This is a genomic window from Paractinoplanes lichenicola, assembly GCF_016785085.1.
Classification (GTDB): Bacteria; Actinomycetota; Actinomycetes; order Mycobacteriales; family Micromonosporaceae; genus Actinoplanes; species Actinoplanes lichenicola.
This window is the reverse complement of the sequence record NZ_JAENHO010000005.1, coordinates 445,727-501,482: the sequence shown is the minus strand read 5'-3', so window position 1 is coordinate 501,482 and position 55,756 is coordinate 445,727. Positions and strand designations below refer to the sequence as shown.

General features: G+C 71.5%; 57 protein-coding genes (2 of these 57 cut by a window edge). 26 read left to right on the top strand and 31 right to left on the bottom strand.

Annotation, left to right across the window (positions count from 1 at the left end; translation table 11 throughout):
* The 3 genes in view from JKJ07_RS19840 to JKJ07_RS51780 are tightly spaced (at most 39 nt apart) and all read right to left on the bottom strand, a layout consistent with a single transcriptional unit that may run on beyond the window.
* A protein-coding gene (locus JKJ07_RS19840; RefSeq protein WP_202993070.1) for a response regulator crosses the window boundary here: on the bottom strand, positions 1-566 show its 5' portion. The gene continues 97 nt to the left of window position 1, outside the view; only the first 566 of its 663 coding nucleotides appear in the window; it begins with the start codon at positions 564-566; its stop codon lies beyond the left edge, outside the window.
* Complete coding sequence (locus JKJ07_RS51785) at positions 567-1,673, bottom strand: sensor histidine kinase (protein WP_202993069.1); 1,107 nt, start codon at positions 1,671-1,673, stop codon at positions 567-569.
* A gap of 39 nt (positions 1,674-1,712) precedes the next feature.
* Positions 1,713-2,576 (bottom strand): bifunctional helix-turn-helix transcriptional regulator/GNAT family N-acetyltransferase, encoded by an 864-nt coding sequence (locus JKJ07_RS51780; protein ID WP_307834326.1) that lies wholly within the window; start codon positions 2,574-2,576, stop codon positions 1,713-1,715.
* Positions 2,577-2,611: 35 nt separating this feature from the next.
* Here JKJ07_RS51780 and JKJ07_RS19825 point away from each other — a divergent pair, with 35 nt between their 5' ends.
* The 8 genes from JKJ07_RS19825 (at position 2,612) to JKJ07_RS19785 (ending at position 10,107) form a co-directional block, all read left to right on the top strand.
* Positions 2,612-3,406, top strand: coding sequence for an SDR family NAD(P)-dependent oxidoreductase (locus JKJ07_RS19825; RefSeq protein WP_202993068.1), 795 nt, complete (start codon positions 2,612-2,614; stop codon positions 3,404-3,406).
* Positions 3,407-3,481: 75 nt separating this feature from the next.
* Entirely contained in the window at positions 3,482-4,762 is a 1,281-nt protein-coding gene (locus tag JKJ07_RS19820) for a ferredoxin reductase family protein (RefSeq protein WP_202993067.1), read from the top strand.
* A 52-nt stretch (positions 4,763-4,814) separates the two neighbouring features.
* Entirely contained in the window at positions 4,815-5,303 is a 489-nt protein-coding gene (locus JKJ07_RS19815; RefSeq protein WP_202993066.1) for a YbaK/EbsC family protein, read from the top strand.
* Complete coding sequence (locus tag JKJ07_RS19810) at positions 5,303-5,962, top strand: monooxygenase (RefSeq protein WP_202993065.1); 660 nt, start codon at positions 5,303-5,305, stop codon at positions 5,960-5,962. The genes JKJ07_RS19815 and JKJ07_RS19810 overlap by 1 nt, the downstream gene beginning before the upstream one ends.
* Positions 5,963-5,969: 7 nt before the next feature.
* On the top strand, positions 5,970-6,548 hold the full coding sequence (locus JKJ07_RS19805) for a GNAT family N-acetyltransferase (RefSeq protein ID WP_202993064.1): 579 nt from the start codon (positions 5,970-5,972) through the stop codon (positions 6,546-6,548).
* Positions 6,523-7,446 carry a carotenoid biosynthesis protein gene (locus JKJ07_RS19800; RefSeq protein WP_236029339.1) on the top strand — a complete coding sequence of 308 codons (924 nt, stop codon included), beginning with the start codon at positions 6,523-6,525 and terminating at the stop codon, positions 7,444-7,446. The genes JKJ07_RS19805 and JKJ07_RS19800 overlap by 26 nt, the downstream gene beginning before the upstream one ends.
* Positions 7,443-8,633 (top strand): glycosyltransferase family 2 protein, encoded by a 1,191-nt coding sequence (locus JKJ07_RS19790; protein WP_202993063.1) that lies wholly within the window; start codon positions 7,443-7,445, stop codon positions 8,631-8,633. Before JKJ07_RS19800 ends, JKJ07_RS19790 begins: the two co-directional genes overlap by 4 nt.
* 43 nt (positions 8,634-8,676) lie before the next feature.
* Positions 8,677-10,107 (top strand): phytoene desaturase family protein, encoded by a 1,431-nt coding sequence (locus JKJ07_RS19785; protein WP_202993062.1) that lies wholly within the window; start codon positions 8,677-8,679, stop codon positions 10,105-10,107.
* Positions 10,108-10,196: 89 nt separating this feature from the next.
* Here JKJ07_RS19785 and JKJ07_RS19780 read toward each other — a convergent pair whose 3' ends face one another.
* Complete coding sequence (locus JKJ07_RS19780; protein ID WP_202993061.1) at positions 10,197-11,885, bottom strand: substrate-binding domain-containing protein; 1,689 nt, start codon at positions 11,883-11,885, stop codon at positions 10,197-10,199.
* A 206-nt stretch (positions 11,886-12,091) separates the two neighbouring features.
* Positions 12,092-12,844, bottom strand: coding sequence for a class I SAM-dependent methyltransferase (locus JKJ07_RS19775; RefSeq protein ID WP_202993060.1), 753 nt, complete (start codon positions 12,842-12,844; stop codon positions 12,092-12,094).
* Between the two features lie 64 nt (positions 12,845-12,908).
* Here JKJ07_RS19775 and JKJ07_RS19770 point away from each other — a divergent pair, with 64 nt between their 5' ends.
* Positions 12,909-13,622, top strand: coding sequence for a maleylpyruvate isomerase family mycothiol-dependent enzyme (locus JKJ07_RS19770; RefSeq protein ID WP_202993059.1), 714 nt, complete (start codon positions 12,909-12,911; stop codon positions 13,620-13,622).
* Positions 13,623-13,692: 70 nt separating this feature from the next.
* On the opposite strand, the gene JKJ07_RS19765 is transcribed toward JKJ07_RS19770, so the two are convergent.
* Entirely contained in the window at positions 13,693-14,616 is a 924-nt protein-coding gene (locus JKJ07_RS19765; protein ID WP_202993322.1) for a LysR family transcriptional regulator, read from the bottom strand.
* A 71-nt stretch (positions 14,617-14,687) separates the two neighbouring features.
* Between JKJ07_RS19765 and JKJ07_RS19760 the strand changes: the two genes are divergently transcribed.
* The 3 genes from JKJ07_RS19760 to JKJ07_RS19750 are packed head-to-tail and all read left to right on the top strand — an operon-like array spanning position 14,688 to position 18,111.
* Positions 14,688-15,416, top strand: a complete 729-nt coding sequence (locus JKJ07_RS19760) for a succinate dehydrogenase cytochrome b subunit (protein WP_202993058.1) — start codon at positions 14,688-14,690, stop codon at positions 15,414-15,416.
* A 2-nt stretch (positions 15,417-15,418) separates the two neighbouring features.
* Entirely contained in the window at positions 15,419-17,365 is a 1,947-nt protein-coding gene (locus JKJ07_RS19755) for a fumarate reductase/succinate dehydrogenase flavoprotein subunit (protein ID WP_202993057.1), read from the top strand.
* Positions 17,365-18,111, top strand: coding sequence for a succinate dehydrogenase/fumarate reductase iron-sulfur subunit (locus JKJ07_RS19750; RefSeq protein WP_202993056.1), 747 nt, complete (start codon positions 17,365-17,367; stop codon positions 18,109-18,111). Before JKJ07_RS19755 ends, JKJ07_RS19750 begins: the two co-directional genes overlap by 1 nt.
* Here the strand turns inward: JKJ07_RS19750 and JKJ07_RS19745 are convergent.
* Positions 18,108-18,713 (bottom strand): TetR/AcrR family transcriptional regulator, encoded by a 606-nt coding sequence (locus JKJ07_RS19745; RefSeq protein ID WP_202993055.1) that lies wholly within the window; start codon positions 18,711-18,713, stop codon positions 18,108-18,110. The genes JKJ07_RS19750 and JKJ07_RS19745 overlap by 4 nt on opposite strands.
* Before the next feature lie 36 nt (positions 18,714-18,749).
* Between JKJ07_RS19745 and JKJ07_RS19740 the strand changes: the two genes are divergently transcribed.
* Entirely contained in the window at positions 18,750-20,117 is a 1,368-nt protein-coding gene (locus JKJ07_RS19740; protein ID WP_202993054.1) for an FAD-dependent monooxygenase, read from the top strand.
* A gap of 229 nt (positions 20,118-20,346) precedes the next feature.
* Here the strand turns inward: JKJ07_RS19740 and JKJ07_RS19735 are convergent, their stop codons facing one another.
* The 3 genes from JKJ07_RS19735 to metF form a co-directional block, all read right to left on the bottom strand.
* Positions 20,347-20,814, bottom strand: coding sequence for a MarR family winged helix-turn-helix transcriptional regulator (locus tag JKJ07_RS19735; protein ID WP_202993053.1), 468 nt, complete (start codon positions 20,812-20,814; stop codon positions 20,347-20,349).
* A gap of 263 nt (positions 20,815-21,077) precedes the next feature.
* Complete coding sequence (locus JKJ07_RS19730) at positions 21,078-21,767, bottom strand: CDP-alcohol phosphatidyltransferase family protein (protein ID WP_438871421.1); 690 nt, start codon at positions 21,765-21,767, stop codon at positions 21,078-21,080.
* The gene (gene metF, locus JKJ07_RS19725; RefSeq protein ID WP_202993052.1) at positions 21,731-22,648 is read right to left on the bottom strand and encodes a methylenetetrahydrofolate reductase [NAD(P)H]; all 918 of its coding nucleotides are present in this window, start codon (positions 22,646-22,648) and stop codon (positions 21,731-21,733) included. The genes JKJ07_RS19730 and metF overlap by 37 nt, the downstream gene beginning before the upstream one ends.
* A 51-nt stretch (positions 22,649-22,699) precedes the next feature.
* Here metF and JKJ07_RS19720 point away from each other — a divergent pair, with 51 nt between their 5' ends.
* Positions 22,700-23,755, top strand: coding sequence for a polyprenyl synthetase family protein (locus JKJ07_RS19720; RefSeq protein ID WP_202993320.1), 1,056 nt, complete (start codon positions 22,700-22,702; stop codon positions 23,753-23,755).
* Positions 23,756-23,760: 5 nt separating this feature from the next.
* Here JKJ07_RS19720 and JKJ07_RS19715 read toward each other — a convergent pair whose 3' ends face one another.
* Positions 23,761-24,111: an Rv2175c family DNA-binding protein gene (locus tag JKJ07_RS19715; RefSeq protein ID WP_184952856.1), complete on the bottom strand. Its 351-nt coding sequence runs from the start codon at positions 24,109-24,111 to the stop codon at positions 23,761-23,763.
* 33 nt (positions 24,112-24,144) lie between these two features.
* Between JKJ07_RS19715 and JKJ07_RS19710 the strand changes: the two genes are divergently transcribed.
* The 3 genes from JKJ07_RS19710 (at position 24,145) to JKJ07_RS19700 (ending at position 27,773) form a co-directional block, all read left to right on the top strand.
* On the top strand, positions 24,145-24,861 hold the full coding sequence (locus JKJ07_RS19710; protein ID WP_202993051.1) for a hypothetical protein: 717 nt from the start codon (positions 24,145-24,147) through the stop codon (positions 24,859-24,861).
* A gap of 114 nt (positions 24,862-24,975) precedes the next feature.
* Positions 24,976-26,922, top strand: a complete 1,947-nt coding sequence (locus JKJ07_RS19705; protein WP_202993050.1) for a Stk1 family PASTA domain-containing Ser/Thr kinase — start codon at positions 24,976-24,978, stop codon at positions 26,920-26,922.
* On the top strand, positions 26,913-27,773 hold the full coding sequence (locus JKJ07_RS19700) for a deoxyribonuclease IV (RefSeq protein ID WP_202993049.1): 861 nt from the start codon (positions 26,913-26,915) through the stop codon (positions 27,771-27,773). Before JKJ07_RS19705 ends, JKJ07_RS19700 begins: the two co-directional genes overlap by 10 nt.
* Before the next feature lie 7 nt (positions 27,774-27,780).
* On the opposite strand, the gene JKJ07_RS19695 is transcribed toward JKJ07_RS19700, so the two are convergent.
* Positions 27,781-28,398: a TetR/AcrR family transcriptional regulator gene (locus tag JKJ07_RS19695; RefSeq protein WP_202993048.1), complete on the bottom strand. Its 618-nt coding sequence runs from the start codon at positions 28,396-28,398 to the stop codon at positions 27,781-27,783.
* A 58-nt stretch (positions 28,399-28,456) separates the two neighbouring features.
* Here JKJ07_RS19695 and JKJ07_RS19690 point away from each other — a divergent pair, with 58 nt between their 5' ends.
* The 5 genes from JKJ07_RS19690 (at position 28,457) to JKJ07_RS19670 (ending at position 31,151) form a co-directional block, all read left to right on the top strand.
* Positions 28,457-28,807: a cupin domain-containing protein gene (locus JKJ07_RS19690; RefSeq protein ID WP_202993047.1), complete on the top strand. Its 351-nt coding sequence runs from the start codon at positions 28,457-28,459 to the stop codon at positions 28,805-28,807.
* A 21-nt stretch (positions 28,808-28,828) separates the two neighbouring features.
* Positions 28,829-29,305, top strand: coding sequence for a hypothetical protein (locus tag JKJ07_RS19685; RefSeq protein WP_202993046.1), 477 nt, complete (start codon positions 28,829-28,831; stop codon positions 29,303-29,305).
* A 62-nt stretch (positions 29,306-29,367) separates the two neighbouring features.
* The gene (locus tag JKJ07_RS19680; protein ID WP_202993045.1) at positions 29,368-30,561 is read left to right on the top strand and encodes an MFS transporter; all 1,194 of its coding nucleotides are present in this window, start codon (positions 29,368-29,370) and stop codon (positions 30,559-30,561) included.
* A 156-nt stretch (positions 30,562-30,717) separates the two neighbouring features.
* A complete protein-coding gene (locus JKJ07_RS19675) occupies positions 30,718-30,930 on the top strand; it encodes a type II toxin-antitoxin system HicB family antitoxin (RefSeq protein ID WP_202993044.1) in 213 nt (70 codons plus the stop codon).
* Positions 30,927-31,151: a type II toxin-antitoxin system HicA family toxin gene (locus JKJ07_RS19670; RefSeq protein WP_202993043.1), complete on the top strand. Its 225-nt coding sequence runs from the start codon at positions 30,927-30,929 to the stop codon at positions 31,149-31,151. The genes JKJ07_RS19675 and JKJ07_RS19670 overlap by 4 nt, the downstream gene beginning before the upstream one ends.
* 174 nt (positions 31,152-31,325) lie before the next feature.
* Here the strand turns inward: JKJ07_RS19670 and JKJ07_RS19665 are convergent, their stop codons facing one another.
* From JKJ07_RS19665 to JKJ07_RS19630, 8 genes are all read right to left on the bottom strand, one after another.
* Positions 31,326-32,720, bottom strand: a complete 1,395-nt coding sequence (locus JKJ07_RS19665) for an MFS transporter (RefSeq protein WP_236029337.1) — start codon at positions 32,718-32,720, stop codon at positions 31,326-31,328.
* 25 nt (positions 32,721-32,745) lie between these two features.
* Complete coding sequence (locus JKJ07_RS19660; protein WP_236029335.1) at positions 32,746-35,703, bottom strand: coiled-coil domain-containing protein; 2,958 nt, start codon at positions 35,701-35,703, stop codon at positions 32,746-32,748.
* Positions 35,700-36,338, bottom strand: coding sequence for a hypothetical protein (locus JKJ07_RS19655; RefSeq protein ID WP_202993042.1), 639 nt, complete (start codon positions 36,336-36,338; stop codon positions 35,700-35,702). Before JKJ07_RS19655 ends, JKJ07_RS19660 begins: the two co-directional genes overlap by 4 nt.
* Complete coding sequence (locus tag JKJ07_RS19650) at positions 36,335-36,838, bottom strand: hypothetical protein (protein WP_202993041.1); 504 nt, start codon at positions 36,836-36,838, stop codon at positions 36,335-36,337. Before JKJ07_RS19650 ends, JKJ07_RS19655 begins: the two co-directional genes overlap by 4 nt.
* On the bottom strand, positions 36,831-38,033 hold the full coding sequence (locus JKJ07_RS19645) for a hypothetical protein (protein WP_202993040.1): 1,203 nt from the start codon (positions 38,031-38,033) through the stop codon (positions 36,831-36,833). Before JKJ07_RS19645 ends, JKJ07_RS19650 begins: the two co-directional genes overlap by 8 nt.
* A 101-nt stretch (positions 38,034-38,134) precedes the next feature.
* Positions 38,135-39,160 carry a threonine aldolase family protein gene (locus tag JKJ07_RS19640; protein WP_202993039.1) on the bottom strand — a complete coding sequence of 342 codons (1,026 nt, stop codon included), beginning with the start codon at positions 39,158-39,160 and terminating at the stop codon, positions 38,135-38,137.
* Positions 39,153-40,559 carry a class II 3-deoxy-7-phosphoheptulonate synthase gene (locus tag JKJ07_RS19635; RefSeq protein ID WP_202993038.1) on the bottom strand — a complete coding sequence of 469 codons (1,407 nt, stop codon included), beginning with the start codon at positions 40,557-40,559 and terminating at the stop codon, positions 39,153-39,155. The genes JKJ07_RS19640 and JKJ07_RS19635 overlap by 8 nt, the downstream gene beginning before the upstream one ends.
* A 76-nt stretch (positions 40,560-40,635) precedes the next feature.
* Positions 40,636-42,114: a glycosyl hydrolase family 18 protein gene (locus JKJ07_RS19630; protein ID WP_202993037.1), complete on the bottom strand. Its 1,479-nt coding sequence runs from the start codon at positions 42,112-42,114 to the stop codon at positions 40,636-40,638.
* Positions 42,115-42,331: 217 nt separating this feature from the next.
* Here JKJ07_RS19630 and JKJ07_RS19625 point away from each other — a divergent pair, with 217 nt between their 5' ends.
* A complete protein-coding gene (locus JKJ07_RS19625) occupies positions 42,332-43,009 on the top strand; it encodes a DUF429 domain-containing protein (protein WP_202993036.1) in 678 nt (225 codons plus the stop codon).
* Positions 43,010-43,114: 105 nt separating this feature from the next.
* On the opposite strand, the gene proC is transcribed toward JKJ07_RS19625, so the two are convergent.
* From proC to JKJ07_RS19600, 5 genes are all read right to left on the bottom strand, one after another.
* Positions 43,115-43,936, bottom strand: a complete 822-nt coding sequence (proC, locus tag JKJ07_RS19620; protein ID WP_202993035.1) for a pyrroline-5-carboxylate reductase — start codon at positions 43,934-43,936, stop codon at positions 43,115-43,117.
* A 62-nt stretch (positions 43,937-43,998) separates the two neighbouring features.
* The gene (locus JKJ07_RS19615; RefSeq protein ID WP_202993034.1) at positions 43,999-45,027 is read right to left on the bottom strand and encodes a 6-phosphofructokinase; all 1,029 of its coding nucleotides are present in this window, start codon (positions 45,025-45,027) and stop codon (positions 43,999-44,001) included.
* Positions 45,028-45,162: 135 nt separating this feature from the next.
* Positions 45,163-45,660 (bottom strand): pyridoxamine 5'-phosphate oxidase family protein, encoded by a 498-nt coding sequence (locus JKJ07_RS19610; RefSeq protein ID WP_202993033.1) that lies wholly within the window; start codon positions 45,658-45,660, stop codon positions 45,163-45,165.
* 40 nt (positions 45,661-45,700) lie between these two features.
* Complete coding sequence (locus JKJ07_RS19605; protein ID WP_202993032.1) at positions 45,701-46,189, bottom strand: polyadenylate-specific 3'-exoribonuclease AS; 489 nt, start codon at positions 46,187-46,189, stop codon at positions 45,701-45,703.
* A 22-nt stretch (positions 46,190-46,211) separates the two neighbouring features.
* A complete protein-coding gene (locus tag JKJ07_RS19600) occupies positions 46,212-47,066 on the bottom strand; it encodes a phosphotransferase enzyme family protein (RefSeq protein WP_202993031.1) in 855 nt (284 codons plus the stop codon).
* Between the two features lie 279 nt (positions 47,067-47,345).
* On the opposite strand from JKJ07_RS19600, the gene JKJ07_RS19595 reads away from it, so the two are divergent.
* Entirely contained in the window at positions 47,346-48,026 is a 681-nt protein-coding gene (locus JKJ07_RS19595) for a Crp/Fnr family transcriptional regulator (RefSeq protein ID WP_236029546.1), read from the top strand.
* On the opposite strand, the gene JKJ07_RS19590 is transcribed toward JKJ07_RS19595, so the two are convergent.
* Complete coding sequence (locus tag JKJ07_RS19590) at positions 47,977-48,705, bottom strand: lysophospholipid acyltransferase family protein (RefSeq protein ID WP_202993030.1); 729 nt, start codon at positions 48,703-48,705, stop codon at positions 47,977-47,979. The two genes, JKJ07_RS19595 and JKJ07_RS19590, sit on opposite strands and share 50 nt — an antisense overlap.
* Positions 48,706-48,834: 129 nt before the next feature.
* Between JKJ07_RS19590 and JKJ07_RS19585 the strand changes: the two genes are divergently transcribed.
* Both JKJ07_RS19585 and JKJ07_RS19580 read left to right on the top strand, forming a co-directional pair.
* Positions 48,835-49,668, top strand: coding sequence for a DUF308 domain-containing protein (locus tag JKJ07_RS19585; RefSeq protein WP_202993029.1), 834 nt, complete (start codon positions 48,835-48,837; stop codon positions 49,666-49,668).
* 73 nt (positions 49,669-49,741) lie between these two features.
* Positions 49,742-51,142, top strand: a complete 1,401-nt coding sequence (locus JKJ07_RS19580) for an alpha,alpha-trehalose-phosphate synthase (UDP-forming) (RefSeq protein ID WP_202993317.1) — start codon at positions 49,742-49,744, stop codon at positions 51,140-51,142.
* On the opposite strand, the gene JKJ07_RS19575 is transcribed toward JKJ07_RS19580, so the two are convergent.
* The 5 genes in view from JKJ07_RS19575 to JKJ07_RS19555 are tightly spaced (at most 26 nt apart) and all read right to left on the bottom strand, a layout consistent with a single transcriptional unit that may run on beyond the window.
* Positions 51,131-51,904, bottom strand: coding sequence for an alpha/beta hydrolase (locus tag JKJ07_RS19575; RefSeq protein ID WP_202993028.1), 774 nt, complete (start codon positions 51,902-51,904; stop codon positions 51,131-51,133). The genes JKJ07_RS19580 and JKJ07_RS19575 overlap by 12 nt on opposite strands.
* Positions 51,901-53,244: a flavin-containing monooxygenase gene (locus JKJ07_RS19570; RefSeq protein ID WP_202993027.1), complete on the bottom strand. Its 1,344-nt coding sequence runs from the start codon at positions 53,242-53,244 to the stop codon at positions 51,901-51,903. The genes JKJ07_RS19575 and JKJ07_RS19570 overlap by 4 nt, the downstream gene beginning before the upstream one ends.
* A 26-nt stretch (positions 53,245-53,270) precedes the next feature.
* The gene (locus tag JKJ07_RS19565; RefSeq protein WP_202993026.1) at positions 53,271-53,948 is read right to left on the bottom strand and encodes an endonuclease/exonuclease/phosphatase family protein; all 678 of its coding nucleotides are present in this window, start codon (positions 53,946-53,948) and stop codon (positions 53,271-53,273) included.
* Between the two features lie 16 nt (positions 53,949-53,964).
* A complete protein-coding gene (locus JKJ07_RS19560; protein WP_202993025.1) occupies positions 53,965-54,915 on the bottom strand; it encodes an ROK family glucokinase in 951 nt (316 codons plus the stop codon).
* Positions 54,916-54,929: 14 nt separating this feature from the next.
* On the bottom strand, positions 54,930-55,756 hold the 3' portion of the coding sequence (locus JKJ07_RS19555) for a hypothetical protein (RefSeq protein ID WP_202993024.1). It continues 223 nt past the right edge of the window; 827 of the gene's 1,050 nt are visible here — the last part of the coding sequence; the start codon falls outside the window, past its right edge — the gene reads right to left on this strand; its stop codon occupies positions 54,930-54,932.

Below are 55,756 nucleotides of genomic sequence, written 5' to 3'. Positions count from 1 at the left end.
GTCTTGACCGTGCTCAGGCTGATGTGCAGCTCGGCCGCGATCTCCGCGTTGGTCCACCCCCGCGCGACCGCCACCAGCACCTCCTCCTCGCGGTCGGTGAGGGCGTCGATCGGCTGGACCGGTGGCCCGGCCGGGCCCGTGTCGGCGAACGCCTTGAGCAGCCGTGTCGTGATGCTCGGGGCGATCAGCGCGTCCCCGCGGGCGGCGGCGTGCACGGCCTGGCTCAGCAGGTCGGTGCCCGCGTCCTTGAGCAGGAAGCCGCGGGCGCCCGCGCGCAGCGCCGAGTAGACGTATTCGTCGAGGTCGAACGTGGTGATGACGACGACCGCGAGCGGGTCGGTGACGGCCGGGCCGGCCAGGCGGCGGGTGGCCTCGATGCCGTCCATGCCGGGCATGCGGATGTCGAACAGGCACACGTCGGGCTGCAGGCGCTGGGCCAGCTCGACGGCCCGCCGCCCGTCGCCGGCCTCCCCCACCACCTGGATGTCGGGCTCGGCGTTGAGGATCATGGTGAGGCCGGTGCGCACGATCTCCTGGTCATCCGCGACGACCACGCGAATGCTCATCTAGGCGGCCACTCCGGTGCGGGGCAGCGCGGCGGTGACCGTCCAGCCGCGGCCGGGCGCGGGGCCGGCCTCGCACGTGCCGCCGAGCAGGCCCGCGCGTTCGCTCATGCCGACCAGCCCGAACCCCGGCGACCCGCCCCCGTGCGCGCCGAGCCCGTCGTCGTTGACCTGCAGGCGGACGAAACCGTCGTCGGCGGTCACCCGCACCTCGATCCGCGTGGCCTGGCGGGCGTGCCGCCGGGCGTTGGTCACCGATTCCTGGGCGAGCCGATAGATGGCCGTGCCGACCGTGGCCGGGACGTCGTCGAGGTCGCCGGCCAGCTCGACCTCGACGACCGGGCCGGTCGGCGACCGCCCGGCGAGGCGGGGCAGCTCGGTCAGGCCGGGGCTGGGCTCGAGGTCGGCCTCCTGGGCGTGGCGCAGGGCCCGCACCATCGTGCGCATCTCGGCCAGGGCGCTCTTGGCCTCGGCCTCGATGAGCCGCAGCGCGTCGACCGCGGCCTCGGGCCGGCGCTGGGCCACCGCGATGCCGGCCTGGGCCCGGATGGCCATCGCCGAGACGTGGTGGGCCACGGTGTCGTGCAGGTCGCGGGCCAGCCGTTCGCGTTCGCGCAGCTTGGCCTCGCCGAGCCGGCGGTCGAGCAGCCGCGCGCGATAGCGGAACGTGGTGGCCAGCGCGAACGCCGCGATCATGGCGACGAACCCGAGGAGCATGTCGGACGCGGTGATCTCGCCGATGACGGCCGAGGCCACGATCTTGGCCAGGATCAGCGCGCCGCCGATCACCGACTCGCGGCCGGAGCCCCAGCGGAACAGCGCGTACGGAAGGATCAGCAGGTACGCCAGCGAGCCGTTCTCGGGCTGGGGCAGCCACACGAAGCACGTCACGAAGGCGATCACGACCACGACCAGCGGGTGGGTGCGCCGCCAGAGCACGGTCGGGGCCAGCAGCAGCCCGAGGATCAGGCCGGGATACGCCCGAGTCAGCACACCCTCGAGCACGGTGGCCACGACGATGACGCCCAGGAGCACCCAGTCGCGCCAGACGCGGACGGGCGCGCCGGGAAACCGGGGATCCCGCCACACCGAGCGGAGAAGCTCGCGCACGCCCCGATCGTACGAAGGATGCGGCCGAACCGGACCGGCCTAAAGTACTAGTCCTTTCTCGAAGGAGAGCTGGTTGTACGGCGAGGCGTCGTAGGACGGAATCTCGCGATAGCCGGCCCGGCGGTAGAGGGCGATCGCCTCGGTCAGCGCGGTGTGGGTGCCCAGCCGCAGCGTGGTGACGCCGTGGGCGGCCGCGTCCTGTTCGAGCTCGCGCAGCAGCCGCGCGCCCAGCCCGTAGCCGCGGGCGGCCGGGCTCACCCAGAGATGGCGGATCTCGGCGAACGAGCCCGACAAAATCCACAAACCACACCCGACCGGCCTGCCCTCCTCACGGGCCAGCAGCATGGTCCCGGAAGCCAGCGTCCCCGGCGCGGTCAGAGCGGCCGGGTCATAGCCCTCGGGAAAGCGAAGACCCAGTTCCTTCCCGTACGCGGTGAGGCAGCCCCGCACATCGGGATCGTCATCGGGCACCGCGTCCACCGTCACCGCGGCCAGGCGCAGCAGCCGCCGGACCCGCCCCTGCGCCTCGATCAACTGCTCCCGCTGTGCTGCCGTCAGCGGCCCGAGCAGCGCGGCGACGCTCTCCCGCGACCGGGCTTCCAGATCGTCCCGTTCGCGCCGCCCGGCCTCGGTCAGGGTGGCGATGCGCACGCGGCCGTCGGCGGGGCTGGGGCCGACCGTGACCAGCCCCTGGCCGCCGAGCGAGCGCAGCAGCCGGCTCAGGTAGCCCGAGTCGAGCCCCAGCCGGGTCCGCAGCGTGCGCAGGTCGGCCCCGGCGCCGATCTCGAACAGCAGGCGCGCCTCGCCGAGCGGCCGGCCCTGCCCCAGGTAATGATCGGTGAGGACGCCGAGACGTCGCGTGTAGTACCGGTTGAAGTCCCGCACCTGTTCGATCTGATCCACAATCTCTGACCTTAGTCAGAGAAAAGGAGGACCGCATGCCCCGGACCATCGTGATCACCGGCGCGAGCTCCGGGGTCGGCCTGGCCGCAGCCGAGCAGCTCGCCGCCGCCGGGCACGAGGTCGCGCTGGTCGGCCGCACGCCCGAGCGCCTGGCGGCGGCCGCCCGCAGGGTCCGGGACGCGCAGACGTTCCGGGCCGACTTCGAGGACCTCGACCAGGTACGCGATCTGGCCGCCCGGCTGCGGGAGGCGTACCCGAAGATCGACGTGCTGGCCAACAACGCGGGCGGCATGGTCGAGCACTACCGGCGTACGAAGGACGGTTTCGAGGCGACGATCCAGGGCAACCACCTGGCCTCGTTCCTGCTCACGCATCTGCTGCGCGACCGGCTGAGCGGCGGCACGGTGATCGGCACGGCCTCGCGGGCCCACATGCGCGGCGCCCCCGACCCGGCCGATCTCGTGGGCGACCCGGCCCGGTGGAGCTCGTTCCCGGCCTACGGCGCGGCCAAGGCGGCCAACATCCTGTTCGCGGCGGAGGCCGCCCGGCGCTGGCCCGAGATCACCAGCGTCTCGTTCCACCCCGGCGTGGTGCGCACCAACTTCGGGGCGGGCAAGGTCACCCGGTTCTTCTACAAGTACGCGCCCTTCCTGGTCACGCCGGAGAAGGCCGGCGCGTTGCTGACCTGGCTGGCGACCAACGATCACCTGGTCGATGGGGCCTACTACGTCGGGCACGAGGTCAAGACGCCCGCCCGGCACGCCGCCGACCCGGCCCTCGCGGCGCGGCTGTGGGACGCGAGTGCCGAGGCCACCGGCGTACGGGAATAACCGAAAACCGGGAAAGCGAGGGGTTGTCAACACAACCCTGCCGCCGGGGCCTGCGGAAACGTACGGTCTCGGCTCGTGCGGAAAGCCGCGGCCCTCTCCTTGCTCGTCGTCACAGCACTGTGGACGGCGGGCCTGGGCGACGCGCCCGGCGGAGTGGCCGCGTGGGGACGGCTGGCCGCGCTGTGGTCGGCCGACCTGCTGCTGCTCCAGGTCGTGCTGATGGCCCGCATCCCGTGGATCGAGCGGGCGTACGGCCAGGACACGCTGGCCCGCTGGCACCGGTGGACCGGCTTCGCCTCGTTCCAGCTGCTGCTGGCGCACGTCGGGCTCGCCGTCATCGCGTACGGGAAAAGAGAGCCCTGGCCGCAGCTGATCACCGAACCCGGGATGCCCTGGGCCCTGGCCGCGCTGGCCGCGTTGATCCTGGTCGTGGTCACGTCGGCGCGGCTGGTGCGCCGGCGGATGCGTTACGAGTCGTGGCATCTGCTGCACCTGTACGCCTACCTGGGCGTCGGGCTGGCCCTGCCGCACATGCTGCTGCTGGGCAGTGACTTCCGCTCGCCGCTCGCCCGCGCGTACTGGTGGAGCCTGTACGTCGTGGCCGCGGGCTCGGCGCTCGTCTTCCGGCTCGGCCTGCCGGTGTGGCGCACGCTGCGGCACCGGCTCATCGTCGAGCACGTCGACCCCGAGGCGCCCGGCCTGGTGTCGGTCTATCTGAGCGGGCGGCGTCTCGACCGGCTTCCCGTACGGGCGGGTCAGTTCTTCGTGTGGCGTTTCCTCGACGGCCGGGGATCGCTGCGCGGCAACCCGTTCTCGCTGTCCGGCCCGCCGCGCAGCGACGCGTTGCGGATCACGGTCAAGGTCGTGGGCGACGGCAGCTCGCGGGTGGCGGCGCTGCGGCCCGGCACCCGGGTGCTGATCGAGGGCCCGTACGGGCGGATGACCGCGGCCACCTATGCGGGCGGGCCGGTGACCATGCTGGCCTGCGGGGTCGGGGTGACGCCGCTGCTGGCGCTGCTGTGGGACCTCCCGTACGCCCCCGGCCAGGCCACGCTCGTCTATCGCACCCGCCATCCGCACGAGGTGGCGTTCCTGAGCGAGCTCGAGTGGCTGGCCGAGCACCGCGGGGTGCGGCTGGTGCCGCTGGTCGGGCCGCGCGCCGAGGCCGGGTCGTGGCTGCCCGCCGAGTACGCGGACCACGACGACGCCGGCGCCCTACGCGTCCTGTCGCCCGACATCGCCGGTCACGACGTGTACGTCTGCGGGCCCGACGCCTGGGCCGCCTCGGTGTTCCGGGCCGCCCGCGCGGTCGGCGTGCCCCCGGCCCGCCTGCACCGGGAACGGTTCGGGTGGTGAGAACGGGCCTCCCGCTCGCGCCGGCAACGGGCCAAGCGGGGAGAATGGGCTGGTGAGAGAACACCCCAACGTCATCGCCGTGCAGGACGCCCTGGAGGCCGCGGGCGCGCGCACCGCCGACGACGCGCCGTCCCTGGTGATCATCCTGGACGCGGCCGCGCACACCGCGGCGGCCGCCGCCGAGGCCCTGTGCATCGAGGTGGGCCAGATCGCCAACTCGCTGATCTTCGACGCCGACGGGGAGCCGCTGCTCGTGCTCACGTCGGGCGCGCACCGGGTCGACACGGCCAAGGTCGCGGCGTCGCTGGGCGTGGCCAGGCTCAAGCGGGCCACCCCCGAGTTCGTCCGCGAGCACACCGGGCAGGCGATCGGCGGGGTGGCGCCGCTGGGACACCCCAAGCCCGTACGGACCCTGGTCGACACGGCGCTGGAGCGGTATCGCGACGTCTGGGCGGCGGGCGGCGTGCCGCAGGCGGTGTTTCCGATCACGTACGCCGAGCTGGTTCGCGTCACCGACGGCACCCCCGCCGACGTGGCCTGATGCCGGTCACCCTGCACGTCTGGCGGGTGCCGCGACGGCGGATCGGGGCGGCGATGTTCCGGATCGCGTTCCCGGGCGTACGGGGAATGCGGTTTGCGAAGTTTGTGGGCACCTCGCGGGGGTTCCTGCCGCAAGACGCCGATCTGACACGGTATGCAGCTCTTACTGTCAGCGACGCCCCGGTTCGCGTGGACAAATGGGACAGATTGGCGATCGCGTCGGCCCGGGTCGAGCTGGAGCCGCTGCTCAGTCGTGGCGCCTGGTCGGGCCAGGAACCCTTCCATCCGGATAAATCGGACGTTGCGCACGATGGCATGGTGCTGGCGCTGACCCGGGCCCGGCTCCGGCCGGCAAAGATGATCACGTTCTATCGGGCCGTCCCGGCGGTGGCGGCCGAAGTCGATCAAGCACCCGGGCTGCTGGCCCATCTCGGCATCGGCGAGGCCCCGATCGGCTACCAGGGCACGATCAGCCTGTGGCGCAATGCGGCGGACCTGGCCCGATTCGCGTACCGTCAGCCGGAGCATCGGGCGGTGATCGCGCGGACACCGGCCGATCGGTGGTATGCCGAGGAGCTTTTCGCCCGGTTCGCGGTGCGTGAGATCAGCGGTGACCGGGCGGTGCTCGGGTGGGTAGCGGCTGGGGACAAAGGGGCGTGACTCGACGATGAGGCTCGTGGCTTGGCAGCCCGACGATCTGCTGCGGCGGCTCGACGACGTGGTGAGCGTCTACGGCGAGGCGATGGGTTATCGCCAGGAGCTGCTGCAGACCCGCCGCGGTTACATCGGCGCCCACGTGCGCCGGGCCGGTTTCCGGGCGGTCGCCACCCTGACCACCGACGGGCGGCTGGCCGGCTTCGGCTACGGCTACACCTCCGGCCCCGGCCAGTGGTGGCACGACCAGGTGCGCGCGAGCCTGCCCGACCCCGAGCGGCTGCGCTGGCTGAGCAACTGCTTCGAGGTCGTCGAGCTGCACGTGCGGCCCGCGGCCCAGGGTCACGGCGTCGGCGCCCGGCAGCTGCGCGCCCTGCTGGCCATGGCCGACGGCGAGACCGTGCTGCTCTCGACCCCCGAGGCCGACGAGCAGAAGTCGCGGGCGTGGCGGCTCTACCGCCGGTTCGGCTTCAGCGACGTGCTGCGCCAGTTCATGTTCCCCGGCGACGAGCGCGCTTTCGCGATCCTCGGCCGTGACCTGCCGCTCGTGGAGCGCCCGGCCGAGGATGCACCGGGCATTGTCGGTCTCTAGAGTCACGCCCTGGGGCCTGCTCGGGCTCCTGATCCTCGCGCAGATCTGCTACCCGCTCACGTCGGGCGACACCCGGGCCGCGTTCACCGTGGCCACGGTCGTGCTGGGCTATCTGCTGTCGGTCTCGCACGCCTATTTCACCCGCGGCCCCCGTACGGCCCTCGCGCTGGTCGGCACGGCCACGCTGGGCGGCTTCGCGGTCGAGGCGCTCGGCGTGGCCACGAGTTTCCCGTTCGGCACGTACGACTACTCCGGCCAGCTCGGCCCGAAGGTGCTCGGCGTCCCGCTGATCATCCCGCTGGCCTGGACGTGGATGGCCTGGCCGGCCTGGCTGGCCGCGCAACGGCTGCCGCTCACCCGGTGGGCCCGCGTCGCCGTGGCCGCCTTCGGCCTGGCCGCCTGGGACGTCTTCCTCGACCCGCAGATGGTGGCCGAGGGCTATTGGCGCTGGGTCTCCCCCACTCCGGCGCTGCCCGGCATCCCCGGCATCCCGATCAGCAACTACCTCGGCTGGCTGGGCTTCGCCGTGGTCCTGATGACCGCCCTGGACTACCTGGTCCGCAAGAACGCCCCAGTCCGCAAGAACGCCCCAGTCCGCAAGAACGCCCCAGTCCGCAAGATCGCCTCCGCCAAGATCGTTGATGTTGCTGTTCAGCCATCCCAAACCCCCGCCCACCACGGGGAGACGGCTGAGGACACTACCCGGTGTCAAGCCGGGGATACGGGGTTATCCACAGGCGATGACGTGCCAATCATCGTGCTCTGGATTTGGACGTACGCTTCCTCAGTGCTCGCCCACGCCGTCTTCCTCGACCTGCCCGCCTCGGCGGTGTGGGGCGGCGTGCTGATGGGCGCGGCCGTGCTTCCGCTCCTGCCCCACCTGCGGCGCCGGCCATGAAGTGGCTCGCGCTGCTGCCCTGGGTCGCCCTGACCGCGCACACCGCCGTGAACGCGCTCCTCCTCCGCCGCCTGCCCCGCGCCGCCAAAAGCCACGCCACTGAGAGCAGCGCCGCCGGGAACAGCCTCGTCGGGAACCGCGCCGCCGAGGCTCGCGCCACCGGAAATCGCGCGGCCGGGAACAGCCCCACCGAGCGGGTCGCGGTTCTGCTTCCCGTGCGCAATGAGGCCGAGCGCGTCGGCCCCTGCCTCGAGTCGCTGCTCGCGCAGCGTGGCGTCGAGCATCTGACGATCTACGTGCTCGACGACGGCTCGACCGACGGAACCGCCGACGTAGTCCGGTCCGTAGCCGGCGACAAGGTAGAGCTGCTCACCGGCGAGCCCCTCCCGCCGGGCTGGCTGGGCAAGCCGCATGCCTGCGACCAGCTGGCCCGAGCCGCCGCCGACGCCACCGTCCTGTCCTATATAGACGCCGATGTCATACTGAATCAGGACGCGATCGCCTCCGCCGTGTCCGAGTTGCGCCGGATCGAGGCCGACCTGCTCTCGCCCTACCCCAGGATCACCGGCGCCGGCCGTCTGGTTCAGCCGCTGCTGCAATGGTCGTGGCTGACGTTCCTCCCGCTGCGGGCCATGGAACGCTCCCCCCGCCCCTCCCTGGCCGCGGCCGGCGGTCAGTGGCTGGTGATCGACGCGGCGGCCTACCGTGCGGCGGGCGGCCACGCCTCCGTGCGCACCGAGATCCTCGAGGACATCGCCCTGGCCCGCGCGGTCAAACGGGCCGGCGGCCGGATCGCGCTGGCCGACGGCTCCCCCATGGCGACCTGCCGCATGTACGACTCGTGGCCCGAGCTCACCGCCGGCTACGCCAAGTCGCTCTGGGCGTCCTTCGGCTCGGCGGCCGGCGCGAGCGCCGTCGTGGTCATGCTCCTTTCCCTGTACGTTGTCCCGCCGCTCGCGGCCGCAGTCCTCGCCGCGGCCGGGGAGTTCGAGTGGGCGGGTGTCGCCCTGACCGCGTACGGGCTGGGGGTGCTGGGCCGGGTCGTGGCCGCCGCGGCGACCGGGGCCCGCGCCTGGCCGGACGCGCCGGCCCACCCGGTCTCGGTCGCGCTGTTCGCCTGGCTGGTGACCCGCTCGTTCCGCCTGCGCCGCCGCGGCGCCCTGACCTGGCGCGGACGGCCGGTATGAGCCACCACATCGCATCGACTGGCCAGACCAGCAGGCGGCCCGCATGAGCCGGATCGTCGTGATCGGGGCCGGGGTCGGCGGGCTGACCGCGGCCGTCCGGCTGGCCCGGGGCGGGCACGCGGTGACGGTGTTCGAGCAATCGGACCGGCTGGGCGGCAAGCTCGGCGTCTACGAGCGGGACGGCTTCCGCTTCGACACCGGGCCCAGCCTGCTGACGCTGCCGCAGGTCTTCACCGAGGCCGAGCTCGAGCCGGTGCCGCTCGACCCGGTGGTGCGGCACGTCTTCCCCGACGGCACGGTGCTCGACTCCTCGCCGGTGCACTCCGAGTTCCTCGACCGCATCGGGGACGCGCTGGGTGCGGAGGCGGCGCACGACTGGGACAGGTTCTGGCGCCGGGCCCGGCGCATCTGGGAGGCGTCCTGGCGCTCGGTGCTGCGTAAACCGGTCACTGCCGCGTCGCTGGCGGCGCTGTCGTGGCGGGTCGGCGACCTGGCCGCGATCGCCCCGGGCCGCTCGCTGCGGTCGCTGGGCCGGCACTATCTGCGCGACCCGCGGCTGCGGATGATGCTCGACCGGTACGCGACTTACACGGGCGCCGATCCGCGGCGGGCGCCGGCCGCGCTGGCCGCGGTGCCGTACGCCGAGCTGGCGTTCGGGGGCTGGTATCTGCCGGGCGGGCTGGGCACGATCGCGACCGCGCTGGCGTCGGGCTGCGCCGGGGCCGGGGTGCGGATCGTGCTCGGCCAGGCCGTCGAGCGGATCGAGACGGCGGACGGGCGGGTCACCGGCGTCCGGCTGGCCGACGGCTCGCACGAGCCGGCCGACGAGGTTGTGTCGAATGTGGACGCGCTGACGGTCTATCGCGACCTGCTGCCCGAGCCAAGGCGGCTGACCGGGCTCACCGATCGCAGCCTGGCCGGGTTCGTGCTGCTGCTGGGCGTGCGTGGCGAGACCCCGGAGCTGGCCCATCACACGGTGTTCTTCCCGTCCTATTACGACGCCGAGTTCGACGCGATCTTCGGTTCGGCGTCGCGGCGGGCCCGGCCGGCGAGCGACCCGACCGTGTTCGTCACCCGGGCCCCCGATCCGAGCGTGCGTCCGGCGGGCGCCGAGGCTTGGTTCGTGCTGGTGAACGCGCCGCGGCACGGCACCGGGTGGCGGGCCGTCGACTGGCGGCGCGCGGGGCTGGCCGAGGCGTACGGGGATCTGGTGCTCGACGTGCTGGCCCGGCGCGGCCTGGACGTGCGGGATCGGCTGCTCTTCCGGGAGACGCGCACGCCGGCCGACCTGGCCGCGGCGACGGGCGCGCCGGGCGGGGCGATCTACGGCACCGCGGGCGGGCTGATGCGGCCGGTCAACCACGGTCCGGTGGCCGGGCTGCACCTGGTCGGCGGGTCGGTGCACCCGGGCGGCGGCCTGCCCATGGTCACCCTGTCGGCCCAGATCATCGCCGACAGGATCGGCCCGGCCTAGCCCCCGAGCCGGCCCGGCCCGGCCCCGCGTGACAGGTCAGCGCGAGGCGTGGGCCGGCACGTCAGGTCAGCGTGGGCCGGCGCGTCGGGTCAGCGCGGGGCGTGGGCCGCCAGGAACGCCTTGGCGATGGCGGAGGACAGGTCGGCCGGGTTGGTGGCCGGGAACGCCTTGCCGCCCGTGGCCGCCGACATGTCGTCGAGGGCCTTCATGTCGACGTCGGGGCCGTAGCCCACCGCGATGATCGGGACGGGGCGGCTCGGGTCCTGCTCGCCGGCCAGCTTGGCCATGAACTGGGCCTGCGTCATCTTGAACGTGGACTCGCCGTCCTCGCCGTCGGTCAGCACCACGACCAGCGTGACCGTGCCGGGCGCGACCTTGTCGCGCATCTCGGCGATGCCGTCGAGCACGGTCTGATAGAGCGGGGTGCCCGAGTTGTCGGCCGCCCGATAGTTGTTCATCGCCTTGACCAGCGCGTCGCGGCGGGTCTTGGCCCCGTCGAGCTGCTCGGTGATCGGTCCGAAGGGGACGACCTCCTGGTGGGCCGGGCTGGTCGGGGTGGGCTGCCCGAAATACCACATGCCGACGGTGGTGTCCTCGGCGAACAGGTCCGCGGCGAAGCGGCCGGACTCGCGGAGCAGGGCGGCGCGGGTGACCGTGCGGCCGCCGGGCGCCTGGATCTTCTGGTTCATCGAGCCGGACGCGTCGATCAGCAGCAGCACCTGGGTCGCGAGCGACTTGTATTCGCTCCACATGGTGGCCGGGGCGATCAGGCCGGCGGGCTGCTCCGGCAGCGGCAGCGCGTTCGGGACGGGCAGCGGGCGGAAGCCGGCCTTGATCAGCGACGAGCGGGTGATCGCGGCCCGCAGCTTCGCGGTCAGCTCGGTGTCCTGGTTGTTCTTGGCCACCGCGAACGGGTAGTCGGCCTGAACCATGCCGTCGGCCGGGTACGCGCCCTTGAGCCGTACGGTGTGCTTGCCGCGCTGATAGTTCTTGAGCTGCTGCTCGACGAGCGGGAAGACGCCGACGTCGTAGACCACGCTGTTGGTGTTCCACTGCTCGGTGATCTTGGCGATCAGCTTGGCCGGGTCGGCCGCGGCCTCCTTGAGCCGGCTGCGCAGGGTCAGCGCGCGCAGCTGGGCGATGCCGCTGTCGGGTGTGGTGCGGGCCATGGCCGCGTTGACGCCGTAGACCGAGAGCAGGCCGACCGTGCTGGTCTGGGCGTCGGGCATGGTCATGGAGACGACCTTGCCGGTGGCGACGGCGCTGGTGAGCTGGGCCCACGAGGTGCGGCCGCCCTGGCCGAGCGAGTCGGCGAGGGATTCCGGGGCGGCCAGCATGATCGGCGAATACGCCATCGGCTGGCCCTGCGCGGTGAACGCGGCGCCCCCGGCGTTGGCGATGCCCAGCCAGGCGCTGCTGGAGGGGATCCAGATGTCGGGCTTGGCGGCGGCCGAGGCCGTGATGCCGGGCTCCTCGGCGACGACCGCGATCGGGTCGCACGGGTCGGCCGCGTCGTCGTCGAGCGTCTTGGCCGCGGCCTGCACCGCCGGCGCGATCTCGGGGGCGGCGACCACCCGCAGCTTGACCCCGGGGCAGGCGGCCGGGGTGGAGGGCCGGGCGGTCGGCGCGGTGTTCGAGGTCGGGGCGGGCTCGCGGGTGTACATCCACCAGGTGGTGCCGCCCGCGACGGCGACCAGCAGCAGCACGATCGCGGCGGCCAGCAGCACCCGGCCGGCGCCACCACCGGGCGGGCCGTGGTGGGTCACAGGCTCGTCCATCGGCGACTGATTGCGTCCCGTCAGATCCGACATCGCACCCACCTCTCCTTCGACCCGGACGCGCCCGGCGACCCGGTCAGCCTCTCCGACCTTGATCGCAACATCGAGCGGTCTCTCTGCAACGTGAGCGAATAGTAATCACATCTCGGCGGCCGACAACCGCCCGGCCCCTATTGGCACATTGCCGATAGACACCCCGTGACCGATCACCTACCCTGCGGCCGCGCCACCGCGATCACGATCAATTCCCCATCTTCACCTGTGCCAACAGGCTCCTTGGCCCAGCCGCCGTAGATCCGGTCGACGTCGAACCCGGCCGCCTCGACCGTTGTCCTGATCTCACTTTCGGACCGAAAACGTAGCGTGGCCGTGCTCGTCAGCTCGTCACCCTCCGTGAACAGGTAATGCCGGGTGAAGGTGACTACCCCCTCGACCTCGGAATTCACCTCCGTCCATGTCTCGATCCGGTCGCCGCCGGGCCGGACCACGGTGCGACGTGAGTCGACGGGATTCCAGCGGAGCCACCGGCGGTCGGCCGGGTCGCGACTGTCGAAGATCAACCGGCCGCCCTCGACGAGCGACCGGCGCAGCGCCCGCAAGGTCGACAACCACTGCTCGTCACTGACGAGGAACTGCGCGACGTGACTTGTGAGTAACACCGCATCGAACGCCCGCGCCGGGAGCACCTCGGCCGAGCCCTCGATCCAGGTCACCTGCTCGGCGCCCGGCTTGCGGCGGGCGGCGTCGAGCGAGGCGCGCGCGGGATCGACCCCGGTGACCTCGTGACCGGCCTTCGCCATCGCGATCGCGAGCCGGCCGGTGCCGCAGCCGAAGTCGAGCACGCGGGGCGCGTTGCGCTCGGCCAGCAACGCCATGAACAGGTCGTCGTCGTAGCCCCAGACGAACTCGGCGTCGTAGATCTCGACCAGGCGCGGATCCTCGAACTCACCATGATGCACAGCGACGATGCTAAGTCCGGTTTCCGGTACGCAACTGCACACAGCTGCTGGATAGGCTCTCGGCATGGGCTGGCTGGCACCGGAGAGATACGCGGCGGAGCTCGAGGCGGAGTCGGGCCGGCTGGGCGCCGCGGCGACCGGTCCGGCGCCCGGCGCGATCGTGCCCACCTGTCCCGAGTGGACGGTGCGCGACCTGGTCACGCACGTCGGCACGGGCCACCGCTACGCCACCGAGGTCATCACGACCGGGGCGCCGGTGGAGTATCGCCGGATCGAGGCGCCGTCCGAACCGGACGAGTGGACGTCGTGGCTGCTCGGCGGCGCGCGGGGGTTGAACGCGGCCGTATTCGAGCGGGGCTTCGGCGCCGAGGTGTGGACGTGGCACCCGCGGCATCAGACGACCGGGTTCTGGCTCCGGCGCATGGTGCACGACCTGGTGGTGCACCGCTTCGACGCCGACCCGTCGGGTGAGCTGGCGCCCGATCTGGCGGCCGACGGCGTGGCCGACTTCCTGCTGACCTTCGAGGCGGTCGGCACGGGCCTCACCGGGGAGGGCGAGACGCTGCGCTTCCGGGCCACCGATGTGCCGCGAAGTTGGCACGTCACGCTGACGACCAGCGGCATCACGTGGACCGAGGACGATCAACCGGCCGACGTCACGGTCACGGCGCCGGTGCTGAGCCTGCTGCTGGCGCTCAACCGGCGACTGCCCGCCCCGGAGGCGATCGAGGGGGACGCCGGGCTCTGGGAGCGCTGGCGAGCGGGCACCCGGTTCTGACGGGACCCGATTCGGGGGCCCCTCGGGAGTTTGTCGCGCCCGAGGACGCGTACGGGGAAACGGTTTTGATCTAAAGAGGACGCACGCCGAGGGGAAGCTCCTGGGTGGCGACGTGGTGGAGCAGGGTCTCGCGCAGGGCCTGAGCGGCGTGCGGCAGCACCGAGCGGGTGCGGTGGGCCAGCGCGATGGTGCGACGCATGCCGGGCGGGGCCAGCGGAGTGGCCCGCAGCAAAGGACGGTTGGCCAGCACCATGCTCGGCACGAGGGCGACGCCCAGGCCGGCCTCGACGAAGGCCAGCACGGCGTCCATCTCGCCGCCCTCGACGGCGAACTTCGGGGTGAAGCCGGCCTTCTCGCAGGCCTCGAGCGTGACGCCACGAATGTCGTAGCCGGCGCGGAACATGACCAGCGGGGTGTGCTCGAGCTCGGAGAGGGCGATCTGCGCGTGCGGCGTGGGCGGCGGGCCGTCGGCCACCGAGGCCACGACCAGGCTCTCGCGCAGCACGGGGGTGGTGTGGAGCGAGTCGTCGACGCCCTCCTCGGGCTGCACGATCAGGGCCAGGTCGAGCGTGTGGGCCTGCAGGTTCTCGATCAGGTCCTGCGAGCCGCCCTCGTTGACGTAGAGCTGGATGTCGGGGTGGGCCGCGCGGAAGGTGCGCAGCACCTCGGGCACGAGCGACGAGCACAGGCTGGGGGTGGCGCCGAGCCGCACCTCGCCGCGACGCAGGCCGACGATGTCGGCGACCGCCTCCTGGGCCGCGTCGGCGTCGGCGACCATGCGCTGGGCGAGCGGCAGCAGGGTCTGGCCGGCCGCCGTGAGGGTCACACCGCCACGAATCCGCTCGAACAGGGGCGCGCCGAGGGTGGCTTCCAGCGTGTGAATTTGCTTACTGAGAGTCGGCTGGGAGACGCCCAGAATGTCCGCCGCTTGGGTGAAATGTCGTGTCTGTTCGACTGCTAGGAAGTAACGAAGCTGCTGGAGCTGCACGTCGATAGCTTATCTCTATGGTTACTGCGTCGATCATGCATTAGACGAATCGCACACAGCTTCCTACCGTCCAGAGTGTGGCGGTAGATACTTCGACCCGGAAGTCGGCGGCGGCAGCGCCCGCTCCGGGCAAACCAGTTCGGCGGCGCTCGTCGGTCGCCCTCAAGATCTTCATGGCGGTGACCGGCTTCCTGCTGGTCGCCTTCCTCTACGTACACATGATCGGCAACCTGAAGATCTTCTTCGGCGAGGAGACCTTCGACCACTACGCGCACTGGCTGCGCAGCATCGGCACCCCGCTGCTGCCGGAGGCGTGGTACCTCTACATCCAGCGCACCGTGCTGACCGTGGCGGTGATCGGGCACATCGTGGCAGCGGTGATCCTGACCCGCCGGGCCCGCCAGGCGCGCCCGGTCAAATACGCGCACCGGCCCAAGGTGCAGGGCAGCTACGCGGCCCGCACGATGCGCTGGGGCGGCGTGATCGTCCTGCTCTTCGTGATCTACCACATCCTCGACCTGACCACGCTCACGCTGAACCCGCACGGCGTCACCGGTGAGGTGTATCGCAACGTGGCGGAGGACTTCGCCCCGTCCCGCTGGTACGTGACGCTGTTCTACACGCTGTCGATCGTGGCGGTCGGCTTCCACCTGCGGCACGGCCTGTGGAGCGCCGTCCGCACGCTCGGCCTGCAGAGCCCGCGCGGCGAGGTCTACGCCCGCGCGACGGCCCTGGTGCTGTCGGTGGTGCTGGTCGTCGGGTACCTGTCGGTGCCGTTCGCGGTTCTGGTCGGATTGGTGGACTGAAAATGGCTGACTTCTGGAACGACGGCGACCCGATCGCCGACACCGCGGCCCCCGAGGGCCCGATCGAGAACCGCTGGGAGAAGCGCAAGTTCTCGGCCAAGCTGGTCAACCCGGCCAACCGCCGCAAGCTGACGGTGATCGTGGTCGGCACCGGCCTGGCCGGCGGCTCCGCGGCGGCGACGCTGGCCGAGGCGGGCTATCACGTCAAGTCGTACTGCTATCAGGACAGCCCGCGGCGGGCCCACTCGATCGCCGCGCAGGGTGGCATCAACGCGGCCAAGAACTACCGCAACGACGGCGACTCGATCTACCGCCTGTTCTACGACACCGTCAAGGGCGGCGACTTCCGGGCCCGCGAGTCCAACGTGTACCGCCTGGCCACGGTCTCGGTGAACATCATCGACCAGTGCGTCGCGCAGGGTGTGCCGTTCGCCCGCGAATACGGCGGCCTGCTCGACAACCGCTCGTTCGGCGGCACCCAGGTGTCCCGCACGTTCTATGCCCGGGGGCAAACGGGTCAGCAGCTGCTGCTCGGCGCCTACCAGGCCATGGAGCGGCAGATCGGCCTGGGCAACATCGAGATGAACAGCCGGCACGAGATGCTCGAGCTGATCATCGTCGAGGGCAAGGCGCGTGGCATCGTGGTGCGCGACATGGTCACCGGCGAGATCACCACCGAGATGGCCGACGCCGTCGTGCTCGCCTCGGGCGGCTACGGCAACGTCTTCTTCCTCTCGACCAACGCCAAGGGCTGCAACGTCACGGCGTCGTGGCGGGCGCACCGCAAGGGCGCGCTGTTCGCGAACCCGTGCTACACGCAGATCCACCCGACGTGCATTCCCGAGTCCGGTACGCACCAGAGCAAGCTCACGCTGATGAGCGAGTCGCTGCGCAACGACGGCCGGGTGTGGGTGCCGAAGTCGGCTTCGGATTGCCAGAAGCCCGCATCGGATATTCCGGAAGAAGACCGCGATTACTACCTTGAACGGATTTATCCGTCGTTCGGTAACCTCGTACCACGTGACATCGCCTCGCGGGCCGCGAAGAACGTCTGCGACGAGGGCCGGGGCGTGGGGCCGGGCGGTCTGGGTGTCTACCTCGACTTCGCCGACGCCATCAAGCGCCTCGGGAAGAAGGCCGTAGAAGCCAAGTACGGCAACCTGTTCGAGATGTATCAGCGCATCACCGGCGAGGACCCTTATTCCGTTCCTATGCGGATTTATCCGGCCGTGCACTACACGATGGGCGGCCTCTGGGTCGACTACGACCTGCAGTCGACCATCCCGGGCCTGTTCGTGGTGGGTGAGGCCAACTTCTCCGACCACGGCGCCAACCGGCTCGGCGCGTCCGCGCTGATGCAGGGCCTGGGCGACGGCTACTTCGTGCTGCCCACGACGCTGGGCAACTATTTGGCCAGTGGCCCGTACGAGAAAATCGGCGCGGACCACGAGGAAGTGGTCGCGGCGCGCAAGCAGGTCGAGGACCGCATCGCCAAGCTCCTGTCGATCAACGGCGACCGTACGGTCGACAGCTTCCACCGCGAGCTCGGCCACATCATGTGGGAGTACTGCGGCATGGAGCGCACCGAGGAGGGCCTGACCAAGGCCATCGGGCTCATCCGCTCGCTCAAGGAGGAGTTCTGGCAGCGCGTCAAGGTGCCCGGCACCGGCGAGCAGCTCAACCAGAACCTGGAGAAGGCCGGCCGTGTCGCCGACTTCTTCGAGCTGGGCGAGCTGATGTGCATCGACGCCCTGCACCGCCGCGAGTCCTGCGGCGGCCACTTCCGCGCCGAGTCGCAGACCCCCGACGGCGAGGCCCTGCGCCACGACGACGAGTTCAGCTACGTCGCGGCCTGGGAGTACGCCACCGGCGAGAGCGCGAAGCCGACCCTGCACAAGGAACAGCTCGAATTCGAGTACGTCCACCCGAGCACCCGGAGCTACAAGTAATGGATATCCAGGTCCGCGTGTGGCGTCAGCAGGACTCGTCCGACAAAGGCCGGATGGAGTCCTACGACGTCAAGGACATCTCCCCCGACGCCAGCTTCCTCGAGATGCTCGATGTGCTGAACGAGAAGCTGATCCTCGACGGCGACGACCCGATCGCCTTCGACCACGACTGCCGCGAGGGCATCTGCGGCGCGTGCAGCATGGTGATCGACGGCGTGGCGCACGGCCCCGAGAAGGCCACCACCGCCTGCCAGCTGCACATGCGCCACTTCAAGGACGGCGACAAGATCGACGTGGAGCCGTGGCGGGCCGCCGCGTTCCCGGTGATCAAGGACCTGGTCGTCAACCGCGGCAACCTCGACAAGATCATCGCGGCCGGCGGCTACATCACCGCCCCGACCGGCGCCGCCCCCGAGGCGCATGCCACCCCGGTGCCCAAGAAGGACGCCGACCTGGCGTTCGAGGCGGCCACCTGCATCGGCTGCGGCGCCTGCGTGGCGGCCTGCCCGAACGGCTCGGCGATGCTGTTCACCGCGGCCAAGGTCGCGCACCTCGGCCTGATGCCGCAGGGCCAGCCGGAGCGTGACACCCGCGTGCTCGACATGCTGCAGGCCCAGGACGACGCGGGCTTCGGCGGCTGCACCAACATGGGCGAGTGCTCGCAGGTCTGCCCCAAGGGCATTCCGCTCACCCTGATCGGCCGCCTGAACAGCGACTACCGCAAGGCGCTGCGCAAGCAGCTCTAGGTTTGCTCATCGGGGCCGGTCGCTGTTTCCTGGCGGCCGGCCCCGATCCCGTTGTGGATGAACGTCGTCAGCGTCTCGATCGCCTCGTCGTCGTGTGGTGGGTGATTCGCGGCGAATGCCGACACCAGCGTGGTGAAGATCGAAGCCAGCACGTACGGATCCCCGTGCGGATCGACCTTGGCGATGTGCTGCGCGATGTGCCCCAGGTCGGGCTCCATCATCTGCCGCGACCGCTCGGCGAACCCCTCGTCGACGATGGCCGCCTGCCGCAGCGCGTCCATGACCGCGCGGTGCCGCCGGTAGAAGTTCCAGTACGCCGCCACGTGATAGCGCACCGCTTCCCGATCCCGGAAGTCGTCGCTGTGCTCCGCCGACGCAGCCGACTCGTCCCCCTCGGCCAGCAGGTCCTGCAGCAACGCCTCGAGCAGCTGCTCCTTTCCCGCGAAGTGCTTGTAGAACGACCCGGTCGCCCGCCCCGCCTCCGCCGTGATGTCAGTGATCTTGGCGTTGAGATAGCCGGCCCGCTCGAACACCCGCACCGCGGCCGCCTTCAGCTCCGCCTCGGTCTGCGCCGCCTGCTGCCTGCGAATACCCGTCACCACTTGACGGAGATTATCAGCCCCCCGTACGGTGAATCTATGTTCACTGAATCTGGATTCACCCTCATTGTCGGCGCCGGCCCGACCGGCCTCACCCTGGCCCGCGTCCTCCAGCGCCACGGCGTCCCGTTCCGCATCGTCGAGCAGTCGCCGACACCACCCGACGGCTCCCGAGGCAAAGGCATCCAGCCCCGTACGCAGGAGGTCCTCGACGACCTGGGCCTGCTCCCCGCGTTTCGCTCCGTCGGCCGCGACTACCCCGCGCTGCTGATCCACCTGCCCGACGGCGGCGAGATGACGCAACGCATGGACGAACTGCACGACCCGACACCCGCCGTGCCGTACCCCAACATGCTGATGCACCCGCAGTGGCGCACGTCCGCGCTGCTGGCCGAGGGAATCCCGGTCGAATACGGCGTCAGCGTCGTCTCCCTGACCGACGACGACGTCACTCTCTCCACCGGCGAGACGGTCACCCCGCGCTACATAGTCGGCTGCGACGGCGGCCGCAGCACCATCCGCAAGGCCCTCGACATCCCCTTCGAAGGCGACTCGTTCCCGACCGAGCAGTTGATTGTTGCCGACGTCCAGGTGCCCGGCCTCTCCCGCGACCACTGGCACATCTGGCCCGGCGCAGACCAGCGCTCCATGCGCCTGGCCCTGTGCCCCATGCCCGGCACCGACACGTTCCAGCTCACGGCGCCACCCTCAGACCTGTCGCTGTCGTCGCTCGTCGCCTCGGTGGGTCTTTCCCTGGCCGCCGTCGGCTGGCAGTCCCTGTACCGGGCGAACATCCGCATGGTCTCGCGTTACCGAGCCGGCAAGTACTTCCTGGCCGGCGACGCCGCCCACGTCCACTCCCCCGCCGGCGGCCAAGGTCTCAACACCGGCATCCAGGACGCCTACAACCTGGGCTGGAAGCTGGCCTACGAGGGCTTGCTCGACACGTACGAGGAGGAACGCCTGCCGGTCGCCGCCGGGGTCCTGGGCATCAGCACAAAGCTGCACCGCCGCGCTGTTTCCGCTACCGACGACGCCCTCCGCCGCGATGACCCGGTGCTGCGGCAACTCTCCCTGAACTACCGCGGCAGCTCCCTCTCCGCCGAACACCGCCCCCACCCCGGCCGCGTCCAGGCGGGCGACCGCGCTCCCGGGCCGCTGCTCGATCTGCTGCACGGGCCGCACTTCACGCTGCTGGCCTTCCACTGGACCGGCCCGCTGCCCGCCCTGCCCCCGGACTGCCACGTCCACCACGTCACCGACCCTTCCGCGGCCAGCACCTACGACGCCCAAAAGCCCACACTTTTCCTCGTACGCCCGGACAACTACATCGCCTGCGCCACCCACAACGCCGACGACGTCACCAACTACCTGGACGCCATCCGCACCCCGTCCACCCAGCTTTAGCCCGCCCGGTTCACAACACAGCCGCGGCCCCCGGACGGGCCCGCTCCGGAACGCCTGCCGTCGGCGCGCCAGTCGACCGCTTCCTGGCCCGCGGGTAGAACTCGACGACGCTCGCCCCCGTCGGGGAGGGCAACGTCGGAGGCGGAAGCCGGCCGGGGCGCGCAGCCAGGCGGCCGGCACGGCCGAGTCGGTGCAGGTCAGCGCCGGAGGGGCCGTGAAGGCGCACCGGTCAGCGGCCGCGCGCCCGGCGTACGGGCTGCGGGCCTTGATCGCGGGTGGTGTCGGCCAGCAGGCCGAGGGCCTCGACGAACGCGGTCCGGGCGGCGTCCGGCAGGCTGCTCAACGCGTCGGCGTGCACTTCGTCGACGATGCGTTGGCCCTCCTCGGCGGCCAGGCGACCCTTTTCGGTGACGGCGATGATGCGGGCTCGGCGGTCCGTGGTCGAGGGACGGCGTTCGGCCAGGCCGCGGCTTTCCAGGTCGTCGACCGTGCTGACCATGGTGGTTTTGTCCATGTCGGCCAGGGCGGCCAGTTGGATCTGGGTTCGCTCCTCTTCGAGCGCATGCACCAGCACGCACTGCATGCGCGGCGTCAAGTCGATGCCGGCCAGGGCTGCAGCGAGGCGGTTGGTGAGGGCGTGGCCGGCCATGTTGAGCAGGCCGGTGACGTCGCGCTCGGTGCGTTCGGGGGCGGACATGAGTCCAGCCTAACTCGGATTATCCGGTAGCGGATGATCCGGGGCCGGGACGGTCGGCGGACCTGCCCCCGTGTCGGCCCGCCGCCCGGCCCGGCGGCTCCGATGTGGACAACCGTACGATCCGCGTCGGCTTCCTTACAACCGATTAACGATCACGCAGGAGCGACCAGGAGCGGCCGGCCCCGTTGGTGATCCTGCCTCTGCTGAGCACCCTGATGTTCCGGACGTTGCACGAGCCCCGGAGCATCCGCACGATGGCGCGGTCATGAGGAGGTTCGCAGCGCCCGCCCGATAGCGACCGCGAGCTGAACACCCGCCACCAGCGCCAGCCCCAGCCAGACCGCGGTAGCAACAGTGATCGCGACCGGCACCAGTGCCGCCGCCAGCAGCCCGAAGATGGCGACCAGCACCCGCGTAGGCCGTTCGGCCACGGTCACGACGCCGATCTCGGACATGCCGGCCGCCGTGGCGCGGGCCCGCGCATACTCCTGCAGCCAGGACGCCGCCCCGGCCGTCACCACCAGCCAACCGGGCGCGCCGGCCAGCCAGAAGGCGATCAGCCAGGCCAGCTCGCCGAGCCGGTCGGCGACCGAGTCGTAGACGTAGCCCAGCTTGGTGGTGCGCCCGGTGATCACGGCGACCGCGCCGTCCAGCCCGTCGGCCAGCGCCGCCACCAGCACCAGCACCGCCGCCAGCAGCGCGCCCCACCGCCCCAGCAGCACGGCCGCGGGCACGGTGGCGCAGATCAGCAGCCCCGCGGTGGTCACGGTCATCGGGCCGACCCGGTGCCGGCCCAGCCACGAGCCCACCCCGTACGCGATGCGCACCCACCCCCGTACGAGGAAGGAAGCTCGCCGTGGATCGAAGCCGCCGTGCAGCCCGGACCACGCCGTGGCGTAGTCGTCCCAGAGCACGGTCAGGCGGCCGCGGGCAGGGGCGCCAGCAGTTGCCACACCTCGCGCGTCGCCGTCGACCGGTTGAGCGTGATGAAGTGGATGCCCGGCACGCCCTCGTCGATCAGTTTGGCGCACATCTCGGCGCACACTTCGACCCCGAGTTCCCGTACGGCGGCCTCGTCGTTCGCCACCTTCTCGAAGCGAGCGAGCAGGGCCGGCGGGAACGGCGCCCCGGAGAGCTGGGACGAGCGCTCGATCGTGGCCATCCGGGTCACCGGCATCACGCCGGGCAGGATCGGCGTGTCGCAACCCGTGGCCGCGACCCGGTCGCGCAGGCGCAGATACTCGTCGGCCTCGAAGAACATCTGCGTGATCGCAAAATCGGCCCCGGCCCGGCATTTGCGGACGAAATTCGCGGTGTCGCTCTCGACGTCGGCCGAGCGGGGGTGTTTGTACGGGAAGGCGGCCACGCCGACGCTGAAGTCGCCCGACTCCTTGACCAGCCGGACCAGATCCTCCGCGTAGAGCACTCCGTCGGCGTGCTGCACCCACTCACCCATCGGGTCGCCGGGCGGGTCGCCACGCACCGCGAGCACGTTGCGGATGCCCGCCCCGGCCAGCCGGCCGATCACGTTGCGCAGCTCGGCCACCGAGTGGTTGACCGCGGTCAGGTGGGCCATGGGCAGCAGCGTGGTCTCGGTCGCGACCCGCTCGGTGACGGCGACCGTGGTGTCGCGCGTGGTGCCGCCCGCGCCGTACGTGATCGACACGAAGCTCGGCCGCAGCGGCTCGAGCTCGCGGATCGCCCGCCACAGCAGCCGCTCGCCCTCGGGGGTCTTGGGCGGGAAGAACTCGAACGAGAACGTCGGGACGGACCCCCGGACGAGCTCACCGATCGCCGGTGTCGCGGGGAGACGAGAGGGAAGTCCGAGAGCCACACCGTCACTCTACCGAGGTCGTCCGCTAGCGTTCGTGCGGTGACCTCGCCCCTGGATGCCGCCGACCTGCGCGCCCGCGTCGACAAGGCGCTCGCCGCCTTCCTCGGTGAGCAGCGCGCCCGCCTCACCGGGATCGACCCGGCGCTGGTCCCCGTGGCCGAGGCGGTCGAGGATCTGGTGCTCAAGGGCGGCAAGCGGCTGCGCCCGGCGTTCGCCTACTGGGGCTTCCGCGGGGCCGGCGGCGCCGACTCCGAGCAGGTCGTCTCCGCGCTCGCGGCGCTCGAACTGGTGCAGGCCAGCGCGCTGATCCACGACGACCTGATGGACCGGTCGGACACCCGGCGCGGCGAGCCCTCGGTGCACCGGCGGTTCGAGGCGCGGCACACGGCGTCGGGCTGGCGGGGCGGGGCGGCGGCCTTCGGCGACAGCGCGGCCGTGCTGCTGGGCGACCTGGCCCTGGTCTGGTCGGACGAGCTGCTGCACACCTCGGGGGTCGGGGCGGTCGAGCTCACCCGGGCCCGGCCGGTCTTCGACGAGATGCGTACGGAGGTCACCGTCGGGCAATATCTCGACGTGCTGACCCAGGCCACGGCCGACACGTCGCTCGAGCGGGCCGGCAAGGTCGCCCGGTTCAAGTCGGCGAAATACACGGTCGAGCGCCCGCTGCTGCTGGGCGCGGCATTGGCCGGGGCGAGCGCCGCCGTCTCCGCGGCCTATTCGGGTTTCGGCCTGCCGCTGGGCGAGGCGTTCCAGCTGCGCGACGACGTGCTGGGCGTGTTCGGCGACCCGGAGCGCACCGGCAAGCCCGCCGGCGACGACCTGCGCGAGGGCAAGCGCACCTATCTCGTGGCGGCGGCGTTCGCGGCCCTGGGCGAGAAGGAGAGCGCGGAGCTCGACGCCGGGCTGGGCGATCAGGGCCTCGACGACGCCGGCGTGCAGCGGCTGCGGGCCCTGATCCGCGACAGCGGGGCGCTGGCCGCCACCGAGCGCCGCATCGACGAGCTGATGACGACCTCGCTGGCGGCCCTGGACGGCGCGCCGGTCGAGCCGGAGGCGCGCGACGTGCTGCACCGCCTGGCCGACGCCGCGACCCGCCGTACGGTCTGAGGCTCTTAGAAACCCAGCGCCTGAGCGCGCCTCTTCACCTCGCGGGCGCGATGCCCGCCGAGGCCCTTCGCCGCGTTCCCGTCGAGCGCCTCGTCCGGCTCGTACAGCCACCGGAGGGCCTCTTCGTCGTTATACCCGGCGTCGCGCAGCAAGTTCAGGACGCCGGGGAGGTGCTTCAGCACCGTGCTGTTGGCCACCAGGTCGGCCGGGACCACGCGGATGCCGTCACGGCGCACGGCGAGCAGGTGCCCGTCGCGAATCATCTGGTGGACCTTGCTGATCGACACGTCGAGCTTCGCCGACACGTCCGGCAGGTTGATCCACTCGGCCGGGCCGGCGGTTACGGAATCGCTCACCCCTACAGCGTACGAGAGCGGAGAAGGAACCCGATGAGCCTGCTGCGCAGGACCCGTACGGAGGTCGCCGGCGCGTGGCGTTCGCTGCGCTACGACATGGGCCGCACGCCGGCCGAACCGCCCGCCGGTGGGCCCGACATGACCTCGACCGGGATGGGCACCTTCGGCATCGACCTGCCGATCGACCCGGCGCCCGCCCCGGTGGCCCGCCGGCCGCGCCGCGCGCTCGCGGTGACCGCCTTCGCGACGTTGACCGTGGCCGGTGCGGCCGGGGCCTACCTGGCCGTCGTGAACGGGCTGGGCTCGCTCGTGTCGGAGACCACGGCCGCGGCCGGCACCTCCCCGCCGCGCGCCGCCGCGACCACCGCCGTGGGCATGGGGTCGTCGGCTTCCCCCGTACGGGTTCCGCCCGCCACCACGGCGGCGACCGTTCCCGCCGCGCCCGCTCCCGTGCCGACGGATCCGGCCCCGCCGCGCGCGGTCGAGGCGCCGCCGCCTCCACCGCCACCTGCGAACACTCCGATCCGGTCCACTAAGCCGACAAATCCGGAAAGCCATGGCAAGCCGCCCGTGCCGACGCCGACGGCCCCCACCTCGTCGCCCTCGCCGACGACCTCGCCGTCACCGTCCTCGCCGGATTCGTCCGATCCGGGCAGTCCCGGCCCGTCCCCGAGCGACTCCGCGAGCCCGGGCAACTCCGTCTCGCCGAGCCAGTCGTGGCATGGCCGACGCCACAAGAGGAACCACTAAATCCGCTTTTGCCGGGGCAGATCCGGCCGCGTACGGGGCTTGGTCGTACCCGTTTGGACTCAGCTGTGACATCCTGGGCTGCCCCCAAGCGAAAGCCACATACACTTCACGCCGATGGACACCACAGTCGCCGACACGTTGATCGGCACGACGATTGACGGCCGCTACCGGATCACCGGTCGCGTGGCCCGTGGTGGCATGGCAACCGTCTACACCGCCACCGACGAACGACTCGAACGCACCGTCGCTCTGAAGATCATTCACCCGTCGCAGGCGACCAATGCCCACTTCGTCGACCGGTTCACCGACGAGGCCAAGACGATCGCCCGGCTCACCCATCCCAACGTCGTCGCCGTGTACGACCAGGGCCGCCACCAGGGCCTGCCCTATCTGGTCATGGAGTACGTGCAGGGCCGCACGCTGCGCGACCTGCTGACCCAGCGCCGCCGGCTCAACCCGGTGGAGGCGCTGGCGATCCTCGAGCAGATGCTCGCCGCGATCGCCGCCGCCCACCGCGCCGGCCTCGTGCACCGTGACGTCAAGCCCGAGAACGTGCTGGTGGCCGAGGCGCCCAGCGGCGGCGTGGCCAACCTGGTCGACTCCGTCGTCAAGGTGGCCGACTTCGGGCTGGCCCGCGCCGTCGAGGCGAGCAGCGCCGACGAGGGCGGCCAGCTGATGGCCACCGTCGCCTACGTCGCGCCCGAGCTGGTCACCGAGGGTCACGCCGACGCCCGTACGGATGTGTATTCGGCCGGCATCGTGCTGTTCGAGATGCTCACCGGCCGGGTGCCGTTCGACGGCGACGACCCGGTCGCGGTCGCCTGGGAGCACGTCGACAACGACGTCCCGGCCCCGTCCAGCATCGTCAAGGGCCTGCCCTCGGTGCTCGACGACCTGACCGCCCGCGCCACCCGCCGCGACCCGGGGGCCCGCCCCACCGACGCCGGCGCGCTGCTGGCCGAGGTGCAGACGGTCCGCGACGACCTGGGCGCGGCGAACGTCGAGACCGCGCTGCTGCGCCAGGTGCCGCCCGCGCGCGGCGCCATCACCGATGCCACCACCGTGGTGCCCGCGGTCGGCGTCGGCGATCGTCCGAACTGGGCCCGCCTGCCCAACCAGGCCCCCCGCGGCCAGGAATACACCGCGGGCCGCATGCCCCGGTCGAAGTCGCGCTCGCTGCGCGGCGGCACCGACCGGCGCCGCATCCTGCTCAGCGCGGCCGTTGCCGTGATGGTGCTGGTGGTCATCGGCAGCACGTGGTGGGTCACCCTCGGGCGCTACACCGACTCGCCGCCCATGGTCAACATGACCAAGGCCCAGGCCGAGCTGTACGCGCAGCAGAACGGGTTCGAGCTCTTCTACGGCGACGGCGCCTACAGCGAGACGGTCGCCAAGGACACGGTCGTCTCGCAGGATCCGCCGGCCAATGAGCGGATCGTCAAGGGCGGCGTCCTCACGGTCAACCTGTCGCTCGGCCCCGAGCGCTTCGCCGTGCCCGACCTGTCCGGCCTCGAGCTGACGGCCGCGCGGGGCGAGCTCGAGCAGCTCAACCTCAAGCTCAAGGAGGGCGCGGGGCAATACAGCGACACCGTGCCCGAGGGTGCGGTCATCGCCTCCGACCCCAAGACGGGCACGCAGCTCAAGCGGGGCTCGACGATCACCGTCGTGCTCAGCAAGGGCCGTGCCCCGATCCGGGTGCCCGACCTGTCCGGCAAGAACATCAACGACGCCCGCACCGAGCTGGCCAACCTGGGCCTGACCGCGGCCGAGGTCTACAAGGACAGCGACCAGCCGGCCGACACGGTCATCGGGCAGAACCCGAAGCCGAACACGGGCGCGACCAAGGACGACACGGTCACGCTCGACGTCAGCAAGGGCCCGCCGCTGGTCACCGTGCCCGACCTGACCAACCAGCCGTGCCAGCAGGCCAAGGCCACGCTGGAGGGGATGAACCTGCGCGTCCGGGTCGACTTCAACGCCAACGCCATCGTCCGCAGCCAGCAGCCCGGCGGAAACACCCAGGTGCCGCCGCAGACCGAGGTCGCCATCCAGTGCTTCTAGGCTCTTCTCCCGACCGCCGGATCGGCTCACACACCAAGACGTCGGGCGGGCTGGCCAAGGCCGCCCTGCCCTACGTGGACGCCGCCGGGTCCGAGACGCTGCAGGTGTACGTCTCGAACTCGCGCGGCTGGGCCATGCCGCCCGGCGACCCGAAGCAGGACGTGCTGTTCCGCGACGGCATCGGCGAGCGCGAGATCCCGGCGTACATCCACGCCTCCCTGCTCGTGAATCTGGGCTCACCGACCGAGCTCACGGTCGAGAAGTCGGCGGCCGTGCTGGCCCACGCGCTCGAACGGGGCCAGGCCATCGGGGCGACCGCGGTGGTCTTCCACGCCGGCAGCTCGGTCGACGAGGCGCACGAGGACAAGGCGTTCCACCAGCTGCACGAGGCGCTGCTGCCGCTGCTGGAACGGCCCGGCCTGCCCCAGCTGCTGGTCGAGCCGAGCGCCGGGGGCGGGCGCAGCCTGGCCTCCAAGGTGCAGGAACTCGAGCGCTACCTGGACGCGGTGGAAAATCATCCCGGCCTGGGCGTCTGCTTCGACACGTGCCACGCCTGGGCCGCCGGCCACGACCTGGCCACCCCGGGCGGCATGACGGCGACGCTGGACGCGCTGATCGCCACGGTCGGCCGCGACCGCCTCAAACTGATCCACGCGAACGACTCGAAGGACGACTGCGGCTCCACCCGCGACCGTCACGAGACGATCGGCGCCGGGCGCATCGGGACGGCCGCGTTCGCCGAGCTGATGACCCACCCGGCCACGGCCGGCGTGCCCGTGATCGTCGAGACGCCGTCGGTGGAGCACGAGGGCCACGCGGCCGATATCGCCCTGCTCAAGTCGCTGCGTTAGCCGCTTCTCAGGTTGCTGCGGCTGCCGCGTCCCCGGTCGCTGCGAGCGCCGCGTCGAGGAGGGCAAGAGCGGTTCCCCGTACTGTTGTGGCGGCCTCGTCGCGGGTCTGACCGGCGATGTCCATCAGCCAGATCAGCGACTCGATCCCCGTCGCCGACCGGATGGCGACCGCCAGCGCGTGCCGGTCGACGTGCGGATGGTCGTTCGCCAGGGGCGCCAACGCGTCCTCGATCCAGCCGATCGCCCGGCCCCGCCGCAGCAGCGGGCGTTCGGCCGTGGCATCTTCCAGCGAAAGCCGCAGGGCCGAGCGCAGCTGGGGTTCCCACCGCAGGTTGTAGGCGGCGAAGCCGCTCATGAACGCGGCCAGCCGGGCCCGTGGCTCGCGGGGCGCGTCCGGGGGGAGCAGCGTGTCGGGCTGCATTTGAGGCTGGGCGGCGAGCAGGAGCGAACGCTGGTTGGCGAAGTAGCGGTACGCCGTCGTACGGCTGATCCGAGCCCGCACGGCCGCGTCCTCGACCCTCGGCGTCGACCCCCCGGCCAACAGCTCCCGCGCGGCCTCGACCAGGGCCTGCCGGGTGCGGGTCTTCTGCTCGACGCGGCCGCTCGCCTCATATGGTATTGACATCATCGTAATGGTACCGTCATCCCATGGTATTGGAGTCCCATAAAGGCGGGTGACCCTCATGAGCGGCTACGACGACCCTGCTGTCACCGATCCCGAGCTCTACCGCGTGGTCTTCGAGAACGACCGGGTCCGCGTGCTGGAATATCGCGACCACCCCGGGGACCGCACCCATCCGCACCACCACCCCGACACGGTCATGTACACGCTGGGCGCTTTCCGCCGCCGGATCAGCGACGGGTCGCGGTCGGTCGACGTGGCGCTTCCGGCCGGTGCAGTGCGCTGGGTCGGCGCCCAGGAGCACTCCGGCGAGAATGTCGGTGACACGCCTACGCATTGCGTCTTCGTCGAACTCAAGGAATCGGCCGCCGGCTCCAGCACTCTGGGCCCGACTATGTCAACGAATCATTGACATAGTCCCTACACTGAGTCCGTGGCTGACCTCGACGACTTGCGGACCATTCCCGCCGCGCGGGCCCGGCTCGACGTCCAGGAGCTCGAGCTGATCGACCGGGCCCGGCGCGACGGCGCGACCTGGGGCGAGATCGCCGCCGCGCTCGGTCTGGGCAGCCGCCAGGCCGCGGAGCAGCGCCGGCTACGCCTGGTCGCCGCCGTGCAGCCGGTGGTCGCCGATGCGTACGGGAAAGACTTCGACTCTCTGCGGCGAGCGGCCCTTGAGCTGCACCGACGCGTCGGAGCCGACCGCCGCTGGGACCGCCGCTTCACCCGCGCCGTGCTGGTCCGCGAGACCCTCGCCGCGGTGCCCGGCGCGACCGGCGGCGCTCTCTTCGCCCTGGCCGAGGCCGTGATCGCCGACCTCGCCGACGTGTCCGCCGCGCTGCCCGCCCCCACCCGGGCGGCCGTCGACCGCCTACGGAAAGCATTGGAGGCCGCGTCACCGGAACGTTGACAGATGGACACTCAACTCTGAAGTATGTGAGTTCTCACGACTCAACCTGCTTCGGAGGCGTCATGCGGCGCAACGCGGTCCTGTTCGTGCTGATCTCGCTGCTGTCCGGCTTCGGCAGCACCACGATGACCCTCGCCGCGGGCCTCTGGGTGCTCGACCTGACCGGTTCGGTGAGCCTGGCCGCCCTGACCGCCGTGTGCATCTACGCGCCGACGCTGGCCGCCCCGTGGCTGGGCGCACTGGTCGACCGGCTGCCCCGCCGCCCCCTGGTGATCGGCGTCGACCTGGGCCTCGGCCTGCTCCTGCTCACGCTGCTGGCCGTCCGCTCGGCGTCGGCGGCCTGGCTCATCTTCGCCGTCCTCCTGGCCCGCGGCGCCAGTTACGTGCTGATCGAGGCCGGGGAGTCGGCCATCATGCCGTCCGCGCTACCCGCGTCGATGCTGGGCGACGTCAACGGCTGGCGCTCGAGCGCCCAGGAGGGCACAAAACTGATCGCACCGGTGGCGGGGGCGGCGCTGTATGCCTGGCACGGGCCGATGGCGGTGGTGTTGCTCAGCGCGGCCATGCCGTTGCTGACGGCCGCCTGCTACGCGGCCGTCCGGTTGCGGCCCGCCGCTGAGGTCCCGCCGCAGCAGCCCGTCGCCGGCGCCCGGTCAGGGCTGCGAGACGGGTTGCGGGCCCTGTTCAGCGTGCCCGCCGTGCGGAACCCGGTGCTGCTGGCGGCCGTCGCGATCGGTGGGTCCGGGCTCAAGGACGCCGCGGTGCTCGCCCATCTCGTACACGATCTGCACCTGCCGGCCACCCACCTGGGCTTTCTCGGCACGGCTCAGGGCGCGGGCTCGATCGCCGGTGGTCTGATCGCCGGTCGCATCCTGGCCCGCCGCAGCGCGATCACCGTGGCCGCCATCGGTGCCGTGGTCTTCGCCGCCGGGTGCGTCTCACAGGCGCTGCCCTGGTTCCCCGCGATGGTCGCCGGCAGTGTGGTGATCGGCGTCGGGCTGCCCTGGACCCTGATCGCCGCGCTGACCGCCGTGCAGACGCTGACGCCCGACCACCTGCTGGGCCGGGTCGCGGCCACCTCCACCACGGTCATGTTCGGGCCGGTGGCCCTCGGCATCCCGCTGGGCGCGGCCGCCATCCACATCGGCGCCGTCGTGCCCTTGGCCGTCACCGCCGTCGCGAGCGTCACCGCCGCGCTGATCGCTCTGCGAGCCACCCCGCACACCGCGCCCGCCTCGTCCCACCCGGCGTTCTGACGCCACCTCTCCGATAGCGTCTCGTGACGATCGCCAGAGCTCGCGTGAAACTCCGGGACTTCCGCGCCGGCGGCCTGCGCTCCGTGCTCGTGAGGCTGAGAACTGCCGACTCTCGCATAAGATAGGTACACCAGCCAGAGCCCGCGGGAGACACCGATGACCCGAACGCTGACCGCAGCAGTCCATCAGGAAGATGACTGGTACGTCGCGCGGTGCCTGGAACTCGACGTGGCCAGCCAGGGAGAGTCACTCGAGGAAGCGCTGGCGAACCTTCGTGAGGCGGTCGAGCTGTACTTGGAACAGGTCTCCCGCCCACAGATCGAGTCGACCCCGTTCGTCACGTCGTTCCAGATCGCTTCGGCGGCATGAGCCCTGCGCTCGCCGATCTCCCTCTCCGCAAGGTCGTCAACGCTCTCATCAAGGCCGGCTTCGCCCACGTCCGTACCAAGGGCAGCCATGCCGTTTACCAACACCCAAACGGCAGGGTTGTCATAGTTCCCCAGCACTCGACGATCAAGCGCGGGACGCTCGCCTCGATTCTTCGCCAGGCCGGCCTCACCGCAACCGAGTTCCTGCAGTTGCTTCGATAGGACACCCGGACTCTCGATGCTGGCGCTGACCACCCACCAAGCGCCCCGCCTACTTGAACACGTGGAAGGCCCTCGCGCTTAGGCGATCCGGGGGGTCGTGGGTGACCACCGGGAACATCCCGGTCGCGCGCTCCGGCCGTGACCACCCACCCGGGCCGCGGGGAGCCTCGCGTTCTAACCCAATGCGGTTGAGGCCTCGACGTGGCGTACGGAATCTTTGGTTTTCAACAGGAACGTCGTGATCAGCAGGGCGGTGAGCACGAAACCGGCCGCCACCAGGAACGCGAGCGTGTAGCCGGCGTGCAGGGCCGTCACTGATGAACCGCCGGCGCGGGAGGCGGCCAGCGCGGCCAGCACCGAGAGGCCGAGCGCGCCCCCGGCCTGTTGCGCGGTGTTGATGAAGCCCGAGACGACGCCGGTGTCGGCGGGGGCGGCGCCGGCCATGGCCAGCATGATGATCGACGGGACGGTGACGCCGACGCCGAGACCCATGACGATCAGGGCGGGCAGCATGTGGGTCGCGTAGGACGGCTCGACCGGCAGGCGCCAGAGCAGCAGCAGACCGCCGACCAGCAGGGTCAGGCCGGCCATCAGCACCGGGCGGGGGCCGAAGCGGCCGGTCAGGCGGGGCGCGGCGAAGAGGGAGACGAGACCGATGACGATCGGGGTGGGCAGGAAGGCCAGGCCGGTGCCGAGCGCGTCGTAGCCCATCACTCGCTGCACGAACAGGGCGTTCATGAACTGGAAGCCCATGCCGGTGGCGAAGACCAGCACGACGGCGGCGCTCGCGGTCAGCAGCCAGCGGCGGCTCAGGATCCGCAGCGGGATGAGCGGGTGGCTCGCCAGTCGTTGCCGCACCAGGAAGCCCGCGATCAGCAGGACGGCCACGGCCGCGGCGGGGATCGAGGCCTGGATGATTGCGTACACCCCGAGTGAGAGGCCCGAGGTGATCAGCAGGGCGCCCGGCACGTCGAGCCCGCGGCCCAGGCCGAGGCCGGTCTCGCGGGGCAGCAGGCGGCGGCCGAAGAACCACACGGCGACGCCGATCGGCGCGTTGATCAGGAAGATGACGGGCCAGCCGAGCGCGTCGGTCAGCAGGCCGCCCAGCACGAAACCGGCAGCCGCCCCGCCGGCCTGGGTGAAGCTGTAGATGCCCATCGCGCGGGCCTGCGCCTCGGGCTCGGGGAACAACCGCACGATCATGCCGATGACGACGGCCGCGGCCAGCGCGCCGCCCGCGCCCTGCACGAAACGGCCCGCGATGAGCAGGCCGGCCGTGGTCGCGAACCCGCAGAGCAGGCTGGCCACCGTGAACAGGGTCAGCCCGGCCAGGAAGACCCGCCACGCCCCGACCAGGTCGCCGAGCCGGCCGGCCAGCAGGAGCAGGCCCGCGAAGGCGACCAGATAGCCGTTGACCACCCAGGACACTCCGGCCTCGGTGAAGCCGAGGTCGCGCTGGATGTCGGGGACGGCCACGGCGACGATCGTGCTGTCGAGAACGATCATCAGGGACATCGCGCACAGCACCGCGAGGGCACCCATGCGTCGCTCATCGGTCGAAGGACTCATGCCTCCGACTGTAACAGATGATCTGCTAGCGGACTATCCTGAAGGAACTCATCCACTCCGAGAGCAGTTGTACGCGGGCCGCGTCGGCCTCGCTGCCGATGACGACCGGGGCCTGGTTGTAGGGCTGGACGTCGGAGGGCCGGCGCAGCTTGATGTAGAGGCTGGAGGCGCCGATCGCGTAGCGCTCCATGTCGTCCTGCAGGGCGCCGACCACGCTGATGGCCCGGTCGCGGCCGATGTTCTCGAACAGCGCGACCGCGTCCCGGCGGTGCGCCGAGCCGAGGTTGCGGCCCAGCTCGTCGAGCACGAGCATCAGCGGCCGGTCCTGGGCGCCGGCCAGCGCGGCGGCGCAGACGAGCTTGACCGCCTTGTCGTCCATCTGGGCCGTGTTGCCCCGCAGCCGGTACGACGACGGCGGCTTGCCCTCGCCGCGGCGCCAGCGCGGGGTGATCGTCCACTGCCACGGCTTCTTCGGGTCGGCCGGCGCCTCGGGCTCGGGGAAGTCGAGGCTGCCGCCATATCCCCCGTACGTCTGGTCGAGCCGGTCGAACTCCTCGGACACCTGCCGCAGCTTCGTCCGGATGGCCGTGGCCGTGGTGGCCCGCAGCGCCTCGGAGGCCAGCCGCGCCTCCTCCAGGGCGGCCTGGGCCCCGCGCAGGGTCATGGTCTTGGCCGCCCGCTCCGACTGGATCTGGGTGGCGTTGTCGCGGTCGACGCGCTCGTGCTCGGTCAGGAAGCCGCCCACGATCCGCAGCACGTCCGGCACGAGCTGGACGTACGCGGACGAGCGGCGGTCGCGGCGCTGCTCGTCGACCACCCGCAGCTCCTCGGGCCGGTTCTGCTCGGGGTCGCCGGGCGGAAAGCAGGCCGCCCGTGCGTCGCCGGCCCGCTGCGCGCACAGGTCGTCCCACTCGGCCGGCGCCCGCCGCTGCTCCGGCTCGTCGAGGGCGAGCAGGTGCTGCTCGGCCGATTCGACCGTGCCCGCCCACGCCGCGTGCAGCCGGGGCAGGTCGAGGGCGGTCCGCTGGTCGCGCAGCTCCGACCACCGGGCGCGGGCGGCCTCACGCTCCTTCTTGAGGTTGGCCAGCACGGTCGTCGCGGCCTCGACCTGCCGGGCCCGCGCGTTGCGTTCGCCCAGCGCGGCCTCGTAGCCGTCTCGGGTCGAGCGCAGCGGGCCGGCCAGGTCGTCGAGCTCGCGGTCGACGGCCGCGTTGCGCGCACGCAGCCGGATGATCGCCTGCTGCACCCGGGCCGCCTCGTCCTCGGCCCGCGCGCCGCGCAGGTGCTCCTCGGCCCGGGTCTTGGCCCGCTGGGCCTCCTCGGCCTCGCGGTCGGCCGCCTCGTCCTCGGCGACGGCCCGTTCCAGCTCGGCGCGGGCGGCCTCGACTCGTCCGGCCAGCACCTCCGGAGGGCCGGCCACGCCGTGCACGCCGGCCAGGGTGTCGATGTTCCCGTCCTTGCCCGCCCGGTCGGCCAGGGCGGCCCGGAAGCCGTCCACGTCCTCGACCAGCAGCGATCCCGGCAGCGCGGCCAGCAGGGGAAGCGCCTCCGGCGGGGCCACCACGGCGTGGCGGTAGGGCACCAGCCGAGCCGCCCAGACCTCGCGCTCGTCCTCGGTCAACGCGAGGGCGTCCACCAGCGGGACGGCCGCGATCCCGTGTTCCCGCAGCAGCCGCACCTGGGCGTTTTCGCGTTTCTTCGCTATCGCGTGCTCGGTCCGCCCCTTGATCCGTTGCGCCGTCCGGATCCGCTCCTCGGCCAGCGCGACCTCGGTCTCCGCCTGCGCCACCGTACGGCCGTCGGCCGCCCCCGCCTCCTCCCGCAGCCGGCGCAGCTGGTCGCCGAGGGTCTCCACCGCGCCGACGTTCTGGCTGTGCTCGTCGTGCAGCGCCTTCTCGACGACCTTGAGCTCCTCGTACGCGGTGATCCGCGCCCGCCCGCTCGCCTCGAACGCCTGGTCGTCGGAGAGCCGCTCGACCTCCTCGCCGGCCGCCGCGACCTGCATGTCCAGCTCGTCCAGCCGGGCCTCCTGGGCCGCCGCCGCGGTGGCCAGCCGGTCGGCCTCGTGCACGCCGTCGATCAGGTAGCGCGCGCACCGGCCGCGCCAACTGTCCTCGGCCTCGGCCAGCAGCAGGCGGGCCCGTTGCCGGTCGGCGATGCCCTGCTCGACGACCCGCATCCGGCCGTCCCACAGCTCGTACTCGGCCTGCGCGCTCTCGGCCTTGGCGGCCTGCTCGTACTCCTGGGCGCGGGCCCTCTGCTCCAGCTCGATCTCGCGGGTCAGGCCGGTCAGCGCGCCGACCGCGTCGAAGATCCGTTCCGGCGAGAGCTCGTTGAGCGGCTGGGCCAGCAGGTTCGCGGTCAGACTGGCCCGCACCGAGGTCGACAGGAACGACACGCAGCGCACGGTCGAGCCGTACAGGGTCCGGGCCAGGCGGTTGGCGCGCAGATCGGAGCGGCCGTTGGCCTTCGGCAGCAGGTCCCACAAGGCATCGGCGCCGCCCGCCCGTTCATTCTCGGTTTCCCCGTACGGGACGTGCAGCCGCTCGGCCCAGCGCAGCTCGACGTGCGGGCTCTGCCGGTTGACCCGCAGCCAGACGGTCAGCGCGTCCGCCTCGAGCTCGGCCACGGTCTGGGCGGCCGGGGGCACGAAGACGCCGATGATGTAGCCGCGGTCGGCGTTGGCGTGCATCGACTCCTGACCGGCGAGCTCGGCCGTGAAGAGCAGCTCGGCCGCCGCCTGCGCGCCCGACTGCGGCCGCCACTGCTCGTCGGCGTGCAGCAGGCTCAGCCCGGCGATGAACGACGACTTGCCGGCGCCGTTCGAGTCGGACGGCCCCTGCCCGGCCACGGTGATCAGCCCGCGCGCGGTGATCGGCACGGGGTGGGTCGACAGGCGCGAGATGTTGACCATCTGGACGCCGGCGAGGACCCGCGACCCGACGATGTCCTCGGCCGGTCCGTCGGTGGGGGTGGTGGTCAACGTAGATCTCCGTGACGACGTTCGCGAATGGCTGCGGCGAGCGGGTGGTCGGGGGCGGCGGCCAGGATCAGCTGGTCCTGCAGTTGCTCGCGGGCGGCCGGGGTGAGGCGGTGGAACTGGGGGCCGGGCACGTAGCCGCCGTCCTGCTCGTCGCCGGCCCGGACGGTGCGCAGCAGCCCGCTCGCGGTGAGCCGGCCCAGGGCGGCGCGGGCCTCGCTCGCGGGCACCTTGCTGTCGCGCAGGACGTCCTGCAGGGTCGCCGGGTAGGGGCTGGTCCAGGTGTCCGGCCCGAGCTGCTCCTCGCTGCGCGGGATCGCGACGGAGTAGACCAGCACCAGCACGAGCACGGCCCGGTCGACGAGCGGCTGCGGCTGCCAGCCGAGGCCGGTCAGCTCCGCCCGTACGGCGTCGTCGAACCCGGACGTGAAGTGCAGCCCGTCCACCGACACAAGCGTTCTTCCCGTACGCCGGAGCAACTCCTGCAGGCGATCGCGGCTCGTGGCGTCGCCCAGCGCCGGGAGGAACTGCCGGTGCACCGGGTCGGTCGCGTTCTCGAGCAGCGCGTACGCGGCCTCGACGAGCTCGCGCTGCCGATCGGTGAGGGAGTTGAGAACGTCGTCGAAGATCGTCGTCATATCAGTCGCCACAGCTCGCGCAGGGTGCTCAATTCCAAGTTCCCGTACGAGGCGACGCGCGGCCCCGTTCTTATCCGGTCCGCATCGGTCAACAGCCACCCCGCCGCCGTCAGCCTGCGCAGCGCGCCGGTCAGCAGCTGGCGACGGCTCACCGAGTTACGACCCGGCACCAGGCGTTGCAGCACCTCGTCGACCTGCTCGACGGTCGCGGACACGCCCGGCCACGGGTCCGTCGCCGGGTCCGGCCAGCAGCAGCGCAGGCAGGCCGCGAACACCCGCAGCGTGCCCTTGCTGTCGAGCATCGAGGCGCCCGGCACCCCGTATTCGGCCAGCACCGACGGCCCGGCCCCCTCGGGCAGCTCCGGAATCAGCCACACGGCCTGCGCGTCGGCCTCCACGAGCCGGCGCAGCCCGCCCGGCGTCGCTCCCCCGGGCGCGACCCGCTGCGGCCCACCCGACCGGATCTTGGCCCACCACAGGGCCGTGTCGTCGTCACGCATGCCGGAACCAGCCCTCGCTGACCCACGTGGGCGACGCCCCCTGGTCCACCCGCCAGCCGTCGCCCCACGTCAGGGCGTACGGGATCTCCTCTCGCAAATGGATCGCGGTCAGGTCGGACAGCACCCGGCGGCCGGCCGCCCAGTCCCCCGCCTCGGCCAGCAGCTGGGCCACGGTCGCCTCGGCCCGGTCGCCCAGCAGCTCCTCGGCGCGCATCGTCAGCTGACGCACCTGCGGGTCGTCGTCCGGGTCGGCGGCCGGCGGCTCCTCGTCGGTCCGCGGCCGCGGCGGCGGCACCCGGCCCGCCTCGGCGTGCAGCCCCTCCTCGACCGCTTCGAGCAGCTCGTCCACCGTGAACAGCGGCTCCGGCGCGTCGAAGAGCAGCCCGTCGAGCGCCCCGGCCAGCTCCTCGGTGCTCCCCTCGCGAGCGAATGTGCGCCACCGCTCGGTCGGCAGCAGCCCCAGCGCCCGGGTCTTGCCCGCGTGCGCGAGCAGGCGCCCGGCCGCGGTGTTGAGCGAGTCGCGATAGGCGGCCAGGGCCATCCGCAGCCGGGTGCATTCCGGCAGCAGCTCGGGCCACCGGTCGGCGGCCGCGTTGTGGAAGAGGCGGGCCTTGTCGAGCAGCTCGCTGTTGCCGAGCAGCGGCTGCGCCTGGGCCTGCAACGACTCCACCGACGCGGACTTGGCCAGCTGCATGATCGGGTTCGAGAGCAGCCGGAACACGGTGGTCATCTCGGCCAGCTGCTCCCGCACGACGGCCGCGGTGGTCTCGGCGTCGTCCAGCGCGAGCCGGGCCATCGACAGCATCCGGTGCAGCTCGGCCTGCCCACCCGTCTGCGACAGCCGCCGCAGAAAGAGCAACATCACGTACGGCGCGAAGGTCGCCTGATAAAACATCTCGTGCGGCCGCTCATTGACCCGCGTGACCGCCCGATAGGAGCGCAACACCTCGAACCGCCGCCGCACCCGCTCGGCCGGCAGTCCCCCACAGGCGAAGACCACCTGCTCGACCGTCAGCCCGGCCGGCCCCGCCCCCGCGAACGCGGTGAAGATCGCCTCATCGGCCGCCACCGACGCCGCATCGTCGACCATGCCGTTGGCCTCTTTAGCCAACACGGCGAAGACCTGCCGATAAATCCCCAGAACAGCCGTTTCGGCGGCAAAGTCGTCAAACGTGAGAGCGGCAGGATCGGTCATGGCCCCACGACCATACGCGGCCCCTCTGACCTGCCCGTCCGTCAGTATTGGTCATGAACGGAGAGTGGTCATGGGCCTACCCACCCTGACTCACGCCGGGCTTAGAGCGCGGCCCCGCTCAGCAGGCCGCCCAGCACGACGATTGCCTGGTCGAGGCCCTCGTCGTCGACGTCGAGGTGGGTGACCACGCGGGCGATGTCGGGCAGCATCGGGGCGATCAGCACGCCCTGCTTCGCGGCCAGCGAGGCCAGTGCCGGCGAGTCCAGGGACGACTTCGACAGGTCGAGCGGCACCAGGTTGGTGCGGATCTTCGACGGGTCGACCACGCCCAGCGGCGCCAGCGCCTCGGCCAGCCGCCGCGCCCGGGTGTGGTCCTCGGCCAGCCGCGAGATGTGGTTCTCCAGGGCATGCCGCCCCGCCGCGGCCAGGATGCCGACCTGCCGCATGCCGCCGCCCATCCGCTTGCGGATCACGCGGGCCTGGGCCATGCGTTCGCGGCTGCCGACGATCAGCGACCCCACCGGCGCGCCCAGCCCCTTCGACAGGCAGACCGACAGCGTGTCGAACACCGCACCGTACGCGGCCAGCGGCACCCCGTCGGCGACATGCGCGTGCCAGATGCGGGCGCCGTCGCAGTGCAGGCCGATGCCTTCCGACGCCTCGCGGAGCGACTGCAGAACCGACAGCGGCACCACCGAGCCGCCGCCCAGGTTGTGGGTCTGTTCGACGGCGATCGCCCGGGTCGGCACCGACGGATAGCCCGCGGGCCGGATCATCGCGGCGATCTGCTCGACGTCGAGATCCGCCCCGACCGACGGCCACGTACGGGTCGAGATGCCCCCGAGAGCGGCCGCCGCCCCCAGCTCGTACGTGACGACGTGCGCGTCCCCGCCCGCCAGCAGCTCGGACCCGGGCTGCACGTGCAGCTGCAGCGCGATCTGGTTGGCCATCGTGCCGGACGGGCAGAACAGCGCCGACTCGTGGCCGAACAGCGAGGCCACGTATTCCTCGAGCTCGTTCACCGTCGGGTCGTCGCCGAAGACGTCGTCGCCGACGGGGGCGGACGCCATGGCCTCGCGCATCGCCGGGGTCGGCCGGGTGACGGTGTCGGACCGCAGATCAACCACGAAGCATCTCCGCGACGAGGAAGGCGAGCTCGAGGCTCTGCTGGGTGTTCAGCCGCGGGTCGCAGGCCGTCTCGTAGCGGCCCGGCAGGTCGAGATCCTCGATGCCCTGCGCGCCGCCCAGGCACTCGGTGACGTCTTCGCCGGTCAGCTCGATGTGGATGCCGCCGGGGTGGGTGCCCAGGCCGCGGTGCACCTCGAAGTAGCCCAGCACCTCGTCGACGATCCGGTCGAAGTGGCGGGTCTTGTAGCCGTTGGACGACTCGTGCGTGTTGCCGTGCATCGGGTCGCACTGCCAGACGACCTTGGCCCCGGACGCGTTGACCTTCTCGACGATCGGCGGCAGCGCCTCGCGGACCCGCCCGTTGCCCATCCGGCTGATCAGCGTGAGCCGGCCCGGGATGTTGTTCGGGTTGAGCTTCTCGCACAGCTCGAGCGCGGTCTCGGGCGACGTGCCGGGCCCGAGCTTGACGCCGATCGGGTTGGCGATCCGGCTGATGAAGTCGATGTGCGCGTGGTCGAGCTGCCGGGTCCGCTCGCCGATCCACAGGAAATGACCACTGAGCCCGTACGCCTTCCCGTCGCTGACCCGGGTGAGGGCGCGGTCGTATTCGAGCGCCAGCGCCTCGTGCGAGCAGTACAGGCTGACCGTACGCAGGGCCTCGCTGTCGGTCATGCCGCAGGCGCGGATGAAGTCGAGGGCGCGGTCGATCTCGCGGGCGATGGCCTCGTAGCGCTCACCGGCCGGCGAGGCCCGGACGAAGTCCTTGTTCCAGTCGTGCAGCCCGTGCAGGTCGGCCAGGCCGCCCGCGAGGTAGGCCCGGAGCATGTTCATCGCCGCGGCCGAGTTCGCGTACGCCCGGATCATGCGCTGGGGGTCGGCGACGCGGGCCGTCTCGTTGGCGTCGAGCGAGTTGATCAGATCCCCCCGGTACGCCGGGAGGCCGAGCGAGTCGGTCGGCGCGGAGCGGGGCTTGGTGTACTGCCCGGCGACCCGCGCGACCTTGACGACTGGCATCGAGGCCCCGTACGTCAGCACGACCGCCATCTGCAGCAGGGTGCGCGCGTTGGCCAGCAGGTGGCTCTCGGTGTTGTCGGTGAACGTCTCGGCGCAGTCACCGCCCTGCAGCAGGAACGCCCGGCCCTCGCACACGTCGGCCAGCTTGACCCGCAACTGGTCGACCTCGTACGGCGCCACGATCGACGGCACGTTGTCGAGCACCTGGCAGACCGAGGCGACCTCGTCCATGTCGGCCCACGGGGGCATCTGCACCCGCGGCATGGTGCGCCATCGGTCGAGGCCCAGAGCCTCGTCCTCGGCGGAGTCGGTCGACGGGCGGGAGGTCTGCAGGGCCGGGTTGCCCACCCCCGGGTAGCTGAGCTGATGCCACTCTCGCTGCATAGGGGAAAGCGTACGGAAGCGGGGCACCAGCCTTGCGGCCGGTGCCCCGCTTCCTTTTACTGAGGAGGATTCAGGATCAGAGGTTGTTCTTGATCGCGCCGATCAGCTCACCGTTGCTGGTGTCACCGGAGAACTCCCAGAAGAAGGCGCCGCCGAGACCCTGCTGCTTCACGTAGGACATCTTCCCGGCGATGGTCGACGGGGTGTCGTAGCTCCACCAGTTGCTGCCGCACTTGGCGTACGCGGTGCCGCCGACAGTGCCCGAGACCGGGCAGCTGTTCTTGAGCACCTTGTAGTCCTCGATGCCGGCCTCGTAGGTGCCCGGCGCCGCGCCGGTGGCCGTGCCGCCCGGGGCGGTCTGGCTGACGCCCGTCCAGCCGCGGCCGTAGAAGCCGATGCCGAGCAGCATCTTGCTGGCCGGGACGCCCTTGCTCTTCAGCTTCTGGATCGCCGCGTCGGACCAGAAGCCCTGCTGCGGGATGCCGGCGTAGGAGTTGAGCGGCGAGTGCGGGGCGGTCGGGCCCTGCGGGGCGAACGCGCCGAAGTAGTCGTAGGTCATCGGGAAGACCAGGTTCAGCTTCGCGATGCCGGAGGCGTAGTCGGCCGCGTCGAGCTTGCCGCCGTTCGAGCCGTCGGCCGAGATCGCCGAGGTGACCAGGAAGTTGTTGCCGAACTTGTTGCGGACGGCGGTGATCACGTTGTTGTACGACGCGGGGCCGCTGGCGTCACAGCTGAGGCCGCAGGCGTTCGGGTACTCCCAGTCGAGGTCGATGCCGTCGAAGACGTCCGACCAGCGGGGGTCCTTGATCAGGTTGTAGCAGGAATTCGCGAACGCGGTCGGGTTGGCCGCGGCCTGGGTGAAGCCGCCGGACCAGGTCCAGCCGCCGAACGACCAGATCACCTTGAGGTTCGGGTACAGCTTCTTGAGCTTGCGCAGCTGGTTGAACGAGCCGCGCAGCGCGCCCGTGTCCCAGGTGTCGGCGACGCCGTCGACGCTGTCGGCCGCGGTGTAGGCCTTGTCGTAGTCGGCGTAAGCGTCACCGATCGAGCACTGCCCGCCGGTCGTGTTACCGAACGCGTACAGGATGTGGGTCAGCTTCGCCGCGGAGCCGCTCGTCACGAGGTTCTTGACGTGGTAGTTCCGGCCGTAGACGCCCCACTCGGCGAAGTAGCCGACGACGTTCTTGCCGCTGGTGCCGGGCGGGGTGGTCGTCGGCGGCGTGGTCGGCGGAGTCGTCGGGGGCGTGGTCGGCGGGGTGGTGGGGGGAGTTGTCGGGGGCGTGGTGGGGGGCGTCGTGCCGCCGCAGACACCGTTGTCGATCCAGACGGCCCACTGGCTGCTGTTCGTGGCCGGGGACTCGTTCTGAGTCCACCACTTGGCGGTGTAGTTGTGGCCGTTCTGGGAGGCGACGTTGTCCTTGACGTAAACAGCGGTGGAGGACCACGCGGGGGCACAGGCCGCAGCGGCCGACGCCTGGGTGGCCGGGACCGCGGCGGTGGCAGCCACCACCACGATCGCCGACACCCAGGTGGCGCGGCGGAGGGATTTCTGCACTGGGGCTCCTCTTTGAACAGTTAGGAAACTTTCCAAAAAGTTCGTTGGGGAGACGGTAGTCACAGATATTCATGCTCGTCAAGACAGCGACGAGGGATTACGCAAAGGCTTAACTTTGTCGCACCGACGGCTACGGGGTGCACACTGACGGACACAGCGCGTAGTCTGCGTTCATGACCATCTCCGACGTCGTTGTCCGATTGGCCGCACGCCGCCGATGAGTGTCCGAGTTATAGGTGTCGATGCTTACGCGCTCGGCTGGGTCGGCGTCGAGCTGCGGGACGGCGCGTTCGGCCGGGCCGTGCTGGCCTCCACGCTGTACGAGATAGTCGCCGGCAGCTCCGGCGCCTCCGTGATCGGCGTGGACATCCCCCTGGGCATGCTGCCCGACCGCTGGCGGGCCGCCGACACGCTCGCGGCCGAGGAACTGGGCCCCCGGCGCGGCAGCGTCTTCCGGGTGCCGCCCCGCGCCGTCTGGCAGGAGGCCGACTTCACCGCGGCCAACCGGCTCTGCCGCGAGCTGACCGGCGCCGGGCTGAGCCGGCAGTCCTGGGCCCTGCGGCCCAAGCTGCTCGAGGCCAACGCGATCTGGGAGCGGCACCCCGGCCTGCTCTTCGAGGCGCACCCCGAGGTCTCGTTCCGCACGATGGCGGGCGAGCCCCTGCAGTTCGCCAAGAAGACGTGGACCGGTCAGGCCCGGCGGCGCGAGCTGCTGGCCCGCAACGGCATCGTGCTGCCCGACCAGATCGGACCGGCCGGCCAGGCGCCGCCCGACGACATCTTGGACGCGGCCGCGGTGGCCTGGTCGGCGCACCGGATGGCCACCGGAACGGCCCTCAGCCACCCCAGCCCGCCCGAGGAGACGAACGGCTCCAAGATCGCCATCTGGTACTAACTAGGCCCTCCCCACCGCACCCAGGGGGCTGGCCAGAAAAATACGCTGCGCAAAACGGTCAAACTGACTTATCCACAGGCTGGGGCCCGTGACGTTGCTGACAGTTCAGCCTTTACCGGTCATCTCGGTGGCGATCTGACGGGCGCGGTCGCGGGCCGCTTCGAGGGCGGTCAAGAAAGCCGCCCGCAACCCGTGCGTCTCGAGCTCGCGCAGGGCCGACGCGGTGGTGCCGCCGGGCGAGGTGACCGACTCGCGCAGGCGCACCGGGTGCTCGCCCGAGTCGCGCAGCATGATCGCGGAGCCGACCGCGGTCTGCACGGCCAGCTCGTGGGCGACGTTGCGGGGCAGCCCGAGCAGGATGCCCGCGTCGACCATCGCCTCGACGAGCAGATAGAAGTAGGCCGGGCCGGAGCCGGAGAGCGCGGTCACCGCGTCCTGCTGGCTCTCGGGCACGCGCAGGGTGCGGCCGAGCGGCTGGAAGATCTCCTCGACGATCGCGAGGTGGTCGTCAGTCGCGTACGGGCCCGGGGAGATCGCCGTCATCGCCTGGTCGACCAGGGCCGGCGTGTTGGTCATGACCCGCACGACCGGGATGCCGCCGGGCAGCCGCTCGGAGAAGAAGCTGGTGGGCAGGCCGGCGCAGAGCGAGACGACCAGCGTGTCGGGCGGCACCTTCATGCCGAAGTCGTCGAGCAGCGCGCCCGCGTCCTGCGGCTTGACGGCGATCAGCAGCACGTCGGCCTGGGTGACGGCGGTCAGGTTGAGCACCGGGCGGATGCCGTGGCGCTCGGCCAGCTCGGCCGCGCGCTCGGGGCGCCGGGCGGTGGCCAGCACCTGCTGCGGCGTCCAGCCGGAGCGCAGCAGACCGGCCAGGACCAGCTCGCCGAGCTTGCCCGCGCCGATCACGGCGACACTGTGCTTGGTCATACACGCCCCTCAACGAAGAAAGGGGCGACCGTCGCCGGCCGCCCCTAACCCAAAAGCTCGACCTAGCTGCCGAAGAAGACCTCAGCCTCTTCGTACCGCGACAGCGGCACGGTCTTGAGCTCACCGGTGCCGTCGATCAGCGGCACGCGCACGATGTCGGTGCCCCGCAGCGCCATCATCTTACCGAAATCGCCGTCGTGGACGGCGTCGATCGCCTGCAGACCGAACCGGGTGGCGAGCACCCGGTCGAACGCGGTCGGGGTGCCACCGCGCTGGATGTGACCGAGGACGACCGTGCGGGCCTCCTTGCCGGTCTTCTCCTCCAGCTGCTCGGCGAGCCACTGGCCGATGCCGCCGAGGCGGACGTGGCCGAACGAGTCCTTCTCCTGGCTCTGCAGCGCCATCTGGCCCTCGAGCGGGTGCGCGCCCTCGGAGACGACGACGATCGGCGCGTACTCGACCTGGAAACGCTTGGTCACGTAGGTCGCGACCTGCTCCACGTCGAACGGGCGCTCGGGCAGCAGGATCACGTTGGCGCCACCGGCCAGGCCGGCGTGCAGCGCGATCCAGCCGGCGTGCCGGCCCATGACCTCGACGACCAGGGTGCGGTGGTGCGACTCGGCGGTGGTGTGCAGCCGGTCGATGGCCTCCATCGCGATGTTGACCGCGGTGTCGAAGCCGAACGTGAAGTCGGTGGCGTTGAGGTCGTTGTCGATCGTCTTCGGCACGCCGACGACGTTGACGCCCAGGTCGTTGAGCTTGGTGGCGACGCCGAGGGTGTCCTCGCCGCCGATCGCCACGAGCGCGTCCACGCCCTGCTCGGCCAGGTTGGCCTTGATCTTCTCGACACCACCGTCGATCTTGAACGGGTTGGTGCGCGAGGAGCCCAGGATCGTGCCGCCGCGGGGCAGGATGCCGCGAACCTCGGCGATGCCGAGCGGCTTCGTCAGACCCTCGAGCGGGCCCTTCCAGCCGTCGCGGAAGCCGACGAACTCGTGACCGTAAGCGGCGACGCCCTTGCGGACCACCGCCCGGATCACCGCGTTGAGACCGGGGCAGTCGCCGCCGCCGGTGAGCACGCCGATACGCATGTGCTCGTCCTCCCTGTATCGGGGTATGCGAGAAGTCAGAGAGCCCGTCGAACCCCACGTCGGCAGCGTTGCCGGTCCGGGGCGGGCCGCGACCCGAACTCTAGTCGCCGCCCACCACCGTGATGCATCCGCCCCTTAAAGCCGGACTGTTTCGTTCTCGCCCGCGTCCGGGGTCTTTCCGGTGACGGCGGCCTTGGCGTAGCCGAGCAGAGTGACGACCTTCGAGCTGTGCGCCGCCTCCCAGTACTCGGCGGTGTCGGCGTGCACCTTGACCAGGGTGAGGTTCGGCGTCTCGAGGCCCTCGGGGAACCAGGCCTTGAGCGGCGCGCTCCACAGCTCCTTGGCCTTGGCCGGGTTGTCCGTACGCACGGCCTCGCCCGCCATGGAGATCCAGTTGTTGTGCTTCTGGTCGCTGAACGCGACGTTCACCTGCGGGTGGACGGCGATCTGCTGCACCAGGTCGGAGTCGGAGTACGCGAAGAACCACAGGTCGCCGTCGAACTCGACGTCCTGCAGGGCCATCGGGCGGCTGACGTGCTTGCCGTCCGAGGTCATCGTGGTCAGCATGCAGATGCGGGCGTCCGCGACCAGGGACTTGACCTTGTCGCGACGCTCCTGCTCGGTGTCAGTCATGCCTCTTGTCGTGCCCGGACCCGGCCGGGTCAAACGGGGCTCAGCCACCCATCGCGCGCCAGCGGGCCAGGTTGTGCCGGGCGTCGACCAGCGCGTCGTGCCGGCCGGACATCGCGGGCAGCGTCGGGCGGCCCTTGTCGTCCCACAGCTGGCGCAGATCCTTGGTGAAGCGCGGCAGGTCGCGCGGCAGGGCCGGCATGGCCCCCCAGAGCTGGGCCAGCGCGACGTGGTCGTACGCGGCGAACCACGCCCACAGCTCGATCTGCTCGCCCCGCCCCGCGACCGGCTCGGTCAGGAACGCGTAGAGGTCGTCACGGATCCGCTCGCGCGAGCGCCACGCCTTGTCGGACGGCGAGGGCAGCTTGTCGAGCACGTTGCGCCGCACCCAGGGAATGGCGCGGCTGTCGTCGAACTCCGTGCTGACCGCGTAGAACTCACGGCCGAACTCGTCGACGACACCGATCGAGACCAGGTCGACCACGCGCCCGTCCTCGATGAACTCGCAGTCGTAGAAATAGCGATAAACCATCGGGTCCCATCCTTGCCCATCGTCAGCCGGGCGCCGACTCCAGGGCCACCCGGGCCCGCCGCAGCGCCTCGGGGCACCCCCGGCGGGCCGCCCGGTCGGCCTGCACGGCCCACCGCAGGCGCAGCAGCACCGGCAGGGCCGCGTCCAGCTCACCGGCCTCGACCGGGCCCGCCGCGAGGTAGCCGTCGAGCAGCTCGCCGGCCCTGGTCACTCCCCCGGCGTAGAGCACGGCCGCGGCCACGTCGTAGACCAGCGGGCCGACCCCGCTCGCCCCGCAGTCGAGCAGCCCGGCCCGGCCGGTGCCCGGGTCGAGCACGAAGACGCCGGGCGCCGGGTCGCCGTGCAGCACCCCGTACGTGAGGCGGTCGGTGATCGTCAGCCGGGTCGCGGCGGCCGTCGCCTCGGCCACGGCGCCGCGCAGCCACGGCTCGGCGTCCAGGTGGGCCGCGCCCGCGTCGAGCGGCTGCCACGACCGCAGCCCCGGGTGGTGGAACCCCTGCAGGGCGCGGTGCACGGCGCCGAGGCGGTCGCCCCACCACTGCTGGTCGACCGGGTCGCCGCCGTCGAGGCGCCGGCCGGGCACCCGGTGCAGCACGGCGAACGCCCCGGCCTCGGTCTGCGCGGTGAGGCTGCCCGAGAGCGTACGGACGGGCTCGCCGGCCGCTATGTCCCGGCCGCGCAGATGCTCGGTGGCGACCAGGCCGGCCTCCACCGGGAGCCGCGCGCCGGGGTCGCACAGCCGCACCACGTACGTACGGGATCCGGCTGTCACCTCCCAGCCACGCGACAGCAGCACGTCGTCCAGGGCGGTGATCTCGCTGGGCACGAGATGCCACTCGTCCCGCAGCGTCGATCGAAGAAGCTCGGCATCCGGCACGGCGGGATTATCACGGCAGAAGAGGTAAATGCGACGGACTGGTTGGGCGACCCCCGCATGAGGACCTCATCCGCGGGAACGTTCACTCATGGCATTCAGGTGTTTACAGATAGCGACCTGCGCGACATGATCCTATGAGGCACCGGCGGTACGGGTGCTCAGAAATGGCGCCGGCGGGTTGCCGTGTGCTAAGAGTGATCGTTCGCGTCGTGGGGCCGGCGCGGCCACACTCGCCGACACGGCCCCCACCGGGGGAGGGATGACGCCGTGGACCATCGCATGCCGGACAACGGCGACGCGCTGACCGGCGTGGAGATGTTCGCAGGCCTGGAGCCGGACGTCCGGCAACGGGTCATCGCCACGGCAGTCCCGCGTACGTACCGCAAAGGACAGATCATCTTCGTCGAGCACGACCCCGGCGAATCCTTGATCATTCTCAAACGTGGCGCCGTCGCCATCTTCCGCACGGCCCCGACCGGGGAGCGCGCGGTGCTCACCGTGGTCCGCCCGCCCGACGTGCTGGGCGAGGTGTCCCTTCTGGACGCGTCGGCCCGCAGCGCGTCGGCCGAGGCGATCGAGGACTGCCAGGCGCTCACGCTGTCGCGGTCCGCGTTCATCGACCTGGTGCACGCCAACCCGCGCATCCTCGACGCGGTGATGCGCTCGGTCGGCGCCCTGATCCGCCGCCTGACCGAGCAGAACACCGACCACGTCTTCCTCGACCTGCCCGGCCGGGTCGCCAAGACGCTGGTGCGGCTGGCCGGCGAGAGCCAGGCCCCGATGATCACGATCGAGCTCAACCAGAGCCAGCTGGCCGAGATGGCCGGCGGCTCGCGGCAGAGCGTGAATCAGGCGATCGGCTCGTTCGCCAGCCGCGGCTGGCTGCGCACCGAGGGCCGCCGCATCGTGGTCACCGATCTGCAGGCTCTCCGGCGACGCGCGGGGATGAATGCGGCGTAGGCGCCTCGATCGTTGTCTTCAACTTCGATGCGTAGACGTCCACGTACTCGCGGCCGGACATCGCCATGAGCTCGAACATGATCTCGTCGGTGATGGCCCGCTCGACGAACCGGTCGCCCTTGGCATGGGAGTAGCGCGAGAAGTCCAGGGGCGCGCCGAATCTCATCCGGACTCGCTTGATCTTGGGCATGAGCACGCCGGTGGGCTGGATCTCGTCGGTGTTGAGCAGCGCGACCGGCACCACCACGGCCCCGCTCTCGAGCACCAGGCGGGCCACGCCGGTCTTGCCGCGATAGAGCCGGCCGTCGGGCGAGCGGGTGCCCTCCGGATAGATGCCCGCGACGCCGCCCTCGCGCAGCACCCGCAGCAGCGTGTCGAGGGCCGCCTGGGCAGCCTTGCCGCCCGAACGGTCCACCGGAATCGTCCCCGTTCCGCTGAAGAACTGGCGCATGAGCCAGCCTTTGATCCCCTTGCCGGTGAAGTACTCCGCTTTGGCGACGAACGTCACCCTACGGTCCACCACCAGGGGTGTGAAGATCGAGTCGGAGAACGACAGATGGTTGCAGGCCAGGATCACCGGCCCGGTGCGGGGCAGGTGGGACAGTCCGCGCACATCGGGACGGAAGAGAAGCTTGAGCACGGGTCCGAGGACCACGAACTTGAGCAGCCAGTAGAACACGGTGTCCTTTCCGGGACGTCCGAGCGTCTAGGAAGCGTACGAAGCGGGACGGCGCGCCACAACGCACTCCCGCAGACTGTCCATGTCGTGTCACCATTCAAGGCACGGTCGGCGAGGGAGTGTGCAGGAGTGACAGCGGGTGGCGCCCGCCGCGGGCGGCGGGACAACGGGCTCGACGCGGCCGATTACGCGGTCGCGGGCGACGTGGATCCGCGCGTCGGCGAACACCTACTCGACGTGCTGGCGGCCGGTGGCATCGCGGCGTATCTGCAGCCCACGGCCGATCTCAACCCCATTCTGCGCGCCACCACCCTGCCCGCGCGGCCGATCGACCGGCTCTATGTCGATCGCGCTCATCTCGAGGTCGCCCGCGAGCATCTGCACAAGGTGACCGGGGGCGAGCCGCCGACCCCACCGGCGCCGCCGCCCGCCGACCCGACGGCCGAACCCGCCGGCGGCGTCGACGTCGAGGCCGAGTGGGCCAAGATCGTCGCCGGTTTCCACACCACGGTCGATCCGACCGCGGCCCCGTGGCCGGCCTCCGAGGCCATCGAGCGCCCCAAGGAGCCGCCCCGCACGGGTGGGCTCTCCAACGCGTCCGACTTCTCCGGCGTCTCGCTCAACCGGCGGCGCACCGACCCGCCCGCCGAGGATCCCTCGCTGCTCGACGGTCTCGACACGTTCGGCGCCGACCTGCCCGGCGACGAGGACGACGAGGAGAACGAGCGGTACGTCCCGCCCCCGCCCCCGCCGCTCCCCCGCATCTCGAAGTACGCGGTCATCGGCGTGCTCGGCGTGATCGTCGGCTTCCTGCTCTTCCTGTTCCCGACCATGATCCCGATCGATCGCGACTACGTGACGATGCTCGGCTTCGCGGCGATCGTCGGCGGCGCGGTGATGCTGGTCTGGCGGCTGCGCTCGGGCGACGACGAGGACGACTACGACGACGGCGCCGTGGTCTGATCCGCGGTGTGAAATGTTCCATAGACCACCGTCGGTATATATCTGGGTAGCCATCCGATAACCTTCGGTGATGCTGCGCCAGAGCTCGCTGGTCGTCGTCGCCAACCGTCTTCCCCTCGATGACAACGTCGCGCCCGACGGGGCCTGCGAATGGCGGCGAAGTCCCGGCGGCCTGGCCGGCGCGCTGCACGCGATCCTCGAACAGACCCCGGCGACGTGGGTGGGCTGGGGCGGCGGCACGGGCCCGGCCCGCGACCTGCCCGACATCGGCACCCTGCGGCTGCGCCCGGTCCCGCTCAGCGAGGAGGAGCTGCGCGGCTATTACGAGGGCTTCGCCAACTCGACGCTGTGGCCGCTCTATCACGACGCGGTCGAGCAGCCCGTCTTCGACCGCGAGTGGTGGCTGGCCTACCGCGCGGTCAACCGGCGCTTCGCCGAGGCCGCGGCCGAGGTGGCCGAGCCCGGCGCCACCGTCTGGGTGCAGGATTACCACCTGCAACTCGTCCCCCAGCTGCTGCGCGAGCTGCGGCCCGACGTGCGGATCGGGTTCTTCCTGCACGTCCCGTTCCCCCCGCCCGAGCTGTTCATGCAGCTACCGCGCCGGGTCGAGCTGCTGCGGGGCATGCTCGGGGCCGACCTCGTCGGGTTCCAGCGGCCCCAGGCGGCCCACAACGTCGCCCAGCTCGCGGCGAAGCTGCTCGGCGCGCACGGGGCCGACGACGCGATCACCCTGGACGACCGGGTGGTGCGGACGGGCGCGTTCCCGGTCTCGATCGACGTCGCCGAGATGCGGACCCTCAACGCCCGGTCGTACGTGGTGAATCAGGCCCGCCAGCTGCGGCACGACCTCGGCGCGCACAAGCGGGTGCTGCTCAGCGTCGACCGGCTCGACTACACCAAGGGCATCGAGCACCGCCTCACGGCGTACTCGGAACTGCTCCGCGACGGCCGGATCAAGGTCCGCGACACCGTGATGGTGCAGGTGGCCGTGCCGAGCCGGGAACGCGTGGAGAACTACCGCGGCCTGCGCGACCGGATCGAGCGCGAGGTCGGCCGGATCAACGGCGAGTACGGCCGGGTCGGCGAGCCCGCGATCCACTACCTCAACCAGCCGTTCGACCGGGCCGACCTGGCCGCGCTCTATCAGACCGCCGACGTCATGGTGGTGACCCCGCTGCGCGATGGCATGAACCTGGTCGCCAAGGAGTTCGTGGCCGCCCGGCGCGACGACAGCGGCGCCCTGGTGCTCAGCGAGTTCGCCGGGGCCGCGGCCGAGCTCGAGGACGCGTTCCTGGTCAACCCGCACGACGTCGACGGGCTCAAGGAGACGCTGCTGCAGGCGCTGGCGGCCGCGCCCGAAGACCTGGCGACCCGGATGAAGGCGATGCGCGACTACATCACGTCCAACGACATCCACGCCTGGGCGCGGGCCTACCTGACCGCGCTCGAGCAAGCCAAGGCGCTAGTGCCCTAGCTCCTTGCCGAGCCAGTCCAGGATCGCCTCGATCGGCTCGGCCCAGGCCACGTCGAGCGGCAGGTCGTGGCCCATGCCGGGGAACAGCAGGGGCGCGCCGCCGTAGCGGGTCGCCGTGCGGTCCAGCGACTTGCGCGGCACCACCCGGTCGTCCGGGCTGCCCACCACCAGTACGGGCGGGTCGCCGGCCGGGCGCGGGGCGGGGGCGTGCGTGACCAGCTCGCGGCGGGGCCGGGCGTCGAGCCGGTCGAGGATCGCGGTGGCGCGCTCCTCGGGCAGGCCGGGGCCGAAGAGCTGCTTGCGGTTGAGCCGCAGCCGGCCGCCGAAGATCGCGGGCAGCGTGCCGAACGGGTTGGCCCGCAGCGCCGCCCCGAGCGCCGGCCAGCCGTCCATCACGGGTGCGGCCAGCACCGCCGCCCGCGCCGGGTAACGACCCATCGCGTACGCCACCACGAGCGCCCCGGCCCCGTGCCCGACGAGCACCGCCTGGCGCGGCAGCGAGGCGGCCACCTGCACGACGTCGTGGGCGTGGGCGCGCAGGTCGCCGCCCGGTCGCGGGGTGAGGGCGTGCGCCGGGAAGCCCCGGGCGGCGGTCGCGGGCAGCCAGTGCTCGGCGAACGCCCAGGCGCCGTGACCGAGACCGGGCACGAAGAGCAGCGGCGGCAGCTTGGCGTCCGTCTCCTCGGTCATCGAGACGACCTCGCGCTCGACCGGGCGTACGGGATCGGTCCAGTCCTGGAAGCGCAGCAGCTCGGACTTCATGGGCGGGGCTCCATCTCGCGCAGGAGGCCCTCGACGGCCCGCAGGTAGTCGGTGTGGTCGACCTCGAACCAGTGCCGTGGGGTGGGCACGACCCGCCGCCGCGACCAGCTCGCCAGCGGCCGGGTCGATTCCTTCTGCTGTACGGCGGTGGCCCGCTCGGGGTCGGTGACGCGCAGCCGCAGCCACCGGGCGACGGCCACGCTCTGCCAGTGCGCCAGCGGGAACAGCCCGAAGTCGGCCTGCACCAGTCCCACCACGGCCAGCGTCGGGTGCTGGCGGGCGAACGCGTGCAGGTGCAGGTCGGGGCGGCCGTCCTCGCCGATGTCGAGCAGCTCGGGGGCGAGGAACTCGAAGCGCGGCCGGTAGCCGGTCGCGGTGATCACCAGCTCGGGCTCGATCCGGCGCCCGTCGGCGAGCACGGCGAAGGACCCGTCTAAGCTCGTCACGTCGGGCACCGGGGTGATCCGCCCATGGCCCAGGTAGTACGGGAGCTGGCTGTTGACGATCGGATGACTCTCGTACGGGCGGTGGTCGGGCTCGGGGACGCCGTACCGGGTCAGGTCGCCGGTGGTCAGCCCGAGCGCGCGGCGATAGAGCCACTGGCGCAGGCGCAGCGGCAGGCCGAGCTTGAGCATGCGGTCGTTGACCTGGTCGGCCGGGCGGCCCAGTACGTATTTCGGCGCGTACCAGTAGCCGCGCCGGGTCGAGTGCCAGACCGTGCTCGCCTGCTGGGCCGCCTCGACGGCGATGTCGCAGCCGGTGTTGCCGCCGCCGATCACCAGCACCTTGCGCTTGCGCAGCTGGGCCGGGTCCTTGAACTTGGCCGAGTGGATGAGCTGCCCGCTGAAGTCGCCGGGGATCTTCGGCTTGAGCGGCGCCCAGTTGTGCCCGTTGGCGACGACCACCCCCGCGTACCGCTGCACCCGTGACGATCCGCCGCCGGTGGACTGGGTGGTCACGTCCCAGCGGCCGTCGCCGACCGGCACGACCGAGACGACCTGGGTGCCGAACCAGACGTCGCGTTCCAGGTCGAAATGCCGGGAGTATCGCTCCAGGTAGGACAAGACCTGACGGTGGTCGGGATAGTCGGGCCAGGTGTCCGGCATCGGGAAGTCGGGGAACTCGGTCAGCGGCCGCGAGGAGATCAGGTGGGTGCCCGCATAGACCGGGCTGCGGTCGTGCCGCCAGTTCCACGCGCCGCCCACCGACGTCTCGCGCTCGTAGCAGTCGACCTCGAAGCCGTGCTCGCGCAGGTTCTTGATCGCGGCGAGACCGCTGGCCCCGGCCCCGATGACACACACGGCGTCACGGCGGTCGGCGATGTCGGGTGTGTCGGGCACCCGGCGATATTGCCAGAACCCGAGGGTTACTCGGAAGGGAGCGTCAGGTCGACAACCACGGGAAGATGATCACTGGCGCGGCGAGCCTGGTCGGTGTCGACGACGTCGTACTTCTCGATCGTGATGTCGGGGGTGACGAAGATGCCGTCGATCCGCCGGTTCGGCAGCGTCGCCGGAAAGGTCAAGGGCGCTTCCCCGTACGAGGTGAAGCCGTCCTCGACCGTGCGCCAGGCGCCGCCGCCGGGGCCCTCGTTGAGGTCGGCCGCCGCGATCACCGGCCCCTCGATCTTGCCCAGCTCGTCCTTCCAGAGCGCCGCCTGCGTGGGCCGCTCGGTGGGATCGGTCGCGAGGTGCGAGCCCGAGACGGTGAAGCCGCCACCCCGTACGGTGCCCCGGGCGAACGCGGCGCCCCGCAGATGCCGGCCCGGGGTCAGCGGGTAGCGCATGCACCACGTCTCGTGCACCGCCACCCGCAGGCTGACCAGCAGCAGGTTGCCCAGCGAGGGCAGGCCCCCGGCCGCCACCACCATGCCCACGTCGTCGGCCAGGGCCGCGCACTTGTGCCGCCACCGGAACCGGCGCGGCGCCTCCTGCACGACCAGCACGTCGGGCGCCAGGTCGCGGATCACGCCGATCAGGGCGGCCCGGTCGTCCTTCATTCCGTGGACGTTGTAGCTGACAACTCGCAGGCCCGCGCCCGTCATGATGACCTCCGCCGGCTCAGATGCGCCGGGCCAGGTCGGCCGCGCCGACCACGCCGGCCGTGTTGCCCGTCTCGGCCGCGTGCACCTCGGCCACCGGGAAGCGGCCGCGCTGTTTGAGCTGGTCGCGATAGGTGTCGCGGGTCGGGGTCATGAGCAGGTCACCGGCGTCGACCACGCCCCCGCCGACCACCAGGATCTGCGGGTCGAAGCTCTGCGCCAGGTCGGCCATCGCGACCCCCAGCCAATAGCCGATCTGGCCGAACGCGTCGCGGGCGACCCCGTCGCCGGCCCGGGCGGCCTCGGTGATCTGCCGGCCGCTGATCGCCAGCGGGTCGCCCCCGGCCAGCTCCAGCAGCTTCGCGGCCCGCTCCGGCTCCTGCCGCGCACCCGCCCGGGCGAAGCGGACCAGCGCGTTGCCGCTCGCGTACTGCTCGAGGCAGCCCAGCCGGCCGCAGCCGCAGGGGTGACCGTCGGGCACCGACTGGATGTGGCCGAGCTCGCCGGCGATGCCGTTGGCGCCGCGCCACAGCTTGCCGCCCAGCACGATGCCGCCGCCGATGCCGGTGCCCACGGTGATCATCACCATCGAGTCGTCGGCCTCGCGGGCCACGCCGTATCGGAACTCGGCCCAGGCGGCGACGTTCGCGTCGTTCTCGAGCACCGTGGGCAGGCCGACGGCCTTGCTTACGTAGTCGCGCAGCGGCTCGTCCCGCCAGGCCAGGTTGGGGGCGAACAGCACGGTCGCGCCGGGCGCGTCGATCCACGCCGCCGCGCCGATGCCGACCGCAGTGGCCTGCGGGAACTGCACCGCCAGCTCGGCCGCGACCTCGACGATCGTGTCCCGGGTGCCCGCCGGGTCCTCGGCCGGCGTGCTCCGGCGATTCGAAGCCAGCACGGTGCCGTGCTCGTCGACCACCCCACCGGCCACCTTCGTGCCGCCGACGTCGACTCCGATGGTCAGCGTCACGCTGCCCCGTCCCCTCAGTTGTCCCTGTTCCCGGCGTCGTCGTCACGGGCCGCACTGCCCGCTTCGTCGTCGCCCACTCCCCCGGACGCCGCGGCGCCCGCCACATCATGATCCACGCCCGCCCCGGACGCCACGTCGGCAACACCCGCATCGGCAGTGGCCGCGGCCCAGACATCCACCCTCCGGGGCCCGCGCTCGCCCGCCGCCGGCTCGCCGCCCTCGGCGCGGGCCTTGGCGGCCGCCGCCTCCCGCCGCGCTTTGGCCTGCTCAGCCGCCTCGGCCACCCGCCGCTCTGCCTCCGCCGCGGCCTTCAACGCGGCCGCCCGCCGCTCCGCCAACTCGGCCGCATGCTCCTTGGCCACCGCCGCCGCACTGCTGGTGGTCGCCGAAGCCCACGGATCATCCCGAACCACGTCCCCGAAAAACCCACCGGCCCCGCGCCCCACAGCGCCAGCCCCACGCTTTACAGCGCCAGCCCCACCCGCACGCCCTTCGCCGCCGGACCCGCGCCCGACACCCAGCCCCTCAATCCCCGCACCCGTTCCGGACAAATCCGATTTATCAATAGAAGTCGGGGTGGGCGGAGCGAGGCCATCGTCCGCGGTACCCACCGGTCCGTCATCCGCGAGGCCCCCCGAGTCGGGCAAATCCGATTTATTCTCGTGGCCTTGACCGGAGATCGCCGCCTCAGCGTTGATCGCGGCCGCCCACGCCGAGTCGGCCGTGTTGCTGTCGGCCCGGGTCGCCGCGGACCACGTCTGGTCGGCGTTACCCGGCTTAGCCGGAGCGGGCGGCACGGGTTTCGGCTTCTCCCCCACGATCGCCGACACCGAGCGCAGCA

Bases quoted from the DNA above. Each gene is read 5' to 3' on its own strand.
- JKJ07_RS19800 (WP_236029339.1), top strand. From the start codon at position 6,523: ATGCACCGGGCATTGTCGGTCTCTAGAGTCACGCCCTGGGGCCTGCTC.
- JKJ07_RS19675 (WP_202993044.1), top strand. From the start codon at position 30,718: ATGACCCGAACGCTGACCGCAGCAGTCCATCAGGAAGATGACTGGTAC.
- JKJ07_RS19735 (WP_202993053.1), bottom strand. From the start codon at position 20,814: ATGTCCGCCCCCGAACGCACCGAGCGCGACGTCACCGGCCTGCTCAAC.
- JKJ07_RS19575 (WP_202993028.1), bottom strand. From the start codon at position 51,904: ATGAAGTCCGAGCTGCTGCGCTTCCAGGACTGGACCGATCCCGTACGC.
- JKJ07_RS19780 (WP_202993061.1), bottom strand. From the start codon at position 11,885: ATGGACGAGCCTGTGACCCACCACGGCCCGCCCGGTGGTGGCGCCGGC.
- JKJ07_RS19655 (WP_202993042.1), bottom strand. From the start codon at position 36,338: ATGACGACGATCTTCGACGACGTTCTCAACTCCCTCACCGATCGGCAG.
- JKJ07_RS19805 (WP_202993064.1), top strand. From the start codon at position 5,970: ATGAGGCTCGTGGCTTGGCAGCCCGACGATCTGCTGCGGCGGCTCGAC.
- JKJ07_RS19670 (WP_202993043.1), top strand. From the start codon at position 30,927: ATGAGCCCTGCGCTCGCCGATCTCCCTCTCCGCAAGGTCGTCAACGCT.
- JKJ07_RS19695 (WP_202993048.1), bottom strand. From the start codon at position 28,398: ATGTCAATACCATATGAGGCGAGCGGCCGCGTCGAGCAGAAGACCCGC.
- JKJ07_RS19825 (WP_202993068.1), top strand. From the start codon at position 2,612: ATGCCCCGGACCATCGTGATCACCGGCGCGAGCTCCGGGGTCGGCCTG.
- JKJ07_RS19605 (WP_202993032.1), bottom strand. From the start codon at position 46,189: ATGGTTTATCGCTATTTCTACGACTGCGAGTTCATCGAGGACGGGCGC.
- JKJ07_RS19610 (WP_202993033.1), bottom strand. From the start codon at position 45,660: ATGACTGACACCGAGCAGGAGCGTCGCGACAAGGTCAAGTCCCTGGTC.
- JKJ07_RS19710 (WP_202993051.1), top strand. From the start codon at position 24,145: ATGAGCCTGCTGCGCAGGACCCGTACGGAGGTCGCCGGCGCGTGGCGT.
- JKJ07_RS19750 (WP_202993056.1), top strand. From the start codon at position 17,365: ATGGATATCCAGGTCCGCGTGTGGCGTCAGCAGGACTCGTCCGACAAA.
- JKJ07_RS19565 (WP_202993026.1), bottom strand. From the start codon at position 53,948: ATGACGGGCGCGGGCCTGCGAGTTGTCAGCTACAACGTCCACGGAATG.
- JKJ07_RS19645 (WP_202993040.1), bottom strand. From the start codon at position 38,033: ATGACCGATCCTGCCGCTCTCACGTTTGACGACTTTGCCGCCGAAACG.
- JKJ07_RS19755 (WP_202993057.1), top strand. From the start codon at position 15,419: ATGGCTGACTTCTGGAACGACGGCGACCCGATCGCCGACACCGCGGCC.
- JKJ07_RS19690 (WP_202993047.1), top strand. From the start codon at position 28,457: ATGAGCGGCTACGACGACCCTGCTGTCACCGATCCCGAGCTCTACCGC.
- JKJ07_RS19705 (WP_202993050.1), top strand. From the start codon at position 24,976: ATGGACACCACAGTCGCCGACACGTTGATCGGCACGACGATTGACGGC.
- JKJ07_RS19625 (WP_202993036.1), top strand. From the start codon at position 42,332: ATGAGTGTCCGAGTTATAGGTGTCGATGCTTACGCGCTCGGCTGGGTC.
- JKJ07_RS19785 (WP_202993062.1), top strand. From the start codon at position 8,677: ATGAGCCGGATCGTCGTGATCGGGGCCGGGGTCGGCGGGCTGACCGCG.
- JKJ07_RS19740 (WP_202993054.1), top strand. From the start codon at position 18,750: ATGTTCACTGAATCTGGATTCACCCTCATTGTCGGCGCCGGCCCGACC.
- JKJ07_RS19790 (WP_202993063.1), top strand. From the start codon at position 7,443: ATGAAGTGGCTCGCGCTGCTGCCCTGGGTCGCCCTGACCGCGCACACC.
- JKJ07_RS19635 (WP_202993038.1), bottom strand. From the start codon at position 40,559: ATGCAGCGAGAGTGGCATCAGCTCAGCTACCCGGGGGTGGGCAACCCG.
- JKJ07_RS19615 (WP_202993034.1), bottom strand. From the start codon at position 45,027: ATGCGTATCGGCGTGCTCACCGGCGGCGGCGACTGCCCCGGTCTCAAC.
- JKJ07_RS19810 (WP_202993065.1), top strand. From the start codon at position 5,303: ATGCCGGTCACCCTGCACGTCTGGCGGGTGCCGCGACGGCGGATCGGG.
- proC (WP_202993035.1), bottom strand. From the start codon at position 43,936: ATGACCAAGCACAGTGTCGCCGTGATCGGCGCGGGCAAGCTCGGCGAG.
- JKJ07_RS19665 (WP_236029337.1), bottom strand. From the start codon at position 32,720: ATGAGTCCTTCGACCGATGAGCGACGCATGGGTGCCCTCGCGGTGCTG.
- JKJ07_RS19650 (WP_202993041.1), bottom strand. From the start codon at position 36,838: ATGCGTGACGACGACACGGCCCTGTGGTGGGCCAAGATCCGGTCGGGT.
- JKJ07_RS19680 (WP_202993045.1), top strand. From the start codon at position 29,368: ATGCGGCGCAACGCGGTCCTGTTCGTGCTGATCTCGCTGCTGTCCGGC.
- JKJ07_RS19770 (WP_202993059.1), top strand. From the start codon at position 12,909: ATGGGCTGGCTGGCACCGGAGAGATACGCGGCGGAGCTCGAGGCGGAG.
- JKJ07_RS19595 (WP_236029546.1), top strand. From the start codon at position 47,346: ATGCCGGACAACGGCGACGCGCTGACCGGCGTGGAGATGTTCGCAGGC.